This window comes from Streptomyces chromofuscus (assembly GCF_015160875.1).
In the GTDB taxonomy this organism is placed as follows: Bacteria; Actinomycetota; Actinomycetes; order Streptomycetales; family Streptomycetaceae; genus Streptomyces; species Streptomyces chromofuscus.
Genome location: NZ_CP063374.1, coordinates 3,847,501 through 3,905,171, shown reverse-complemented (window position 1 = coordinate 3,905,171; position 57,671 = coordinate 3,847,501). Strand labels below are relative to the sequence as shown.

Below are 57,671 nucleotides of genomic sequence, written 5' to 3'. Positions count from 1 at the left end.
GACAGCAACTATACCCAACCTCGCTCCCGAGCGAGACGCACAGCCGCATGCCGGTTCTCCACCCCGAGTTTCGACACGGCCGACGACAGGTAGTTCCGCACGGTCCCCTGGGACAGCGCGGCCCGCTCGGCGATCTCGGCGACGGGCGCCCCGTCCGCGGCCAGCTCCAGCACCTCCGCCTCCCGCGCGGTGAGCGGCGAGTCCCCGGCGGAGATCGCGTCGGCGGCCAACTCCGGGTCGACGTAACGGTTACCGGCGTGAACGGTCCGGATGATCTCGGCGAGCCGCTGCGCGCTGACCGTCTTCGGCACGAACCCGCGCACACCCGCCGCCAGCGCCCGCTTCAGATGCCCCGGCCGGCCGTGGCTGGTGACGATCAGCACCCGGCAGCCGGGCAGTTCGGCCCGCAGAGATGTGGCGACCTTCACACCGTCGGCGCCGGGCATCTGGAGATCCAGCACGGCCACCTCGGGCTCGTGGGCCCGCGCCATCGCCAGTGCCTCCGGCCCGCTCGCCGCCTCGGCGACCACCACCAGGTCGTCCTCCAGCGACAACAGGGCGGCCAGCGCACCCCGGATCAGATGCTCGTCGTCGGCGAGCAGCACACGCACCGTCACGACGCCACCGCCTGCACAGGAGATGTCAACGGCACCTCGGCCATCAGGCGGAACAGCCCGCGCCCGGCGGGCCCGGCCTCCAACGTCCCCTCGACCGCGGCCAACCGCTCCCGCAGCCCCGCGAGACCGGAGCCACCGCCCCCTTCGCCGACGGCCGTCACCCCGTCGTTCTCCACCGTCAGCACCACATGACCCTTGAGCATCCGCAGTCCCACAACGCACCGTTCGGCATTTCCGTGCCGCAGCACATTGGTGGTCGCCTCGCGCACCACCCACCCCAGCGCCGACTGCACCTCGTCCGGCAGTCCCGCGGCGGCTTGCTCCCCGGACACCTCGCAGGCGATCCCGGCCGCCGTCAGCACGCCCTGCGCACCGGCGAGTTCGACCCCGAGGTCGGCCTCCCGGTAGCCCCGGACGACATCGCGCACCTCGCGCTGCGACTCCTGGGCGATGCGCTGTACCTCGATCATCTGGTCCACCGCCTCGGCCCGCCCCCGCCGCGCCAACTGCACGGCCAGCTCGCTCTTCAGCGCGATCACGGCGAGGTTGCGCCCCATCACGTCGTGCAGGTCCCGCCCGAACCGCAGCCGTTCCTCGGCGACGGCGAGCCGGGCCCGCGTCTCGCGGGCGGCGTCGAGTTCGTAGACGGCGTTGAGCAGCCAGACGGAGAAGACGGAGGTGAAGGCGAAGAAGCCGGTGCCGAACAGCGTCGCCAGCGCGGTGACCAGCGCCTGCAAGGCGGGGCCGCCCAGCGCGAGGACCACCAGTCCGGTACCCGCCGAGATGCCGAGCACGAGGCCCAGCACCCGGCGCCGGTCGCGGATGCCGAGCGCGATCGCGCTGACGCCGAAGGCCAGCAGACCACCGGTCGTCGTGCCCAGCGTGGTGGCGGCGTCCTCCTCCGGGGAGCCGTGGTCGACGACCAGGAGCACGACGGCGACGGACACCGCGCTGGCGATCCCCAGGCCCCACACCAGCCGCAGGGGCTGGGGACGCAGGCCGCGCGTCCAGTCCAGCGCCCGGGATCCGACGAGCGAGCAGAATGCCGCGTGCGCGCACACCATCAGGAACAGCTGTACCGCGAGCGGCAGCGGCACCGCGCCGAAGAGCGGCAGACCGAACAGCCCGACCTCGATCAGCGGGAAGAAGTGGAACGACCACCGCGTGTACGTCTCCACCTTCGCCGGCGTGCTCTTCCTCCGCCACCATCTGCCCGGCCCGGACACCCGACCGCCACCCCCTCCGTCAACGCCGCGGCTCCCAGCGGAACCAGCGCTGTACAGCAAACACGGCGACGGCAGTCCAGACCAGCGCGACCGCCACGGCCCCCAGCGCCTCGGACGCCGGCAGCTCCCCGGTCCACGCCCCGCGCACCAGCGTGATGACCGGCGTCAGCGGCAGCAGCTCGCACACCGCGGCGAGCCGGTCGGGCAGCAGTTCCAGCGGGATGGCCACACCCGAGCCGAGCATGGACACGAACAACAGCGGCAGGCTGGTCACCTGGGCGCTCTCCGCGGTCCTGGTGAACGTGGCGGTGACCGCCGCCAGCGCCCCGCACAGCACGAGCCCCAACAGCACGCCCACGACGGCGAGATGAGGTGCGGGCGGCGCACCGAGGTCGAGCAGCACGGTGCCCCCCGCCGCCATCAGCACGCACTGCACAAGCCCGATCGCCGACGCCGGCAACGCCGCCGCGACCAGGATCTCCCGGTCGCGCAGCTCCCCGGTGCGCAGCCGCTTGAGGACGAGTTCCTCGCGGCGCACGACATAGGCGCTGGTCAGGGCCGCGTACACGGCGAAGAGCAGGGAGAAGCCGATGGCGGCGGGCAGGATCACCGTGCCGACCGTGAGCCCGGCGTCCGCCAGGTCCATCCCGTCGATCGCGGACCGCACGCTGAGCGGCAGCAGCAGGGGCACCGCCACCGCCGTGACGAGCGTCGCCCGGCTGCGCCCCAGCAGCGTCAACTCGGCCCGGGCCAGCGCGGTCATCCGGCCCGCCACAGTGGTGCCGCTCACGCCGCCACCTCTTCCTTCTCCGCGGCGACGGCCGAGGCCCGCCCGGCGATCCGCAGGAACGCCTCCTCCAGCGAGGCGGACCGCACGTCCAGCCCGCGCAGTTCGACACCTGCCTCCCGGGCCCACACCAGCAGTTCGGTGGCGGTCCGCTGCACCTCGTGCGTCCGCAGCCGTACGACCCGACCGTCCGTCTCGTGACCGACGACCCCGAGCTCTCCGAGGGACGGCAGATCGCCGAGGAAGTAGCTGTCGGGCAGTTCGAAGGAGATCCGGGCCGGCTGGGACGCGGTCACCTCGGCGGGCGTCCCGGCCGCCGCGATCCGCCCTTCGTGCAGGATGGCCAGCCGGTCGGCCAGCCCTTCGGCCTCCTCCAGGTAGTGCGTGGTCAGCAGCACCGTCGTCCCGGTGTCCCGCAGCCGCCGGACCAGTTCCCAGGTGTCGCGCCGCCCTTCGGCGTCCAGCCCGGTCGTCGGCTCGTCCAGGAACAGCACCTCGGGCTTGCCGAGCAGTGCGAGCGCCAGGTCCAGCCGCCGCCGTTCACCGCCGGACAGCTGCTTCACCCGTACGCCGGACCGCCGGCCCAGCCCCACCAGTTCCAGCGCCTCCTCCACGGGCCGCGCCCCGCTCGTGCAGCCCGCCCACATCCGTACGGTCTCCCCGACGGTCAGCTCCGACGGAAAGCCGCCCTCCTGCAACATCACCCCGGTGCGCGGCCGTACGGCGGCCCGCTCGGTGTAGGGGTCGTGCCCCAGCACCCGCACCCGTCCCCCGGCCGGCGCGGCGAGGCCCTCCAGCAGCTCGACGGTCGATGTCTTGCCCGCCCCGTTGGTGCCGAGCAGCGCGAAGACCTCGGCATGTTTCACGTGGAACGTGATCCCCCGCACCGCCTCGAACCCGCCCCCGTACACACGCCTCAGGTCAGTGACCTCAATCACGTGTTCGTGTTCGTTCGTCTCCATGGCTTCAGCATCCCGGCGGCGAACAGCGGGGAGCAGTGCGCGCTGTCATCACTGCACATGACAAATGTCAGAAGCCCGGCGCAGGCGCGCAGGTTCGGCGCATGGGCGAAAGTCGACCGGCTGTCCACACATCGACCGCGCACATATGCCGAAGGCCCCGGTCATTGACCGGGGCCTTCGAGGAGAGAGCGGACGACGAGGCTCGAACTCGCGACCTCAACCTTGGCAAGGTTGCGCTCTACCAACTGAGCTACGTCCGCATTGCCTCCGACCGGCTTTCACCGATCGGTGCGAGCACCAGCCTACCTGATCCACAAGAGTGGTCGGTACGGCGATGCAGAGCGGGTGACAGGAATCGCACACTGCGCCTTCCCCCTGGAAGGGGGATGTTCTACTACTGAACTACACCCGCATGTACTCCGTGAGCTGGGCTTTTCCGCCCCGCCCTTCGGCGTGCTCCAGACTCTAGCTGATCACCTGGGGTGCTGTGCAAGTCGGTTGCTCCGAGGGCCGGCTGAACGCCCGTCGGCCCCGGCTCACGGAGTCGGGTGCGGCGACCGGCTCACTGGGCCGCGGCGAACGCCTCGTAGACCTTCTTGGGGATGCGGCCCCGCGCGGGGACGTCCATCTTGTTGGCCTGCGCCCAGGCCCGCACGGCCGCCGGGTCGGGGGCGACCTCCGTCTGCCGGTAGGCCTTGCCCGACTTCGACCGCTTGCGGCCGGCCTCCACGTAGGGCGCGAGCGCCTTACGCAGTTTCTTGGCATTGGCTGGATTCAGGTCGATCTCGTACGACTTGCCGTCGAGTCCGAAGGCGATCGTTTCCGCCGCTTCCGAGCCGTCGATGTCGTCAAAGAGAGTGACCACGACCTTCTGCGCCACGAATATCGGTCCCTTCGTACGGCACGTCTATCCAGCTCAGCTGCGACGACATGCCGAGTGTCGGCTATTGCCAATTCATTTGTACAGTGCCCGGCAAAGCATTGTGAAGCCCGACTAAATCTCTCCGCGTGTCCCAACGCAATAGCTGCCGCGGGTGGATCTCGGATCTTTCCCGGAACTTTTCGTGAACGCACCCCGCCGATGCTCGACCGTGACCATCGATCCGTAGCTTCCTACAACTCTACCCGCGTAGAAATTTTGTGCGGGTAGTCTGAAGGAACCTGCTCAGCACCACACACCGGGAGTGCCAGTGGCACGCGTCGTAGTCGACGTCATGCTCAAGCCGGAGATCCTCGACCCCCAGGGCCAGGCGGTGCAGCGCGCGCTGCCGCGCCTCGGTTTCGACGGCATCTCCGACGTACGTCAGGGAAAGCGATTCGAACTGGAAGTTGACGGACCGGTCGACGAGGCCGCGCTCGCCCGCATCCACGAGCTCGCGGAATCCTTCCTCGCCAACACCGTGATCGAGGACTTCACCGTCAAGGTGGAGGAAGTCGCGGAGGCCGTGAAGTGACCGCTCGTATTGGCGTCGTCACTTTCCCGGGGAGTCTCGACGACCGGGACACGCAGCGCGCGATCCGTATCGCCGGCGCCGAACCCGTCGCCCTCTGGCACAAGGACAAGGACCTCAAGCAGGTCGACGCGGTGGTGCTGTGCGGAGGTTTCTCCTACGGCGACTATCTGCGCGCCGGAGCCATCGCCCGCTTCTCGCCGGTGATGGAGTCCCTGATCGAGCAGGCGAAGGCCGGCCTGCCGGTCCTCGGCATCTGCAACGGCTTCCAGATCCTCACCGAGGCCCACCTGCTGCCCGGCACGATGCTGCGCAACAACCACCTGCACTTCATCTGCCGCGACCAGAAGCTGCGGGTGGAGAACGACCGGACCGCCTGGACCAGCGACTACAGCGCCGGCCAGGAGATCCACATCCCGCTGAAGAACATCGACGGGCAGTACGTCGCCGATGAGCGCACGCTCGACGAGCTGGAGGCCGAGGGCCGGGTCGCCTTCCGCTACCTGGACGTCAACCCCAACGGCTCGCTGCGCGACATCGCCGGCGTCACCAACGAGGCCGGCAACGTCGTCGGCCTGATGCCGCACCCCGAGCATGCCGTCGAGTCCCTCATCGGCACCGGCCGCACCGACGGCCTGCCCTTCTTCACCTCGATCCTCAAGAAGCTGGTCAACGCATGAGCAGGACGCCTCTGGACACGGTCGAGCACGCGGCCGCGACCCCCGACGTCGAGCTGCCCTGGGCCGAACTGGGCCTGAAGAAGGACGAGTACGAACGGGTCGTCGAGATCCTCGGCCGCCGCCCGACCGGCGCCGAGCTCGCCATGTACTCGGTGATGTGGTCCGAGCACTGCAGCTACAAGTCCTCCAAGGTGCACCTCCGCCAGTTCGGCGAGAAGGCGCCGCAGAGCGACGCGCTGCTGGTGGGCATCGGCGAGAACGCCGGCGTCGTGGACGTCGGTCAGGGCTACGCGGTCACCTTCAAGGTCGAGTCGCACAACCACCCGTCGTACGTCGAGCCCTACCAGGGCGCGGCCACGGGTGTCGGCGGCATCGTCCGCGACATCATCGCGATGGGCGCCCGCCCGGTCGCGGTGGTCGACCCGCTGCGTTTCGGCGCCGCCGACCACCCCGACACCAAGCGCGTCCTGCCCGGCGTCGTCGCCGGCATCGGCGGCTACGGCAACTGCCTGGGCCTGCCCAACATCGGCGGCGAGGTCGTCTTCGACGCCGTCTACCAGGGCAACCCGCTGGTCAACGCCGGCTGCATCGGCGTGATGCGGCACGAGGACATCCACCTCGCGAAGGCGTCCGGCGCGGGCAACAAGGTCATCCTGTACGGCGCCCGGACCGGCGGCGACGGCATCGGCGGCGCGTCGATCCTGGCCTCCGAGACCTTCGACGACGCCAAGCCCTCCAAGCGCCCCGCCGTCCAGGTGGGCGACCCCTTCCAGGAGAAGCTCCTCATCGAGTGCACCCTGGAGGCGTTCCGGGAGAAGCTGGTCGTCGGCATCCAGGACCTCGGCGCGGCGGGCCTGTCCTGCGCCACGTCCGAGCTGGCCTCCAACGGCTCCGGCGGCATGACCGTCGTCCTCGACGACGTACCCCTGCGCGACTCGACGCTCTCCCCCGAGGAGATCCTGATGAGCGAGTCGCAGGAGCGGATGTGCGCGGTCGTCGAGCCGGGCAAGGTCGACCGCTTCCTGGAGATCTGCGAGAAGTGGGACGTCATCGCCACCGTCATCGGCGAGGTGACCGACGGCGACCGGCTGGAGATCTACTGGCACGGCGAGAAGATCGTCGACGTCGACCCGCGCACCGTCGCCCACGAAGGACCGACGTACGAGCGCCCCTACGCCCGCCCGTCCTGGCAGGACGAGCTCCAGGCGGACGACGCGGGCAAGCTGCCGCGCCCGCAGACCGCCGAGGAGCTGAAGGACCAGGTCCTGAAGCTGGTCGGGTCCCCGAACCAGGCGTCCAAGAAGTGGATCACCTCGCAGTACGACCGCTTCGTGCAGGGCAACACCGTCCTCGCCCAGCCCGAGGACTCGGGCATGATCCGGATCGACGAGGAGACCGGCCTGGGCGTCGCCATCGCGACGGACGGCAACGGCCGGTACGCCAAGCTGGACCCCTACACGGGCGCCCAGCTGGCCCTCGCCGAGGCCTACCGCAACGTGGCCACGACCGGCGCCAAGCCGCTGGCGGTCTCCGACTGCCTCAACTTCGGCTCACCCGAGGACCCGGCGGTGATGTGGCAGTTCGCCGAGGCCGTGCGCGGTCTGGCGGACGCCTGCCGGCAGCTGGGTACGCCGGTCACCGGCGGCAACGTCTCGCTCTACAACCAGACGGGCGAGGCGGCCATCCACCCGACGCCGGTCGTCGCGGTCCTCGGCGTCATCGACGACGTCGCCCGCCGCACGCCGGTCGCCTTCCAGGAGGAGGGCCAGCTGCTCTACCTCCTCGGCGACACGCGTGAGGAGTTCGGCGGCTCGGCCTGGTCCCAGGTCGTCCACGACCACCTCGGCGGACTGCCGCCCGAGGTGGACCTGGAGCGCGAGCGCCTGCTCGCCGAGATCCTGATCTCCGCCTCCCGCGACGGCATGATCGACTCCGCGCACGACCTGTCGGACGGCGGCCTGATCCAGGCGGTCGTCGAGTCGGCGCTGCTCGGCGGCAAGGGCGCCCGCCTGGTCGCCCCCGACGGCCTGGACGCCTTCACGTTCCTCTTCTCCGAGTCCGCGGGCCGCGCGATCGTCGCCGTCCCGCGCTCCGAGGAACTGCGCTTCACCGACATGTGCGGCGCCCGCGGCCTCCCGGTCACGCGCATCGGCGTCGTCGACGGCGCCACGGTCGACGTCCAGGGCGAGTTCGCCCTCTCCCTGGAGGAGCTGCGCGAGGCGCACGAGGCGACCATCCCGGCGCTGCTCGCGTAGTCCCGGCACCCCGTGAAAGGCCCCGCCCGGCACCGGGCGGGGCCTTCCACCCTGCCTCCCTCGTGCCTTCCCGTGCCCGGCGGTCGTCCCGGCCGGCCCGGAACCGTAGGCTCACGGCCATGTCACCGGCCAAGAAGCGCCCCCGCGCCTACGACCCCGCCAAGACCCGCGCTGCCGTGCTGGCGCAGTTCGGGGCCGTCCGGGAAGCGGTCCGCGGGCTCACGCCCGAGCAACTCGCCCTGCCCACCCGGCTGGGGGACTGGACCGTGCGGGACCTGGTCGCGCACATCGGGATGGCCCTCGCGGCCGTCAGCCGGCTGGTCGACGAGGCCGAGCCCCGGCGGCAGGACGCGGCGCCGACCGACTGGCCCGCCGCCATCGCCGCCGACGCGCCCGCCATCGCCGAGACCGCCCGCTGTCTCGCCGGGCAGCACGCCGACGTCGACGCCCACCTCGCCGACGTCGAACGGCGCTTCACCGCCGCCTTGGACGCCCACCCAGGCACCCGCCTGCTCGCCACCAGCGCCGGCGCGCTCCCCCTGGCCGACTACGTCGTCACCCGTACGGTGGAACTCGTCGTCCACACCGACGATCTGAACGCCGCCGTCCCGGGCCTCGACGTCCCCTACGACCGGCAGGCCCTCGCCGCGGCCACCCGGCTCCTCGCCGACGCGCTCGCCGCGAAGGCCCCCGGCGGTTCGACCGAGGTGCGCATCCCGCCGTACGCGGTGGTGCAGTGTGTCGAGGGGCCGAGGCACACCCGCGGCACCCCGCCCAATGTCGTCGAGACCGACCCGCTGACCTGGATCCGGCTCGCGACCGGCCGCCTCACCTGGACGGACGCCGTCGCACAGGCCAGGGTGAGCGCCAGCGGCGAACGGGCCGACCTGGGGAAACTCCTCCCGCTGATGGCCTGAGGGCCCGCCGATGGTCCGAGGGTCCGAACGTCTGGGGGTGGGGGGAACCAATCACCCCACCCGTCCCGTCGAACCGGCATGTACAGGCAGAAGCAGCGCATCACCCGCACCGCGGCCCTCGCTCTCCTCCCCCTCGCCGCCGCCTGCGGCACCGAGCAGGCGGGCAGCACGACGGCCGACGCAGGCAAGCCCGTCACGGGCGTCCACTGGACCGTCGACAGCGTCACCGTCGACGGCACGGAGCACGACGCCCCCGCCGACGCGTACGTCACGATCGACGACAGCGGCAGGGCGCAGGGCAACTACGGCTGCAACCACTTCAGCGCGCAGGCCACCTTCGACGGCGACCGCGTCCGGCTCGGCGACGCGACGGTGACAGAGATGGCCTGCGAGGAAGGGCCCATGACCTTCGAGGAGAACCTCGCCCGCACCCTCGCCGACGGCCCGCTGCGGACCGAGGTCAGCGGCGACCGCCTGACCCTCACCACGGAGGCCGGGGACACCGTCCGCCTGACCGAGGAGCGGGCGGCCCCCCTGTACGGGACGCGGTGGACGGTCACGACCCTCGGCGAGGGCGGCCCGGACGGGGTCGCGGAGCCCCTGCCCGCCGGCGCCGAGGGCACGGCGCACCTCACGTTCGACAAGGCCGCGGGCTCCGTCGGCGGCCGGCTCACCTGCAACAAGGTCAACGCCGACGCCACCGTCCGCGACGGCCGCATCACCCTCGGCCCCGCGTCCACCACGCGCATGATGTGCGAAGCCTCACTCATGGCTACCGAAAAGCGTCTCCTGCGCCTCTTCGACAGCACGGTGAGCTACCGCCTGGAGCACCGGACCCTCACGCTGACCAGCGAAAACGGCGAAACGGTGACCGCCACCGCCGAGCGGTGATCCGTTACTGACCGGTATCCCCAATTCGGACCAGTGGTCGACCTCGCCTACACTCGGGGGCGTGCCACGTGGTGACGGTCGACTCAATCACGATCTGCTTCCCGGCGAGAAGGGCCCCCAGGACGCATGCGGCGTCTTCGGTGTCTGGGCTCCGGGCGAAGAGGTCGCAAAGCTCACGTACTTCGGGCTCTACGCCCTCCAGCATCGGGGCCAGGAATCCGCGGGAATCGCGGTCAGCAACGGCTCCCAGATCCTCGTCTTCAAGGACATGGGCCTGGTCTCTCAGGTCTTCGACGAGACCTCGCTCGGCTCCCTCCAGGGTCACATCGCGGTCGGTCACGCCCGCTACTCCACCACCGGCGCCTCGGTGTGGGAGAACGCCCAGCCGACGTTCCGGGCCACCGCGCACGGCTCCATCGCGCTCGGCCACAACGGCAACCTGGTCAACACCGCCCAGCTCGCCGAGATGGTCGCCGAACTGCCCAAGCAGGACGGCCGCACCACCCGGGTCGCCGCAACCAACGACACCGACCTGCTGACGGCGCTGCTCGCCGCCCAGGTCGACGCCGACGGCAAGCCGCTGACCGTCGAGGAGGCCGCCCCGGTCGTCCTGCCTCAGGTCAGGGGCGCCTTCAGCCTCGCCTTCATGGACGAGCACACCCTGTACGCCGCCCGCGACCCGCAGGGCATCCGCCCGCTGGTCCTCGGCCGCCTGGAGCGCGGCTGGGTCGTCGCCTCGGAGACCGCCGCCCTCGACATCGTCGGCGCCAGCTTCGTCCGCGAGGTGGAACCGGGCGAGTTCCTCGCCATCGACGAGAACGGCCTGCGCACCTCCCGATTCGCGGACGCGAAGCCCAAGGGCTGCGTCTTCGAGTACGTCTACCTGGCCCGCCCCGACACCGACATCGCCGGCCGGAACGTGTACCTCTCCCGCGTCGAGATGGGCCGCCGCCTCGCCAAGGAAGCGCCCGCCGAGGCCGACCTGGTCATAGCGACCCCGGAATCCGGCACCCCGGCCGCCATCGGCTACGCCGAGGCCTCCGGCATCCCGTTCGGCGCCGGTCTGGTGAAGAACGCGTACGTCGGCCGTACGTTCATCCAGCCCTCCCAGACCATCCGGCAGCTCGGCATCCGCCTGAAGCTGAACCCGCTGAAGGAAGTCATCAAGGGCAAGCGGCTGGTCGTCGTCGACGACTCGATCGTCCGCGGCAACACCCAGCGCGCCCTGGTGCGCATGCTCCGCGAGGCCGGCGCCGCCGAGGTGCACATCCGGATCTCCTCGCCGCCCGTGAAGTGGCCCTGCTTCTTCGGCATCGACTTCGCCACCCGCGCCGAGCTCATCGCCAACGGCATGACCATCGACGAGATCGGCACCTCGCTCGGCGCCGACTCCCTGGCGTACATCTCCACCGACGGCATGATCGAGGCGACCAGCATCGCCAAACCGAACCTCTGCCGCGCCTGCTTCGACGGCGAGTACCCGATGGAGCTCCCGGACCCCGAGCTGCTGGGCAAGCGGCTCCTGGAGACCGAGCTGGCGGCCGGCCCGGCGGCCACCGCCGCGGCGGACGCGATCCGCCGTCCGTAGGCGCCCGAGCCTCAGGGGGCCTGGGGGTGTCCCCCAGACAACCCGTTACCAACCCGAAAGATCTCAGGCAATGTCTGCTGCAGACAATCAGTCGCCTCCGGCGACGGGTCCTGTCACCGGTGCTTCCTACGCGGCCGCCGGTGTCGACATCGAGGCGGGCGACCGCGCGGTCGAGCTGATGAAGGAGTGGGTGAAGAAGACACAGCGCCCCGAGGTGCTCGGCGGCCTCGGCGGTTTCGCCGGCCTCTTCGACGCCTCCGCCCTCAAGCGCTACGAGCGTCCCCTGCTGGCCTCGGCCACGGACGGCGTGGGCACCAAGGTCGACGTGGCCCGCCAGATGGGCGTGTACGACACGATCGGCCACGACCTGGTCGCGATGGTCATGGACGACATCGTGGTGTGCGGCGCGGAGCCGCTGTTCATGACCGACTACATCTGCGTCGGCAAGGTGCACCCCGAGCGTGTCGCGGCCATCGTCAAGGGCATCGCCGAGGGCTGTGTGCTGGCCGGCTGCGCCCTGGTGGGCGGCGAGACGGCCGAGCACCCCGGTCTGCTGGGCGAGGACGACTTCGACGTCGCCGGCGCCGGTACGGGCGTGGTGGAGGCCGACCGGCTGCTCGGCGCGGATCGCATCCGAACGGGTGACGCCGTCATCGCCATGGCGGCCTCCGGTCTTCACTCGAACGGGTACTCGCTGGTCCGGCACGTCCTGCTGAACCAGGCCGGGCTGTCCCTCGACGCCCACATCGACGACCTCGGCCGCACCCTCGGCGAGGAGCTGCTGGAGCCGACGAAGATCTACTCGCTGGACTGCCTCGCGCTCACCCGTACCACCGAGGTGCACGCCTTCAGCCACATCACCGGCGGTGGACTCGCGGCCAACCTGGCCCGTGTCGTCCCGGACCACCTGCACGCGGTCGTGGACCGCTCGACCTGGACGCCGGCGCCGATCTTCGACCTCGTCGGCAGCACGGGCGAGGTGGAACGCCTGGAGCTGGAGAAGACGCTCAACATGGGCGTCGGCATGATGGCGATCGTCCCGGAGGAGTCCACCGAGGTGGCCCTGGCGACGCTGGCCGACCGTGGGGTCGAGGCCTGGGTCGCCGGTGAGATCACGGACCGTGGCGAGCACACCACGGGCGCGGCCCTGGTGAGCGACTACGCCGGCTGAGACCCCGCGGGCAGCACAGAACCCGGTCGGTGACCGAGGTCACCGACCGGGTTGCTGCTCAGTGCAAGGTCAAGCGCCGCGACGGTGGCGCGAGGAATCGTCGTCCTCGTCCTCGTCGTCGTCCTCATAGAGGTCGGCGTACCGTGCGTACAGGTCGTCGTCGTGCTCATCGTCCTCGAACCGGTCACCGTTGGTGTTCGGTGACGTGTTCGACGTCGATGCGCCCAGCTCCTCAGCCAGGCGTGAGAGGTCCGTCCCACCGCTGTTGTACTTCAGCTGGCGGGCGACCTTCGTCTGCTTGGCCTTGGCCCGGCCGCGCCCCATGGCTCGACCCCCTCAACGACGGGGCTCGACGGCCCCAGAGTCTTGACACGCGTTCATGATCCGGAACGGGCTCTCCGTGGAGAGACCGGTCCGTAGGGCTTCCACGGTACCTGAGCCCGCGCCCATACGGTACGTCGCCCGCAGCACGCGCGTGTGCCCAGAACCTTTGAGGCGCCCCGTCCTCGCTGGTCAGTGGCGATTTTAACCACTTATCGGCGCACGACCCGCCGGTCGAAGTGAGAGTTCTCTCCAACTGTCGACCGGCAGGTACCGCTCGAACCTCCGGACGGGCCCCGCGGAACGTCACCATCCGCGCGCCGCGCGACCCTCCGCCATCCGCTGCTCGGCGATCCGGTCGGCCGCGGCGGCCGGCGGAATCCCGTCGTCCTTCGCACGTGCGAATATGGCCAGCGTGGTGTCGTAGATCTTCGCCGCCTTCGCCTTGCACCGGTCGAAGTCGAAACCGTGCAGTTCGTCGGCGACCTGGATGACCCCGCCGGCGTTCACCACGTAGTCGGGCGCGTAGAGGATCCCGCGGTCGGCGAGGTCCTTCTCGACACCCGGGTGGGCGAGCTGGTTGTTCGCCGCGCCGCACACCACGCGCGCGGTCAGCACCGGCACGGAGTAGTCGTTCAGCGCCCCGCCGAGCGCGCAGGGGGCGTAGATGTCCAGGCCGTCGACGCGGATCAGCGCGTCGGTGTCGGCGACCGCCTTGACGCTCGGGTGCCGCTCGGTGACCCGGCGGACGGCGTCCTCGCGCACGTCCGTGACGAAGACCTCGGCGCTCTCGGCCATCAGGTGCTCCACCAGGTGGTGACCGACCTTGCCGACACCGGCGATGCCGACCCGGCGGCCGCGCAGCGACGGGTCGCCCCACAGGTGCTGGGCGGAGGCGCGCATGCCCTGGTAGACGCCGAAGGCGGTGAGGACGGAGGAGTCGCCGGCGCCGCCGTTCTCGGGGGAGCGCCCGGTGGTCCAGCGGCACTCGCGGGCCACGACGTCCATGTCGGCGACGTACGTGCCGACGTCGCAGGCGGTGACGTACCGGCCACCGAGGGAGGCCACGAAGCGGCCGTAGGCGAGCAGCAGTTCCTCGGTCTTGATCCGCTCGGGGTCGCCGATGATCACTGCCTTGCCGCCGCCGTGGTCCAGCCCGGCCATGGCGTTCTTGTACGACATCCCGCGCGCCAGGTTGAGCGCGTCGGCGACGGCATCGGCCTCGTTGGCGTACGGGTAGAAGCGGGTACCGCCGAGCGCGGGGCCCAGGGCGGTGGAGTGGACGGCGATCACGGCCTTCAGGCCGGTCGCGCGGTCCTGGCAGAGGACGACTTGCTCATGACCGCCCTGGTCCGAGTGGAACAGGGTGTGCAGTACATCAGCAGGTGCGCCGGTTACGTCGGTCACGGTGGTGACTCCTGAGGTAAAAAGCGGCGATGGGACGAGGGCCCCGTGCGGGTGGCGGGACCCGTGAGCACGAGATTAGAGCCTCTGGGCCGCGCCGACGGGGCAGTGCTCAGGATCACCTCCGCACGGAGTACGTCCGTGCGACGATTTGCATAGTTTTCCCGCGCGTTTGTGGGCGGGTTCCGCGGTTTTCCCCGGCAGGTGGCGGGGGAGGGAGCAGGCGTGCCCAAGGTGTCCTCGGTGATCGTTCCGTATGCGGCCTACCTGCGCGTGTACGAGCCGCTGGCCGCCTTCCCGGAGCCGGAGCGGGAGTACTGGGCACGCTACGCGCGCCGCCCGGACCGCCCCTCGTACCAGGACGAACTGCGTCGCTCACTGGCCGACTTGCTGCCCACCCCGCCCGTGCCGGTACCGGTGCACGAGAGCCGTGACGCCTTCGTGCTGGGGGCGCACGGAGTGATCCACGTCTGCCCCTGGCGGACCCGGCTGCGCGGCTGGCAGGCGCTCGGCGACCTCGCGGAGGAGCTCCCGCCGCCGCTGCTGGACGCCGTGCTGCCGCCGCTGGTGCGCCACCAGGCGACCCAGGACTACGAGCGCTGGCTGGCCGGCAACCCCGACGCCCGCCCCTGGATCCGCACGGCGACCTGGCAGGTGCCGCTGACCTGGTTCGTGCTCGTCTCCGACGAGGAGCGGGAGTACGACAAGGGCTCCGGAGGCACCGACGACGCCCCGCCGGTGCTGCGCTACCGCACCCCGATGGTCCAGGCCAGGCGCAGGGTGGCCCGCGGGCTGCGCACACTCAAGAACGCCATGGACGAGGGACCGCTGATCGACGGCCTCGTGGACGTCGGGCGATGGCTGGAGGAATTCCATCCCCGCTCGCTGGTCGAGCTCGACTACGGCGGGCTGGTGCACGCCCTGCCGGAGGGTGAGCTGGAGGGCGACCACTCCGCGGCCGACGTGGCCGAGGGGATCGAGGCGCTGCGCATCGGCGACGGGGTCACGGCCGGTGAGGCGTACGGCCGGCTGGTGGAGCGCTGGCGGTCGGTGCGGGACCTGCGTTCGGCGAACTGACGTACTGTTCTGTGACGTACCTTACGGACCTTACGGGGCGTCAACAAGGGACTCGGAGCGCGATCTGGGCGTATGTGTCAAGTGTGTGATGCATGCGACAAGCGTGACGGAGCGCACGTACACGTCTCTTGCGTCCCTTGCCCGCCCTCATGCCAAAATAGGACAAGGAGTCCGGGGAGGACTCTGTCCGTCCCGGTGCGTCCGGCAGTGGGCGGAATCTCTGCATTGCACGCTTTGGGGGGTCTGGTGACTCCTGATCGCCCTGTGACTGATCGTCACAGTGGCGTGACTGTCCGCTATGGCATGGTCCATCGGCATCCGTCGCTGATGAACACCTGGGAGGGCAATTCCATCGGTTTGGCCGACGCGGCTGGACAGATGGTGTAGTTGTAGTGCCGAGGACAAGCCGTTCGTCCTATAACCGACTCGACTCGCGTCCGCCATTTCGGGCAACGCGGGTCAAGGTGCAGAATTTAGAGGAAAGAACCGAGAAGGTTCGGTTCTCCCGAGGAGGCCGCTCATGACCGCTCGCACCCCTGATGCCGAGCCGCTGCTGACCCCGGCTGAGGTCGCCACGATGTTCCGCGTCGACCCGAAGACGGTCACGCGGTGGGCGAAGGCCGGCAAGCTCACTTCCATCCGCACGCTCGGCGGGCACCGCCGCTACCGCGAGGCCGAGGTGCGCGCTCTGCTCGCGGGCATCCCGCAGCAGCGCAGCGAGGCCTGAACAACTGAATAACCGGGCGAACCGGCTGGTCCCCCAACCCGCCGAGACGTCCGAAACACAGCTCCAAGCGACGCGGGTTCTGCCCCAACAGGGCCTACACCCAAGGCTTTCAGGCAACTGACAGGGTGCGTCGTCGATCGCGCTGGACTCCGCCGGGTCCAGCGCGATCTTTTTTGTGCGCGGGGCGGCGAGTCTGTGGGCGGGCTTGTCGGACTCTGGGGAGGGGTGTCGGAGCAGCCGTGAGGAAGCCCTGGGGGAGGGTGCAATTGCACATATTAAATTGACCGGTTGTAGGAGCTGGGTAAGTACCGCCGTTTCAGAAACTCATGCGGTGACTCCCGTCACATGCCAGTGTGCTTGTTGCCTCTGGCCTATGTGCGATAGGGGAGTTGGGGTCATGAGGGGTCATGTGCCGGTGGGCCGCTCACCCTCGGCGCCGTCCTCCGGGGGGTCCGCCGGGCGGGGCGCGGAGTCCATGGCGAGCCGGAGGAGCCGATGGCAGACCGGGCAGTGCCGGGTCAGATGCCGGTACGACGACGCGGCCGACAGATGCGCACGCAGCAACGCCCGCGTCTCGTGCCTCGCCGATGCCGCCATACGCCACCTCCGGGGGCCCGCGGGCGTGTTGCCCTGGTTTCTGAGTACCGACCGAATGTGACGCCGTCAAGGCGGCGCAGAGGGCCACGGACACCGGGCCAGGGGCCCGGCCCGCACAACGGAGCCCGGGTTCCGAGGAACCCGGGCTCGCCGACGAGAAACGCGATCAAGACTGAGGCCCGCTCCCTTGCGGGGCGGGCCTCAGTCTTCTTGCGGTCCTGACGGGATTTGAACCCGCGGCCTCCACCTTGACAGGGTGGCGAGCACTCCAAACTGCTCCACAGGACCAGGTTTCGCGGCGCGATTTCTGCGTTGCGCTGCGAGAAGAGACTGTACAGGAGCCGCGGCGCCTGGTCGAACTCACTCAGCGTGCGGGTGCCGTTACGGCGCCGCCGCGTCGATCGCCTTCACGATCCGCTTGTCCGACACGGGGTACGCCGTGCCCAGCGCGTGCGCGAAGTAGCTGACCCGGAGCTCCTCGATCATCCAGCGGATCTCCAGGACGGAGGCGGGCACCGGGCGGCCCTGCGGCATCTGCTCCAGCAGCCACGCGTACTCGTCCTGCATCTCGTGGACCTTCTCCATGCGCGTGGTGTCCCGCTGCACGTTCGTCGCCATCTGCTGCAGGCGGCGGTCCGCGGCCACCAGGTAGCGCATGAGGTGCCCGAGGCGGCCCAGGCCGCTCTCCGTCACGAAGCCGGGCTTCACCAGGGCGTCCAGCTGCTTGCGCACGTCCTGGAGGTTCGGCAGCAGCGCGGGGCTGCGTACGGCCTTCAGACGGCGCTCACAGGCCTGCCAGGCGGCGAGGACCTGCTGGACCTGGTCCACCGTCCGCACGGTCGTGTCGACGATCTCGGCGCGCACCTTGTCGTAGAGCTTGCGGTACGACTCCTCGTCCCACGCCGGCCCCCCGAAGTCGGCGATGAGCTTGTCCGCCGCCGCCGTGGCGCAGTCGTCGAACAGGGCCTGGATGGAGCCGTGCGGGTTGGCGGAGAGGGCGAGCTTCTGAGCGTTGGTCAGCTTCTCGGATGCGAACTTCGCGGGATTGACCGGGATGTTGCGCAGGATGAGCCGGCGCGTGCCCTTCCACATCGCCTCCGCCTGTTCCGCCTCCGTGTCGAAGAGGCGTACGGAGACCGTGTTCGCCGCCGGGCCGTCGTCGACGAGCGCCGGGTACGCCTTCACCGGCTGGCCGGCGCGCCGGGTCTCGAAGACGCGGCTGAGGGTGCCGATGGTCCAGTCGGTGAGGCCCCCGCGCTCGACGGACTCGCCGCCCTGGCGCTCCGCGGTGGCCGCGGCGGCCTGCGACAGGGCCTTGCGGGCCTTGGGCTTCAGCTGGAGCTTCAGCGCCTCCAGGTCCTTGTCCTCGGCGAGCTTGCGGCGCCGCTCGTCGACGATGCGGAAGGTGATGCGCAGGTGGTCGGGGACCTTGGACCAGTCGAAGTCGTCAGCGGTGAAGGGCACACCGACCATCCGCTTCAGCTCGCGCGCCATGGTGGTGGTGAGCGGCTCCTGGAGGGGCACCGCCGTGTCCAGGAAGCGCTTCGCGAAGTTCGGCGCGGGGACGTAGTTGCGCCGGATCGGCTTGGGCAGGGAGCGGATGAGTTCCGTCACCACCTCCTCCCGCAGGCCCGGGATCTGCCAGTCGAAGCCCTCGTCGGTGACCTGGTTGAGGACCTGGAGCGGGATGTGGACGGTCACGCCGTCGGCGTCCGCGCCCGGCTCGAACTGGTAGGTGACGCGGAACTTCAAAGGGCCCTGCCGCCAGGAGTCCGGGTAGTCGGCCTTGGTGACCGCCTCCGCCGACTCGCGGATGAGCATCTCGCGCTCGAAGTCGAGGAAGTCGGGCTGCTCGTGCCGCTTGCGCTTCCACCAGGAGTCGAAGTGCGCGCCGGAGACGACGTGTTCGGGGACCCGCTGGTCGTAGAAGTCGAACAGCGTCTCGTCGTCGACGACGATGTCCCGGCGCCGGGCGCGGTGCTCCAGCTCCTCGACCTCGCTGAGGAGTCTGCGGTTGTCGGCGAAGAACTTGTGGTGCGTGCGCCAGTCGCCCTCGACCAGGGCGTTGCGGATGAACAGCTCGCGGCTGACCTCGGGGTCGATGCGACCGTAGTTGACCTTGCGCTGCGCGACGATCGGCACGCCGTACAGCGTGACCTTCTCGTACGCCATCACGGCCGCCTGGTCCTTCTCCCAGTGCGGCTCGGAGTACGTGCGCTTGATCAGGTGGCCGGCGAGGGGCTCGACCCACTCGGGCTCGATCTTGGCGTTGACGCGGGCCCAGAGGCGGCTCGTCTCCACCAGCTCGGCGGACATCACGAAGCGCGGCTGCTTCTTGAAGAGGGCGGAGCCGGGGAAGAGCGCGAACTTGGCGTTGCGGGCGCCCAGGTACTCGTTCTTGTTGCCGTCCTTCACGTCCTTCATGCCGATGTGCGAGAGCAGACCGGCGAGGAGGGAGACGTGGACGCGGTCGGCGGGGGCGTCGTCCTCGTTGAGGTGGATGCCCATCTGCTTGGCGACCGTGCGCAGCTGGGAGTAGATGTCCTGCCATTCGCGGATGCGCAGGAAGTTGAGGTACTCCTGCTTGCACATGCGGCGGAAGGACGACGAACCGCGTTCCTTCTGCTGCTCGCGGATGTACCGCCACAGGTTGAGGTAGGCGAGGAAGTCGCTCGTCTCGTCCTTGAAGCGGGCGTGCTGCTGGTCCGCCTGGGTCTGCTTGTCGGCGGGACGCTCGCGCGGGTCCTGGATGGACAGCGCGGCCGCTATGACCATGACCTCGCGGACGCAGCCGTTCCTGTCGGCCTCCAGGACCATGCGGGCCAGGCGCGGGTCGACGGGCAGCTGGGCGAGTTTGCGGCCGGTGTCCGTGAGGCGCTTGCGCGGGTCCTTCTGGGCGGGGTCCAGCGCGCCCAGTTCCTGCAGGAGCTGGACGCCGTCGCGGATGTTGCGGTGGTCCGGCGGGTCGATGAAGGGGAACTTCTCGATGTCACCGAGGCCGGCGGCGGTCATCTGGAGGATGACGCTCGCCAGGTTGGTGCGCAGGATCTCCGCGTCCGTGAACTCCGGGCGGGCCTCGAAGTCCTCCTCGCTGTAGAGGCGGATGCAGATGCCGTCGCTGGTGCGTCCGCAGCGGCCCTTGCGCTGGTTGGCGCTGGCCTGGGAGATCGGCTCGATCGGCAGGCGCTGGACCTTGGTGCGGTGGCTGTAGCGGCTGATGCGGGCGAAGCCGGGGTCGATGACGTACTTGATGCCCGGGACGGTGAGGGAGGTCTCGGCGACGTTGGTGGCCAGCACGATCCTGCGTCCGGTGTGCGGCTGGAAGACGCGGTGCTGCTCGGCGTGGGAGAGGCGGGCGTACAGCGGCAGGATCTCCGTGAAGCGGTACTGCTTCCTGGTGAGCGCGTCCGCGGTGTCCCGGATCTCGCGTTCACCGGAGAGGAAGACGAGGACGTCGCCCTTGCCCTCGGCCATGAGCTCCTCGACGGCGTCCGTGATCGCGGTGATCTGGTCGCGGTCGGTGTCCTCGGAGTCCTCCTCGAGGAGAGGGCGGTAGCGCACCTCCACGGGGTACGTCCGGCCGCTGACCTCGATGATCGGGGCGTCGCCGAAGTGCCGGGAGAACCGCTCGGGGTCGATGGTCGCGGAGGTGATGACGACCTTGAGGTCGGGCCGCTTCGGCAGCAGCTGCGCGAGGTAGCCGAGCAGGAAGTCGATGTTGAGGGACCGCTCGTGGGCCTCGTCGATGATGATCGTGTCGTAGGCGCGCAGCTCGCGGTCGGTCTGGATCTCGGCGAGCAGGATGCCGTCGGTCATCAGCTTCACGAAGGTGCCGTCCGGGTTCACCTGATCGGTGAAGCGGACCTTCCAGCCGACGGCCTCGCCGAGGGGGGTGTCGATCTCCTCGGCCACGCGTTCGGCGACGGTGCGGGCGGCGATACGGCGGGGCTGGGTGTGGCCGATCATGCCGCGGACGCCCCGGCCCAGCTCCAGGCAGATCTTCGGGATCTGCGTCGTCTTGCCGGAGCCCGTCTCGCCGGCGACGATCACGACCTGGTGGTCGCGGATGGCGTCGGCGATCTCGTCCTTCTTCTGGCTGACCGGGAGCTGCGGCGGATAGGTGACCGCGGGTACGCGGGCCCGCCGGTCGGCCATGCGTGCCACGGCCTTCTCGATTTCCGCCTCGATCTCGCCGAGGACGGCGGCCCGGGCCTCCGGCTTGCGGACCTTGCGTGCGCCTTCCAGCCTGCGTCCGAGCCGGTGCGCGTCGCGCAGGGAGAGGTCGGTCAGGCGGGCGGCGAGGGCAGGCTGCGTAGACATACGGCTTCCAGGATCTCATCCCCGGGAAATCCCTGGCGAACGATTTCATCCGGGGCCTGGGGCCCGTTGCGGGGGGATGGGCGGAGGGCGCGGGCTGGCCGTAGGGGCCGTCCGTACGGTGGAGCCGTTCCTCACCGGGTGCCGACGCGTGGCTGGGCCGTTCCCCCGCCGACCGGGTGGGCCTGGGCCATGGCACAGGGCCGATGCCGCCCTCCAGGGTCGTGCGGTGTTCAAAACGGGGGTTCCAGCGGGCGAGGACCTCGTTGGCGAGGTGCGGGCCGGCAGGATGTCCGCGTCGTAGCGCACCCCGATGCCGGGGGCCGGCAGCTGCGCGGTCTGCGCGAGCGGATCCGCCGACGACCGCTGCACACCTTTGACGTGGGCGGCGTGAGAAAGCCCCTCCCCGGTCGTATCGGGCAGGGGCTCGTGTCACGGACCTGATCACACCGCGTGCGGACGTGCTGTGCCGACTGCCGGTGTCCGCCGCTGCCGGCGTACGCCCGGAAGCGACTGCCCACGGCGGCGGACGAGGGCAGCAGTGTCCCTGGGCCCCGGACCGCCTTATGGCGTGCGCGGTGCTACCTCTTCGGCAGGAGCTCCGGCCTCAGCATGAGGTCACGCAGCTGCTCACGTCCCAACGGCGTCGTCTTCAGCAGCGGACCCAGCTTGTTCTTCCCCTGGAATCCGGAACTGTCACGGACCGCGAGGATCCGGCCGTCCGGGAGTGTCAGGCGGCCGACGAGTTCCGGTCCCCAGGTCGGGTAGCCCGTGGCGACGGGGCTCACGGTCGGGGAGACGCCGCCGGGGCTCGTGCTCGGGGAGACACGGCCGGGGCGGGCCGTGGCGTCTTCCCGCCAGATGGTGAGGACACGCCCGTCCGGCAACTGCTCGCGCACGCAGTCGATGCGGCCGCCGTCCGGTCCGCAGAGGTCGGACGGCATTCCCTTGCCGCCGGTCTTGGCGTCGATGTACTCGTGGGTCATGATCCTGATGTGCAGGTAGCCGACACCCCCGTCACGGCGAACCGCGTACTCGCCGTCCAGCGGTCCCACGTGCCGCCCCTCGGCGTGCTTGGCGTCCGCCTGCTTGAGCAGCACCGCCCAGGAGACTTGCTCGATCTTCCCGACTTCCGGGGGCAGCAGCTTCGCCAGCTTCTTCGCCTGGCCGCTGCCGCCCGTCAGTTCGGTCGGCGCGGCCACCGACGCTTCGCCGGACTCCTGTCCCACCGTCCCCGGGACGATCGCCAGTCCCGCCGCGACGACGGCGAGTGCCGCACCGCTCACCACGGCGCGGCGCCGCCACCGGATGTGGGAAGCCTTCGTGTAGACCGCGTCCGTCGTGACGGCGGGTCGCCCCGCTTCGTCTGCGGCCCGCCCCAGCAGCGTCCGTACCTCTGTTTCGTTCATGCCCATGCCATCTCCTCCCGCATCTCGGCGCGCAGCGCCGCCAATCCCCGAGCCGCATGGCTCTTGACCGTGTTCACGCGCATGCCGAGCAACTCCGCCGTGGCCTCGACGCTCAGGTCCTCCCAGTAGCGCAGCACCAGCACGGCGCGCTGCTTGGGGGTGAGGCGGGCGAGGGCCGCACGGACCATCAGGCCGGTGTCCGCGTCGGCCGTCGGTGAGGCCCGGTCGGGTAGTTCGCCGTATGCGTGTTCGCGCCGCCAGAAGCGGCGCCGGGCGGCGATGAAGGTGTTGACCAGGGTCTTGCGTGCGTACGCCTCGAGGTTGTCGAGGCGGCCCAGACGCCTGCCGCCGAGCACCACCTTCACCAGGGTCGTCTGCACCAAGTCCTCGGCCTCGTCGCGATCACCGCAAAGCAGATAGGCACTGCGGAAGAGCGCCGTACGCCGACCCTCGACGAAGGCGCGCAGCGCATCATCGCCGGTCACCATCCCGCCCCTTTCCCGGTCCGCCCGCGCGGACCGTCCCACTACTCCAGTGCGGTGGGACGGCCGGGGGGTTGCGTGAGCCGGGAGGCGAGTCTCGGAGCAGCCCCGCGCACGGTCCGGCTGACCGCTGGACGCGGCGACCGGCATCGCAGCCACCGACCTGCGCTCGCGTCGCACTGGACGCAGTGCGGAAGGTCTTCGGTGGACTGGGCGACAGTCGGCCGACTCGTCGGCCTACGGACAGCAAAACGCCCGCTCCGAGGACCCTCGGAGCGGGCGTTTTCCCTTTTCGGGCTGTGGCTGGGGCCGGGGTCGAACCGGCGACCTTCCGCTTTTCAGGCGGACGCTCGTACCAACTGAGCTACCCAGCCACGGGGTTTGTGAGACCCCGAGCGGTCCTGACGGGATTTGAACCCGCGGCCTCCACCTTGACAGGGTGGCGAGCACTCCAAACTGCTCCACAGGACCAGGCTGTTGCGTACGACAGTGTCGCACACGGCGATGTGGGTCTCCAAAATGAGTGGAAGAAATCCGCCGGGAGTTGGCTTCCCTTTGGCTGACCTGCACTTTCTTGGTGCCCGATGTCGCTGGATCAGCATATCAGAGGGTGGGTGGTGCCCTGTACCGGTTATTTCCGCGGCGGCCGACGAGGCGGGTGTGGCGGGCGTGGCGGGATCTTGTGCGGGGCGGGTGGGTGCCGCGCGGCGTACGACAAAAAACCCACTCCCGTGCCGGGAGTGGGTTCATGCAATGCGTCTGCGCTGGTGCCCCCAACGGGATTCGAACCCGTGCTACCGCCTTGAAAGGGCGGCGTCCTAGGCCGCTAGACGATGAGGGCTATCGGCCCGCCTGGGCGCTTCACAGCGCGTCGGGGACGAGAGAAGCATATGGGATGGCGGGAGGGATCGCCAAAACGGTTTACGGACTGCGCCGGGGAGACGGCGTGGGGGAGGGGGACGGCGAGCGGGCGGCCCCCGGCTGGTTCTCCTCCACCAGGTGGCGGCTGACCTCCGCCGTCGTGAGGCCGAGGCCGCCCAGGCGGATCGCGTCCCAGGCCTGGAGGCGGCGGGTGTCACGGTCGAGGTAGAGGATCGACGCCTCGATCGGGTCGGGGTGCTTGCCCTCCACCGCGCGCAGTCCGCTGCCCCCGGTCGACCCCTCGACGCGCAGCCGGGTGCCGTACGGCAGCACCTCCATCTCCTGGTGGTGCACATGACCCGCCAGGACCAGCGGCACCTCGCCGTCCGTCTGCCGGGCGGCCTGCGGTTCGTGGGCCACCGCCACGTCCACCGGGGTGCCGGCGGCACGCTGGTCGCGCAGGGCGGTGGCCAGGCGGGCGCCGGCCAGCTCCTGGGTGGCCTCGGCGCCGGCCTTGTTGGTGCGGTCCGGGGTGAACTGGGGATCGCCGATGCCCGCGAACCGCAGGCCCGCGACGGACACCGCCCGGCCGTCGTCCAGGACGTGCACGTTCTTCAGGTCGTCCAGGTAGCGCTGCGTGATCCGGGAGTCGTGGTTGCCGCGGACCCAGACGTACGGGGCGCCGAGGTCCTCGATCGGGTCCAGGAAGCCGTTCTCCGCCGACGTGCCGTGGTCCATGGTGTCGCCGGAGTCGACGATCACGTCCACCTCGTACTGCTCCACCAGCGAGGCGACGATCTTCCAGCTCGCCGGGTTGAGGTGGATGTCCGAGACGTGCAGCACGCGGATGGTCGTCGGGTCCGGCCGGTACGCGGGGAGCGTGGAGGTGGCGTCGTACAGCTTCGTCACGTTGGTCACCAGGCGCGCCAGTTCCCGTTGGTAGACGTCGAACTCGGTGACGATGCTGCGGGCGTCGCCGACCAGGGAGGGGGCGGAGGAGAGCAGGCCCGAGAACCTCGGTTCCAGCACCGACTTGGGGTTCCAGGTGGCGTACGCGGTCGCGCCCGAGGCCGCGAGCAGGGTGAGCGCCAGGCCGCCGGCCGCGAGGGCGCGGCCCGGGCGGCGGTAGACGGCGAGGCCGAGGGCGGTCGCGCCCGCGACGACCGCCACGCAGGAGCGCACGGCCAGGTCGAGCGCGCCGTGGCCGACGTCCCGGGCGACCTCGTCCTGCAGGCCGGAGAGGCGTTCGGGGTGGTCGACCAGGGCCTGGGAGCGGTCGGGGTCGAGCTGGTCGACGTTCACGTCCAGCCGGACGGGGGCGATGTGGCTGTCCAGGTGCAGGGCGCCCAGCGGCGAGATGTTGATCTTCGTGCCGCCGGTGAGGGACGGGCGCAGGGTCATCGTCGTGTCCATCGGGCCGACGGGGACCCGGACGTTGCCGACGACCAGCAGACCCAGCCAGGCGCCCAGCAGGACGACGGCCACGAGCCCGAGGGCCCGGGTCCAGCGGTTGGCGGGTGGGGGGACGAGTTCGACTCGGGCGGCGGGACGGGGACGGCGGGTGGGTCGCAGACGGCTCATCGTGTTCCGGACGGCGGCGGGGACGCGGGCCATTGGTCCCGTATGCCCATGTCCCCGGGTGGATATGCGAGCCCGGGCGGGTCGTACGGGCGGTGGTGGCTGGGTCTCGTTCGGGGTGTCGTACCGGACAATGGGCCTGTGCTGGAGATGACGCGCGAGGAGTTCGAGGAACTGGTCGCCGAGGCGCTGGACCGGATCCCGCCGGAGCTGACGCGGCTGATGGACAACGTCGCGGTGTTCGTCGAGGACGAACCGCCCGCCGACGATCCCGAGCTGCTCGGGCTGTACGAGGGGACGCCGCTGACCGAACGCGGGGAGTGGTACGCGGGGGTGCTGCCGGACCGGATCACCATCTACCGGGGGCCGACGCTGCGGATCTGCGAGTCCCGCGAGGACGTCGTCGCGGAGACCGAGATCACGGTCGTGCACGAGATCGCCCACCACTTCGGTATCGACGACGCGCGGCTGCACGCGCTGGGATACGGGTAACGGGGCGCGTGTCCTCTTGTGGGCGGCGGGAGTTGGGCAGGTTGACTCCATCACCCCGCCTCGGAGGTGGCTGCTCGTGCGCCCCTTGTACGTACCTGTCCGCCTGGCCGCCGCCGTCGTGGCCGTCGCCGCTGCCGCCGGCTGTATGAGTGTGGGTGACGACGACGGCGACCGGGCCAGGCCGTCGCACTCGGCGGGATCCAGGGGCGGCGAGGCCCCCGACGGATGGTCGGGCGGGTCCGGCGGCGGTCTCGCGGGCGGCGGGGCCGCGGGCGGAGGGCAGGCCGGGCGTGGCAAGGACGCGAAGGGCGGCCGCTCGGCGGGGCCGGGTGAGAAGCCCCAGCCGTCCGGGTCGGCGAAGGCGCCGGGGGCGAGTGCGCCGGCGTCGGTCCCGGCGAAGCCCGGGCACACTCCCGAGCCGGGCGACCCGCCGCCTCCGTCCGACCCGCCGCCCACCCGCACCACCCCGGCGTCGGAACCGCCCCCGCCGTCGCCCGAACCGCCGTCCTCGCCGGAGCCGACGGCCGCGGAGCCGTCCTCGTCGGCGCACGAGGAGACGGGACCGCAACTGGTCCACCGCGAGCCGGCGCCGGAGGCGGGGGCGCCGGTGTAGGTCGGGCCGACGGCGGGGGGTGCGGCCGACGTCTCGGGGTGCGGGCCGAGCTCTCGGTGCGGGTGTGCGTCCGCGGTGTCGGGACGCGGTGCGGTGCGGCCCGTGCGGCGTGTGGCGGGGCCCGTACAGCGGTGCGGCGAGAGCCCGTGCGGAGGCAGGTACGGGCAGCCGGAGTGCGCCGTGTGACGCGGTCGTCGCGGACCCGGTTTGCGTTTCGGGGTGGTGGGTGCGTATGGTGGTAGATCGTTTGATCCCATTTGCCCGGCGCCACCGCAGAGCGCGCCGTGTGGCGCGTACTCTCCCTTGCCGTGGCGGACCGCATTGAGGCGGTCGTGTGCGAATCACGGAGTTGACGGGCGCGTGCCGATGAGACTCCGGAAGGTTTCGCATACGTATGTCCATCGCCAGTACTGATCACTCCGTCGTGCCCGCGGGCGACGACCAGTCCCCCGAGATCACCTTCGCCGACCTCGGCCTGCCCGAGGGCGTCGTGCGCAAGCTCGCGCAGAACGGCGTGACCACGCCCTTCCCGATCCAGGCCGCGACCATCCCGGACGCCCTGGCCGGCAAGGACATCCTCGGCCGTGGCCGCACCGGCTCCGGCAAGACCCTCTCCTTCGGCCTGCCGGCCCTGACCCGGCTGGCCGGCGGCCGCACCGAGAAGCACCGTCCGCGCGCCGTCATCCTCACCCCCACCCGCGAGCTCGCGATGCAGGTCGCGGACGCGCTGCAGCCGTACGGCGACCAGCTCGGCCTGAAGATGAAGGTCGTGTGCGGCGGTACCTCCATGGGCAACCAGATCTACGCCCTGGAGCGCGGTGTGGACGTCCTGGTCGCCACCCCCGGCCGGCTGCGCGACATCATCAACCGCGGCGCGTGCTCCCTGGAGGACGTCGAGGTCGCCGTCCTGGACGAGGCCGACCAGATGTCCGACCTGGGCTTCCTGCCCGAGGTGACGGAGCTGCTGGACCAGGTCCCGGTGGGCGGCCAGCGGATGCTGTTCTCCGCGACGATGGAGAACGAGATCCAGACCCTCGTCGACCGGTACCTGAACGAGCCGGTCTCCCACGAGGTCGACGCGGCCCAGGGCGCGGTGACGACCATGTCGCACCACATCCTGATCGTGAAGCCCAAGGACAAGGCGCCGGTCACCGCCGCGATCGCCTCCCGCAAGGGCCGCACCATCATCTTCGTCCGCACCCAGCTGGGCGCCGACCGCGTCGCCGAGCAGCTGCGCGACGCCGGTGCCAAGGCCGAGGCGCTGCACGGCGGCATGACGCAGGGCGCCCGGACCCGGACGCTGGCCGACTTCAAGGACGGGTACGTCAACGTGCTCGTCGCCACCGACGTCGCGGCCCGCGGCATCCACGTCGACGGGATCGACCTGGTGCTGAACGTCGACCCCGCCGGTGACCACAAGGACTACCTGCACCGGGCCGGCCGTACGGCGCGCGCCGGGCGCACCGGCACGGTCGTGTCGCTCGCCCTGCCGCACCAGCGCCGCCAGATCTTCCGCCTGATGGAGGACGCGGGCGTCGACGCCTCGCGCCACATCATCCAGGGCGCCGGTGCGTTCGACCCCGAGGTCGCCGAGATCACCGGTGCCCGGTCGATGACCGAGGTCCAGGCCGAGTCCGCGGGCAACGCCGCGCAGCAGGCGGAGCGCGAGGTCGCCCAGCTGACCAAGCAGCTGGAGCGGGCGCAGCGGCGCGCCGCCGAGCTGCGTGAGGAGGCCGACCGGCTGGTCGCCCGGGTCGCCCGCGAGCGGGGCGAGGACCCGCAGGCTGCGGTGGCCGAGGCACAGGCCGCGGTCGCCGAGACGGCCGAGGCGCCGGACGTGATCGAGGTGTCGGTGCCGGAGCAGGCGGCGGCGCGGGACGTCGAGCGGTTCGAGCGGCCGGAGCGTGCGGGGAGCTCCTCGTCGTACGAGCGCCGGGACCGTCGTGACGGTGACCGTGGTGGCTTCCGCCGGGACGAGCGCCGGGACAACGACCGTGGCGGGCGTTCCTTCGACCGTCGTGACGGCGAGCGCGGTGGCCGTTCCTTCGAGCGTCGTGACGGTGACCGTGGTGGCTTCCGCCGGGACGAGCGCCGGGACAACGACCGCGGTGGCCGTTCCTTCGAGCGTCGTGACGGTGACCGTGGTGGCTTCCGCCGGGACGAGCGCCGGGACAACGACCGTGGCGGGCGTTCCTTCGACCGTCGTGACGGCGAGCGCGGCGGTCGTTCCTTCGAGCGTCGTGACGACCGCGGCGGCTTCCGCCGGGACGAGCGTCCCGCCCGCTCCTTCGACCGGCGTGACGAGCGCGGCGGCCACCGGGGCAGCGACCGTCCGTTCAACCGGGACCGTCAGGGCGACCGCCCCGGCTTCCGCACCGGCGGTCACGAGCGCCCGTACGGCCGTCGTGACGACCACCGTGGCGGCGGCTCCTTCGGGCGCCGTGAGGACAAGCCGCGCTGGAAGCGCAACGGCTGACGCCGCCTGAGCACCGTCAACGCAGCACCATCACACGCCGTGGCCCCCACCGATCCGTCGGTGGGGGCCACGGCGTTGTCCGTGGACGAACAGTTGGTGATCCCTCCCCAGGCTTTCCCCAAAGGTGCGTTGGTGTCAGCAGGATCAGCCGACTTGCGAGACGGGTGTGACGGCCGGGGGGCCACGGGCGCCGTGGGGCGCCCGGACCGTCTCCGCTTCCCGGGGAGGGACTCACTTGGCTCGCCATGGCCACAGACGCCTGCGTTTCGTCGCCGCCTGCGCCGTCCTGGCGGGCGGACTGACCCCGCTCCTGCCGGGTAGCGCCGTCGCGGACACGCCGCAGGAAACGGTGGTGCCGGCCACGCTGCGCAGCACCTACGTCTCGGCCGACCTCTACGCCAACTCGACGTACGCCGGTCACGACGGTGCCGGTGCGCAGGGCGTCTTCCACACGCTGGAGGGCCAGGGGCTGGTCTGGACGCGGTACTCCGACGGCAGGTCCGTGCCCGTGCCCCCGTCGACCGGTGCCGCCTCCTGGTACACCGCGGCGAGCGGTGACACGCTCCAGTACCGCTACCCGGACAACCGGGTCGTCGACCTGTGGAACGCGGTCGACGGCACCAAGCACACCCTCCAGGTTCCCGAGGACCTGGGGCTGCTCACCGCCTACGAGGACCTGGCGATCGCCTACCGCAACGTGACCGACGCCCATGGCGTCGCCCGGCGGGAGATGCACCTGCTGTTCCCGGACGCCGACGGTGGCACGCGGGACGTGCCGGTCACCGGTGTGCCCGAGGGCGTGAACCTCGGTCAGCCCGTGGGCGGGGACGCGGACGGGCTGCTGTTCCGCTCGGGGAAGGACGGGCAGTACCTGACGGTCGAGGCACCGCCGCGGCGGACTGGAAACTGACCGTGCGCGACAGGGTCACCGGCCGGGTCGTCGAGGTGGACGAGGGCGGACCCGCGCGCGGCGAGATGACCGTGGGCTGGGACGGCAACGGCGACGACCGCATCGCCAACGGCACCTACGACTGGACGCTGACGGTCCTCCCGGCGGACGGCGTCGGCGGGCCGCTGGAGACACGGGGCACGGTTCGGCTGTACGACGGCAGCCCGGTGCGCCGCGACCACGTGGGCGCGTCGGGCATCCCCGACGGCGTCGGCGACCTGCTCAGCCTGAACTCGTCCGGGCGGCTGAGCTTCCACCAGGGCACGGGCCGCGGCGGGTTCGCCGAGCGGACCGACGGCGCCGGCTGGCCGGCCGGCGTGAAGGCCGTTCCCCTGGGCGACCTGGACGGCGACCGCTGCAACGACGTCCTGGTCAAGTACAGCGGTGGGACGGTGCGGCGGTACAAGCCGGCCTGCGGCGCCCCGCTGACGCCGTCGACGCCGTACACCACGATCGCGACGGGCACCGGCTGGAACCAGTACGACGTCCTCACCTCGCCCGGCGACGTCACCGGCGACGGCCGGCCCGACCTGATCGCCCGTACCGCCGCCACCGGCGACGGTCTACCTCTACCAGGGCACCAGCACGGGCAAGTTCGCCACCTGGGTGAAGCTGTACGACAACTGGAAGACGTACAAGAAGGTCGTCGGGGCCGGTGACCTGAACGGTGACGGCATCGGTGACCTGGTCGCCCAGGACACGACGAATGCGCTGTACCGCTACTACGGCACCGGCACCGGCACCGGCACCTTCGCCTCGCGGGTGAAGCTGTCCGCGAGCTGGGGCGTGTCGTACAACGTGGTCGTCGGGGCCGGCGACATCACGGGCGACGGGGCGGCCGACCTGGTCGCGCGGGACACCGCCGGCGCGCTGTACCGGATTCCCGGTACGGGGAAGGGGTCGTTCGGGACGCGGGTGAGGATCGGGACGGGCCGGCAGGGTTACAAGGGCCTCTTCTGACGCCCGGGACCCGATCCGCCTGTTGCCGCCGATTGTGACGTGTGTCACGCCCCCGGCGAGGGAATTGCTGGGGGCATGACAGATGACGCGTTGCGCGGCGGGCCGACGGACGAGGAACGTCTGGCCCAGCTCGGTTACACCCAGGTCCTCGCCCGCCGGATGTCGGCGTTCTCCAACTACGCGGTCTCCTTCACGATCATCTCCGTCCTGTCCGGCTGCCTGACCCTGTACCTGTTCGGCATGAACACCGGCGGCCCGGCGGTGATCACCTGGGGCTGGGTCGCGGTCGGTCTGATGACCCTGTTCGTCGGCCTGTCCATGGCCGAGATCTGCTCGGCGTACCCGACGTCGGCGGGCCTGTACTTCTGGGCGCACCGGCTGGCGCCGTCGCGCACGGCCGCCGCGTGGGCGTGGTTCACGGGCTGGTTCAACGTGCTGGGCCAGGTGGCGGTGACGGCGGGCATCGACTTCGGCGCGGCGTCGTTCCTGGGGGCGTACCTGAACCTGCGGTTCGGCTTCGAGGTCACCCCGGGCCGCACGATCCTCCTCTTCGCGGCGATCCTGCTGCTGCACGGACTGCTGAACACCTTCGGCGTGCGCGTCGTCGCCCTGCTGAACAGCGTCAGCGTGTGGTGGCACGTGCTGGGCGTGGCCCTGATCGTCGGCGCGCTGACCTTCGTGCCCGACGACCACCAGCCGGCGTCGTTCGTCTTCGGCGAGTTCGTGAACAACACGGGCTGGGGCAGCAGCGCGTACGTGGTCCTCCTGGGCCTGCTGATGGCCCAGTACACCTTCACCGGCTACGACGCCTCGGCCCACATGACGGAGGAGACGCGGGACGCCTCGACGGCGGGCCCGAAGGGGATCGTCCGCTCCATCTGGACGTCGTGGATAGCCGGGTTCGTCCTGCTGCTGGGCTTCACCTTCGCGATCCAGTCGTACGAGGGGGCGCGCACGTCACCGACCGGAGCGCCACCCGCGCAGATCCTCCTGGACGCGCTGGGCGCCACGGCGGGCGAACTGCTGCTGCTGGTCGTGATCGGCGCCCAGCTGTTCTGCGGCATGGCGTCCGTGACGGCCAACAGCCGCATGATCTACGCCTTCTCGCGCGACGGCGCGCTGCCGTTCTCGCGCCTGTGGCACACGGTGAGCCCGCGCACGCGCACGCCGGTGGCGGCGGTGTGGCTGGCCGCGCTGGGCGCCCTGGCCCTGGGCCTGCCCTACCTGATCAATGTCACGGCGTACGCGGCGGTGACGTCGATCGCGGTGATCGGCCTGTACATCGCGTACGTCATCCCGACGCTGCTGCGCCTGCGCAGGGGCGAGGACTTCGAGCGGGGCCCGTGGCACCTGGGCCGCTGGTCGCGTCCGGTCGGGGTGGTGGCGGTCGGCTGGGTCGGCGTGATCACGGTGCTCTTCATGCTTCCGCAGGTCTCCCCGGTCACCTGGGAGACCTTCAACTACGCCGCCGTCGCCGTCCTCGTCGTCCTCGGCTTCGCCGCCACCTGGTGGCTGGCGTCGGCCCGGCACTGGTTCCTGAACCCGGAGCACGAGCGGACGGCGGCGAGGGAGGCCCGACGGGGGCCGGCCCGGCTCGCGGGACAGGGGGCGGGGCCCGGTCCCGAGGCGCCGGGGACGCGCGAACCGGTGGATCCCTAACACTTCGGGATCCTTCCGCCCCGCGGACGGCCCCGTCCCGCGGATACCCAATCGGCGATGCGGCCTCCTCCGGCTATGCTCGTGGAGGCAACATCGCCTGGGCCCTTAGCTCAATTGGCAGAGCAGTGGACTTTTAATCCATTGGTTGTGGGTTCGAGTCCCACAGGGCCTACCGGTCACGCGAGCAGGGGACTGCCGTTCGACCTGTCACCAGCGCCCCGCCGGGTCTCCACCGGGCGGGGCGCTGTCGCGCGTTCGCGCCTCAAGTGCCGCACGCCGCACGGTGTCAAAGCGGCCCCGCTCGCCCGGGCCACCCGGCTCACCCCGCGTTCAGCTCCGCGAGCGGCAGCGTGTGCCGGGTCTGGAGGACCTTGGCGCGCAGGTAGCGGATGTTGTCGGCGGTGGCGAAGACGCCGGTGGGGACGCGGTCGTGGACGGTGATGCCCAGCCCGCTCAGCTGGTCGGCCTTGTCGGGGTTGTTGGACAGCAGGTCCAGGTCGGTGATGGACAGGGCCCGAAGCATCTGCGCCGCCGCCGTGTAGTCGCGGGCGTCCTCGGGCAGGCCCAGCGCGGCGTTGGCCTCGTACGTGTCGAGGCCCCCGTCCTGGAGGGCGTACGCGTCGAGCTTGTTGTAGAGGCCGATGCCGCGCCCCTCCTGGCGCAGGTAGAGCAGCACGCCGCCGCGGGCCGCGATGCGCTCGACCGCCTCGCGCAGCTGGGGGCCGCAGTCGCAGCGGGCGGAGCCGAAGAGGTCGCCGGTGAGGCATTCGGAGTGCAGGCGCACGAGAGGGCGCGGGCCGGGTTCGCCGAGGACCACGGCGACGTGCTCCTGGCCGTCGGCCAGACCGTGGAAGGTGACCAGGTCGGCGTCGACGCTGTAGCCGTCGTGGAAGCGCAGCGGCACCCGGACGCGGGCGCGCGGTGTGGCGGCGGGGAAGTCGGGCATGCGGGTCTCCGGGTGAGTGTTTCAGTTTTGAAGCAGCTCCTGATCGAAATCCTACTGCATGCTTTAAAGTTCAAGCAACGGAATTGCGGTCCGGCCCCGGCGGCCCCGCGAGGCCGGGGCGCCGCGTCGTCAGGAGCAGGGCGACGACCGGCGCCGCCACGGCACGTCGGCCACCGCGCCGCCCTCGTCGTCCCCCTGGAGGGCCTGCGCGATCCCCGTGAAGATCTCCTCCAGCTGTTTCACCTGATGCGGCGTCAGATGGTCGAACAGCGCCGCGCGCACCGTCTCCACGTGTCCCGGCGCCACCCGCTCCACCGTGGCCATCCCCTCGTCGGTCAGCGCGGCCACGCTCCCCCGTTTGTCCCAGTGGCACTCCTCGCGCCGCACCAGCCCGTCCTTCTCCAGCCGGGTGACGGCGTAGGTCAGCCGGCTGCGGGTGATCTTCAGCCGCTCCGCGAGATCGGTCATCCGTAGTCGGCGTTCCGGGGCCTCGGAGAGGTTGGCGAGGATGGAGTAGTACATGTGCGCCATGCCGGCCTCCTGCTGGAGCTGCCGGTCGAGCGCGTCCTCCAGCAGAAGGGTGGCCCCCATGTACGCGCGCCACGCGCGCTGCTCCTGCGGGGTGAGCCAGCGAGTCGTCATGCCGCCAGTGTAATTTTGCTTCAAACTTAAACCAAATCGCCGGTCCGGCCCCGACCCCCGAGGTGAAGTGCGTCCATGCCCTACCCCTACGTCCTGCTGTCCGCCGCCGTCTCCCTCGACGGCTACCTGGACGACACCGGCCCCGACCGTCTGCTCCTGTCCGGCCCGGCCGACTTCGACCGGGTCGACGAGGTACGGGCGTCGTCCGACGCGATCCTCGTCGGCGCCGGCACCATCCGCGCCGACAACCCCCGGCTGCTGGTCAACTCCCCCGAGCGGCGGGCGGCCCGGACGGCGGCCGGAAAACCGGAGTATCCCCTGAAGGTCACGGTGAGCGGCTCCGGCGACCTCGACCCGGCCGCCAACTTCTGGCACACGGGCGGCGAGAAGCTCGTGTGCACGACGACGCGGGGCGCCCGGCGCCTGGTGGAGGCGCCCGTCGCGGCGGACGTGGTCGCCCTCGGCGACACCCTCGACTGGCGGGCGGTCCTGGCGTACCTGCACGACGTACGCGGCGTCCGCCGCCTGATGGTCGAGGGCGGCGGCACGGTCCACACCCAGCTCCTCCTGGAGGGCCTCGCCGACGAACTCCAGCTCGTCCTCGCCCCCCTCTTCGTCGGCGACCCGTCCGCTCCCCGGCTCTTCGGCCCCGGCCGCTACCAGTCCGGACGTCTGCGCCTGGTCGAGACCCGGCCCGTCGAGGACGTCGTCCTCATGCGCTACGAGCCCACCGCCCCGGGCACCGGCGCCCTCCCCTCGGCCGCCGACGGCCGCTGGCTCGCCCTCGCCTGCGAGCTGGCCGCGCTGTGCCCGCCGTCGAGGACGGCGTTCAGCGTGGGCGCGGTGGTCGTGGCCGAGGACGGCACGGAACTCGCCCGGGGCCACTCCCGGGAGGGCGGCGACCCGGTCGTCCACGCGGAGGAGGCGGCGCTCGCGAAGATCGACGCGGCGGAGCCACGGCTCCCCGGCGCCACGGTCTACACCAGCCTGGAGCCGTGCACCCACCGCGCCTCCCGGCCCCGCCCCTGCGCCCGGCTGATCCTCGACGCCGGGGTCGGGCGGGTGGTGACGGCCTGGCGCGAGCCGGACACGTTCGTGCGGGGGGCCGACGGGAGCGGACTGCTGGCGGGGGCCGGGGTGACGGTGGTGGTGGTGCCGGAGTACGAGGCCGCGGCCAAGGAGCCCAATCGTCACCTGGTGGGGTGAGCCGGCGGGGTGGGGTGCCCTGCGGTGCGGGCAGTGGATGCGGTGCGGGGCGATGCGGTGCGGGGAGGACGGGGCGGCGGCTGGGGTCGGTATGGCTCCCGCACCGGCGTCCCGCCGAGTCCGGCGCGCCACCCGCGCCCCGCGGAGGGGGGCTCCGGCGCTCCTGTGCCGGCACCAGCGCGGGTGGGGTCGGTATGGCTCCCGCACCGGCGTCCCGCCGTGTCCGGCGCGCCGCCTGCGCCCCGCGGAGGGGGGCTCCGGCGCTCCTGTGCCGGCGCCGGCGCGGGGTGGGGTCGGTATGGCTCCCGCACCGGCGTCCCGCCGTGTCCGGCGCGCCGCCTGCGCCCCGCGGAGGGGGGCTCCGGCGCTCCTGTGCCGGCGCCGGCGCGGGGTGGGGTCGGTATGGCTCCCGCACCGGCGTCCCGCCGAGTCCGGCGCGCCGCCTGCGCCCCGTGGAGGGGGCTGCGGCGTCGGCGCTCCTGTGCCGGCACCAGCGCGGGTGGGGTCGGTACGGCTCCCGCACCGGCGTCCCGCCGAGTCCGGCGCGGCACCCGCGCCCCGTGGAGGGGGCACCGGCGCCGGCGCTCCTGTGCCGGCACCAGCGCCCCGCCTCGCCCGCACCGGCGCCCGCGCCCCGCTAAGCCGCCTCGAACAGCAGCACGGCGTTCTGCCCGCCGAACCCGAACGAGCAGCTGATGCCCAGGCCCGCGTCCACCGGCCGCGGGCGCCCGGCCACGACGTCGAGCTTGTGGTCGCCGTCCTGCCCATCGAAGTTCGCCACCGGCGGCACACTCCCGTGGCGCAGGGCGAGCACCGTGTACGCCGCCTGGATGGCGCCGGCCGCCCCGAGCGCGTGCCCGATCACGCCCTTGGACGCGGTGACCGGTGGCCCCCCGTCCCCGAAGACCCGCCGCAGGGCCGTCGCCTCGGCCGCGTCGTTCAACGGCGTCGAGGTGCCGTGCGCGTTCACGTGGCCGACGTCCCGCGCCGCGCAGCCCGCGTCCGTGAGGGCGGCCCCGAGGGCGAGGACGGCACCCGCGCCCTCGGGGTGCGGGGCGACGGGGTGGTGGGCGTCGGCGGTCGCGCCGTATCCGCGCAGCAGGGCGAGGACGGACGCCCCGCGGGCCCGGGCGGCGGAGGGCCGCTCGAGCACCAGGACCCCCGCGCCCTCCCCGAGCACGAACCCGTCCCGCGCCGCGTCGAACGGCCGGCTGGCGAGGTCGGGCCGCTCGCGGCGGCGGGACAGCGCGCGCATGCGCGTGAAACAGGTGGCCGTCATCCGGGACCGGGCCGACTCGGCGCCCCCCGCCAGCACGATGTCGCACGCTCCCGACCGCACCAGATCCCGCGCGACCCCGATCGCGGTCGCCCCCGAGGCGCAGGCGCTGGACGTGGTGAAGCTGGGGCCGCGCGCCCCCAGGTCGATGGACACCTCCCCGGCGGCCATGCTCGGCACGCTGCGCGGCAGCGCGAGCGGCGACACCCGCTCCGGGCGCCCCGCGCTGAGGTGGCCGAACTCGGTGACGTACGTGCTCAGGCTGTTCGAGCCGACCCCGAGGACGACCCCCACCCGCTCGCCCCGCCAGGTCAGCGGATCGAGCCCGGCGTCGGCGACCGCCCGCCGGGCGGCGACCAGGGCGAACCGCAGGAAGCCGTCCATGCGCCGGGCGAGCGGACGTCCGAGCTCCCGTTCGGCGTCCAGCCCGGTCACCTGGCACGAGAAGTCGACAGGCAGGCCGGCGAGTTCGGGATCCGGGGCGGCCAGCGAGCGGCCCCGGCACAGGGCCGACCAGTTGTCCCCGGCGGTCAGCCCGGCGGGTGTCACCAGGCCGAGCCCGGTGACCGCGACGTCAGGCCGCATCGCGGAAGGCCCGGGCGGCGTCACCGAGGGTGGAGGCGGGGGAGAGGTCCAGCGCCTCGTCGGGCAGCACGATGCCGAACTCCTCCTCGGCGGCCACGACCAGCTCCATCAGGGACAGCGAGTCCATGCCGATGCTCGCGAAGGTCACGTCGGGCGTCAGCCGGTCCCGGTCCACCCGCACTTCCAAGTGGTGGGTGATCAGCTCGACCAGCCGCTCGGGCAACTCGGTCCGTTCCGTGGCCTGGGTCATACGGTGGTCTCCTGTTCGGTCTGCGGTCGGTGCGGCACCAACGGGGCCACCGCTCGCGTTCCTGCGCTGGTGGGGTCCGCGGACGCGCGACGGCCCGCGCCCTCGGCCGCCCCCAGCTGGGATGAACGCGCGAGAACGGGTGGCCGGCTACCCGTCAATCGGGTGGTCCCCGGCCCCCGTACCCGGCCCCCGTAGCCGGCGTCCGGCCGGAAACCGCCTGCTCAGCGGGGGTCGGGGGAAACCGTGGCGCGTCGGGCCCCGCGCATGCCGTACACTGGTGTCATACCGACGCGGGGTGGAGCAGCTCGGTAGCTCGCTGGGCTCATAACCCAGAGGTCGCAGGTTCAAATCCTGTCCCCGCTACTGAAGGCCCGGGGCCGGAATCCAGATCATGGGTTCCGGCCCCGAGTCGTTTCCGGTCCTCGCCCTCTCCTCTCACTCTCTCCCCTCATCCGGTCGGCCCATCCGGGCTGGTCCCGCGCGCCCACTGCGGGAACGCTGGACAGGTGCGGTGACCGTCGTGGTGGGAGAGGACAGTGCGGCCTGCGGAGGCAGAAGGAGAGCGGCCGTACCCCGGAGCCGGCGGCGGGCTCCCCGAGGGCGGGGCTCCCGGCTCGGGTCGCCCCCGTGACTCCCCCGCGCTCGCGCGCCCCGAGCCGCCCGAGCCGCCCACCGAGGAACGGCCGGTCTTCTTCGCCCGCACCTTCGTCCGCGCCCTCCCCGCCCTGCTCGTCGTCATCGGCGGCTGCTACGACTACCTCACCCCCCGCGGTTTCAGCGCCGCCCCGCTGTTCACCGCCGCCCCGCTGATCGCCGCACCGCTTCTTTCCCGCCGGGCCACGCTTCTCATCGGCGTCGCCGCCGTCGCCGTGGGCATGGCGGTGGACATCCGGTACGGCGACCTCCTCCAGGTCGAGGCGCTCACCGAGCAGGTCACCGTGGTGACGGTCGCCGCCCTCGCCCTGCTGATCAACGGGCTCGTCCGGCGCAGCCACGCCCGTCTCCATTCGGCCTGGGAGATCGCCGAGGCCGCCCAGCTGGCGGTACTGCCGGAGCCGATGGAGCGGATCGGCGGCTTCGAGGTCGCCGCGCGCTACGAGGCCGCGCAGGCGGATGCCTTCATCGGCGGCGATCTGTACGCGGTGCAGGACAGCCGGTACGGCGTACGGCTCGTGGTGGGGGACGTGCGCGGCAAGGGCATGGGGGCGGTGGCGGCGGTCGCCGTGGTCGTCGGGGCGTTCCGGGAGGCCGCCGAGCACGAGGCGACGCTGGAGGCGGTGGCGCGGCGGCTGGAGCGGGCGCTGACGCGCGAGGGCACGCGACGGGACGCGATCGACGCCTTCGAGGGGTTCACCACCGCCGTACTCGCCGAGATCCCGCACGAGGACGGTGTCGTCCGCATCCTCAACCGCGGCCATCCGCCGCCGCTGATGCTCTACGCCGACGGCACGGTGCGCCCGCTGCCCGCCCGGCAGGCGGCGCTGCCGCTCGGCATGGGTGAGCTGGCCTCCTGGCCGGACCGCGCGGAGGAGTCCCGCTTCCCGGGCGGCGCGACGCTGCTGCTGTACACGGACGGCTTGTCCGAGGCGCGGGACGCCCGGGGCGTCTTCTACGACCCGGCGGCCCGGCTGGCCGGCCGGACCTTCGGCGGGCCCGCCGAACTGCTCTGCGCGGTGGCCGAAGACGTTCGCCGGCACAGCGAGGGCGGCACCACCGACGACATGGCTCTGCTCGCCGTCCGGCGACCGTCACCAGGGGTGATGGAACAAACGCCCTCCGCATGACAACTGACATGCAGTCAGAAATGGGTACGGTCCTGACCGGAGGTCAACTCGCCCGATTTTCGTCGTTGATGGCCCGTACGTCCTGGCGGAAAACCTTAATGATCAAGTGGAACGGCTTGGAAATCAGGCCCTGGTTCTATTAACGTCCGATAACGCAGCGCGGTCGTCCCAGCCGTCACAAGAGGCGGCTCCGTGCGCACGCGCCGAATCCCGCGCGAGGCCCTTACCGGCCGCACAAGGGAACCGGGGAACCACCACCTTGGGGTGAATCGGGCGTATGCCGCCGTAGTGGTACGGCTGGTTTACGCGCGTAGGAGACCTTCCTGCTCCGAACCCGTCAGCTAACCCGGTAGGCGAGAAGGAAGGAAAGGAGTACGCCCACGTGGCGTCCAACCGGCCTGCCCCACAAGCCCCGTTCGTGCCTGGCCAGCGCGCCGCCGACAGCACCGACACGTTCGTCTACGGCGCGCAGCGCACCGACGAGGGCCCGTGGGAGGAGTGGAATCCCACTGCGGAGACCATCCGCCCCGTACGCGGTCGGCACCGTGTCAGCAAGCAGCGCGGCGGTGGACTCGCCCGCAGCTCCACCGTTCTCGGCGTCGGCGTCATAGCCGCGGTCGGCGCGGGCGGCATGGCCAGTGCGAACGCGGGCAAGCCGCCGGTGTCGATCTCCATGCCCGACCTGCCCTCCGTCGGCGCGCTGATGTCCGACGACGAGGACGCAGACTCCACCGAGCCCCAGCTCGCGAGTGCCCCGCTCAGCAGCCTCGGCGCGACCCCCGCGGAGACCGCGGAGGGCACCACCGACGCCGGTGAGGCGTTGCGTGCCCGCATCATCGCGCAGGCCGAGCAGCAGCAGGAGCAGGTCGAGAGCAAGGCCGCAGCGGAGGCCGCGGCCGCCGCCGAGAAGGCCGCCGCCGAGGCCGCGGCCAAGGCGGAGAAGGAGGCCGAGGAGAAGGCCGCCGCCGCCAAGGCCCTCGCCGAGGAGGAGGCCCGCAAGAAGGCCGAGGCCGAGCGGCTCGCCGCCCTGGCCAGGCAGTACGCGCTGCCGACCTCCTCGTACACCATCACCTCCACCTTCGGCCAGGCCGGCGCCCTGTGGTCGTCCGGTTACCACACGGGCCTCGACTTCGCCGCGCCCACGGGCACCCCGATCAAGGCGGTGCACAGCGGCACCATCACCGAGGCGGGCTGGAACGGGTCGTACGGCTACAAGACCGTGCTGACCCTCGACGACGGCACCGAGATCTGGTACGCCCACCAGTCGTCGATCGGCGTCAGCGTCGGCCAGAAGGTCACCACGGGCGAGGTCATCGGCCGCGTGGGCGCGACCGGCAACGTGACCGGCGCGCACCTGCACCTGGAGGTGCACACCGGCGGCGGCGGACTCGACCCGCTGGCCTGGCTGCAGAGCAAGGGCCTCACCCCTTAAGGAACGCGTTCCCCCTCCAACCCCGGCGGTCCTGACGGCAACCCCCCGACGTCAGGGCTGCCGGTTTCGGCTGTCCGCGGCCCTCTGGTGTCCTACGTGGTGTCCTACGACCGGCAGTCCTACGACCGGTACGGGTTGTACACCGGGTAGGGCGCCGTCGGCCCGTGCGCCGGCGCCCAGCCGTACACCGGCGGCATCATCGCCGGCATCGGCGGGGCGGTCACGCGTGCCGCGTACTCCAGGGCCGGCCGGGCGATCTCACGGCGGTTCCACAGTTCCCTCAGCAGCTCGCGTTCCCGCACGACGAAGTCGGTCCGGGCCCGGCCGCGGCGGCCCCGGTGCCGCAGGAAGGCCAGGGACGTGGCGTACGCCTCGTACTGCGCGACGGCCCGCGCGGCCGGTTTGCCGAGGTGGTGGCCGGCGTACTCGCGGGCCAGGCGGCGGGCCCGCATCGAGCCGAGGGCGAACGGTTCGGCGGGCGAGAGCCAGCCGGCGACGACGTAGGCGGGCAGCTCCTCGCGGACGGTCCGCAGCTCCCGCTGCCGCGTCCAGACCACCAGCCAGGTCAGCAGGCCGAACGCGGGGACCATGAAGCCGCCGTACACCGCGAAGAAGCCGAAGTCGCCGAAGGTCGCCGAGCCGTTCCACAAGGCGTGCATGCCCATCGCGAGCAGCAGCCCGGCCGGCGGCAGCAGGATCCGGCGCAGCCGCTGGCGTTCCCCGGCGAGCGCGGCGATGCCGAAGGCGATGCCGGTGAACACGGTGAACAGGGGGTGCGCGAACGGCGACATGACGACCCGCACGAAGAAGGTAGCGGCGGTCACGGAGGCGATCCCGCTGTGGCCGGCCAGCTGGTCGGTGCCGAAGGCGGTGCCGAGGTAGAGGATGTTCTCGGTGAAGGCGAAGCCGGTGGCGGTGACGCCGGCTATGACGACGCCGTCGAGGATCCCGGTGAAGTCGCGGCGCCGGAAGAGGAAGAGCAGCAGGATCGCGGCCGCCTTCGCGGACTCCTCGACGACCGGGGCTATGACCGTGGCGCCCCAGGTGTCGGCGCTGGTCGGGTCGGCGGTCGCGGTCGCTATCCACTGGGTGGCGAAGCTGTTCGCGACGATGGCTATCAGCGCCGCCGCGCACGCTCCCCAGGCGAAGGCGAAGACCAGGTTCCGCCAGGGCCCGGGCTCGACCCGGTCCAGCCACCGGAAGGCGGCTGTCAGCAGCGGCACGGGGAGGACCGCGAGGCCGAGGCCGACCAGGAAGCCCTCGGTGCCGGTCTGCTCGCGGACCAGGGCGAGGATCACCAGGCCGGACAGGGCGAGCAGCGTGCTCAGCGCGCCGTACCGCACCCACCGCTTCTGCCACCAGTGCGCGTGCAGCAGGGGGCGGCCGCCGGGAACGCCGGGGTTCGTCGGATACGGGGGACTGATCGCCACGGCATTGACCCTAACGAGGGGAGAGTCGAACGAGGGAAGGGTTTTACGGCCGACCGTCGCGCGGACGCTGGTCCTTCACCGCCGGTCCGCGCGCCGGTCGTCGTGCGGTACACGGCGGAAGAGCAGGTCGTTCACCTCATGACCCTTGTCCAGCCCCTGCCCCTCGAAACGGGTGAGCGGGCGGAAGTCGGGGCGCGGGGCGAAGCCTCCGTCGGGCCGGGTGTTCTCGAAGTCGGTGTGCGCGGTGAGCACCTCGAGCATCTGCTCGGCGTACGGCACCCAGTCGGTCGCGCAGTGCAGGATCCCGCCGGGCCTGAGGCGGCTCGCGGCGAGGGTGAGGAAGTCCGGCTGGATCAGCCGCCGCTTGTGGTGCCGCTTCTTGGGCCAGGGGTCGGGGAAGAAGACGCGCAGCCCGTCGAGGGAGTCGGGGGTGAGCATCTCGCGCAGCAGGATGATGGCGTCGCCGTTGGCCACCCGGACGTTGCCGAGGCCGGCCTGGTCGGCGAGGTTGAGCAGGTTGCCCTGGCCGGGGGTGTGGACGTCCACGGCGAGGATGTTGGTGTCCGGGTCGGCGGCGGCCATCCGCGCGGTGGCCTCGCCCATGCCGAAGCCGATCTCCAGCACGACGGGGTGGTCGTTGCCGAACAGCTCGGCGAGATCCAGGACCCGCCGCCCGTCGATGTCCAGACCCCACTTGGGCCACAGCCGCTGCAACGCGTCCGCCTGCCCCGCTGTCACCCGGCTCCGCCGCGGCTGGAAACTCCGGATCCGCCGCTCGAAGTGCGAACCGGCGGGGTCGGCCTTGGGGCCGTCGGGAAAGCGCGGCTCACCCTTGGCCCGATGCCGACGGACGGCGCTGTCACGGGTCGGGTGGGAGGCTTCGGGAATGTTCAGGGAGTCAGACACAGTGGCTTCGATGTTACGGGGTGCGGGGTGACGCGGACGGGGGTGCGGGCCGGAGGCGGGCGGGGCCGGGTCGCGGGCGCGAGGGGGAGGGGGAGGGCCGGAGTATGACGGGCAGGGGTGTGGGTGGAGGTCTGGCAGGTGTGGGCTGTGGACGCGGGTGCCGGGTCGGGGGCCGGGCCGGCGTGGGATGCGGGCGCGTGGGCCGCGGACGCGGGGGCGAGGAGCGGGGCCGGGTGGGCGGGGGCTGTGGACGGGTGAGGGCGTGACTGGGGGGTCATGTGCGGCTCAGTGCTATCAGGGCCCTTCGGGCCACCTCGCGGCCGATCGGCAGGGAGGCCGTCGCCGCGGGGGACGGGGCGTTCAGGACGTGCACGGCCCGCGCGCCCTCCCGGATCAGGAAGTCGTCCACCAGCGTGCCGTCCCGGAGTACCGCCTGGGCCCGCACTCCGGCCGCCGTCGGGACCAGGTCCTGCTCCGTCGCCGCGGGCAGCAGCCGCCGCACCGCCCTGGCGAACGCGGCCTTCGACACCGACCGCCACAGCTCCCCGCCGCCGTACCGCCAGTGCCGGCCCGCAATCCGCCAGGCTCCGGGCCAGGCCAGCGTCCGGGCCAGCTCGCGAGGCCGGACCACGCCCCAGCCGTAGCCCTCGCGGGCCAGCGCCGGCACCGCGTTGGGGCCCACGTGGACGCCGCCGTCGATGCCGCGCGTCAGATGCACGCCGAGGAACGGGAACGCCGGGTCGGGCACCGGATAGACCAGGCCGCGCACCAGCTCCGGCCGCGCCAGCTCGTAGTACTCCCCCCGGAACGGGATGATCCGCATGCCGGGGTCGTCCCCGGTCATCCGGGCCACCTCGTCGCAGTACAGCCCGGCGCAGTTCACCAGCACCCGCCCGCGCACCACGGTGCCGTCCGCCGTCCGCACGGCGACCCCCCGCTCCGGGCGCCGGTCGACGTGCAGCACCTCGGCGCCGTACCGGATGTCCGCTCCGGAGGCCTCGGCCAGCTGCCGCGCGACCGCGCCGAAGTCGCACACCCCGGTCGTCCCGACGTGTATGGCCGCGAGGCCCCGGACCTCCGGCTCGTACTCCGTGATCTGTGCCGCGACCAGCTCCCGCACCGGAATGCCGTTCTCCCGGCCGCGCTGCACGAGCGCGTGCAGCCGGGGCAGCTCGGAGCGCTCGGTGGCGACGATCAGCTTCCCGGTGACGGCGTGCGCGATGTCGTACTCCGCGCAGAACTTCACCATCTCGGCTGCGCCCCGCACCGCGTACCGCGCCTTGAGCGAGCCGGGGCGGTAGTAGACCCCGCTGTGGATCACACCGCTGTTGCGTCCCGTCTGGTGCCGGGCGGGCCCCGCCTCCTTCTCCAGCACGGTCACCCGCGTCCCCGGCGCGGCACGTGTGATCGCGTACGCCGCCGACAGCCCGACGATCCCGCCGCCGATCACCAGCACGTCGCAGTCGTAGGCGATCGTCCGCACCCGCACCACCTCCCGCTATCGATAGTGCACTGCGCCACTGACAACGCCTTCAAACGCGGGTCCGCACCCACGCCGCGTCAGGGGGCCGCGGCGAACCGCGCGACCGGCCGCGCACGGCCCGGGCCGCCCAGGACAGCACCAGCAGGGCAGACGCCCGGGGACCCCGTCCTACGCCGGGGCCATCAGCAGTGGCCGGGCCCGCTCCCGCAGCTCCACCACGCGCGGCTCGTCGCCGTACGGCTCCAGCCGGTGCAGCAGGTCCCTCACGTACTCCGTGGTCCGCGCGGACGATATGCGCCCGGCCACCTCCACCGCCCGCACTCCCTGCTCGCACGCCGCGTCCAGGTTCCCGGACTCCAGTTCGGCGACGGCGGACACGACGAGCCGCAGCCCGTGCGAGCGGACGAACTCCTCCGTCGGCTTCGACAGCGCCTGCTCGGTGAACCGCCGCACCTGCCGCGGCGCCTTCAGGTCCCGGTAACACTCGGCGGCGTCGGCGGCGAAACGGTCGTACGAGTAGAAACCCAGCCAGGACGGATCGTTGTCGCCGTCGCGGGACCGCTCCAGCCAGCCCTCGGCCGCCTTCAGGGCCGCCCCGGCCGCCTGGGCGTCACCCGCGCGCGCGTGCGCCCGTGCTTCGACGAGACGGAAGAAGCTCATGGTGCGGGCCGTGGCCAGCCCCCGGTTGCGCTCCAGGGCGGCCTGGGCGAGGTCGACCCCCTCGTCGCCGAAGCCGCGGTAGGTCGCCTGGAGCGACATCGTCGCCAGCACGTAGCCCCCGAGGGGGACGTCCGCGGCGGCCCGGGCCAGGCGCAGTGCCTGGATGTAGTACCGCTGCGCGGCCTCCTGCTGGCCCGTGTCGAACGCCATCCACCCGGCGAGCCGGGTGAGTTCGGCGGACGCGCCGAACAGGGCCCGGCCGACCTCGTCGGAGTAGGAACCGAGCAGCAGCGGCGCCGCCTCCACCCGCAGGCACTCCGGCACCATCGACGAACGCCAGTCGCCGCCGCCGTACTTGGAGTCCCAGCGCCGGGCGTCCTCCGCGGCCTCCCGCAGCTTCTGCACGTCGCTGTGGCCGACTCTGACCGGTGCGCCGGAACCTTCCGCCGGGTTCACCTCGCGCGCGACCGAGCTGTCGGCCGGGGTTATCAGCCACCGTGAGGCGGGCGTGGCGTACGCGCTCACCGCGAACGACCCGGCGAGCGACTGCCAGATGCCGCCGGAACCGGCCCGTCGGCCGGCGAGGTCGAGGCGGTACAGCTCCGTCGCCGACCGTACCGCCTGGCCGACGTCCCGGGGGAAGGCGAGGCCGACCTCCGGTGCGGGGTCCGCGTCCGCCAGGCCGATCTCGTGCAGCGGCACCGGGCGGCCCAGCTTCTGGCCGATCGCGGCCGCGATGAGGTGCGGCGCGGCACCCTGCGGCACCATGCCCTTCGACACCCAGCGCGCCACCGACGTCTTGTCGTAGCGAAGCGTCAACCCGCGTTGGGCGCCGAGGTCGTTGACGCGCCGCGCGAGTCCGGCGTTGCTGATTCCCGCGAGGGCGAGAACGGCGCCGAGCTTTTCGTTCGGCCCGCGTTGCTCCCTGGACATGCGCCACCCCTCGACACAGACGGCTGCCGCACTGGCATAACCATGCGGCATTCGTAAACCCAGCGTAGTTCGCCGCATCCCAAGCGTTAAGGGGCATTGTTCCGGATGGCGGGATTGTGGTCCGTACGGAAGTACGGTCCCGGTACGCACAGTTGTGGCGTGCTCCCGGTGTGTGGCCGTGCGCCCGCCCGTGCGCTCTACTCCGGCCATCTCGGGAGCGGTTCCATGGCTCTTGCGTGGGTCGGCCCGCTGTACTGGACCAGTGGGCTGGGGGATACCGCCGCCTCAATCCCCGCGGGCGGCGGACCGGTCCGGGAGGCGAACCCGTCTCCCGGACCGTGCGCCGACAGAGCGGTGCGCAGAGCCTGTACAGAGCGTGCACGAAACGTATGCACGTGCACTTGCCCGGAATCGTTTTGGCCGAAAAGCGACCCTGCTCCGTGCGCGTGATTCCCGCGTCCACCACGGAGTTTGAGGGCGCGTTGGGGGTCGACGGGGGGCGTATCGAGGGCGCATTCGCGTCGCAGTTGCCCTGCGGCAAGCCGCTGTTGGGGCGCTCCGCGGGGCGTCGCCGGGCGGCTCGCGGGGTATCTCCGGGGTATCTCGTGGTGGCGCGAGGCAGTGCGCGGGGCGCATTCGAGGGATCACAAGCGGCACCGCCGCCGCTCTGCGGCGCGTTCTTCGTGGCAGCATGGTGAACCGGTTCGTACGGTGCACTGGTTGTCCACAGCCTGTGGAGGCGTCGATGCGGTGGTTGGTGGGGTGGAGCAGCACCGCCGCGGGAGCCGCCGAGATCGGCTCGGCGGGCGCGACCGGCTACGACGGCGAGACCCTGCACCCCGTCGGCTCCCAACTCCTGTGGGGCGACCCGGATCCCCTGTGGGCGGTCGGCGACTGGCGCCCCGACGAGGTCCGACTCGTCACGGCCGACGCCCAGACCCGGATCGCGGTCCTCGGCACCTGCGGCGCCACCGACGAGGAACTGCGCCTGGGGCTGTTCACCGCACGCGGAGGGGCACTTCGGCACCTGACGGCCTGGCCCGGCAGCTACACGGCGGTCGTCCAGGTCGGCCGGCGCATCACCGTCTGCGGCGATCTGGCGGGCGCCAGACCGGTGTTCCACACCCCCTGGGCCGGCGGCACCGCCTACGCGACCGCCGCGCTGCCGCTGGCCGACCTCATCGAGGCCAACCTCGACTTCGGGCACCTCGCCGCGCTGCTGGCCGCCCCCGACGTCCCCGCCGCGCTGCACGACTCCACCCCGTACGACGGCGTGCGGCGCATTCCGCCGGGGCATGCCCTCATCCTGCGCGCCGGGGCGCGTGAGGTCGCCGGGTACGATCCGGTCGCCTCCCTCGCTGTCGCCGCCCCGCCCGCCGACCCCGACCGCGCGCTCGACGCCGTCCGCGACGCCCTGGTCGACGCCGTCCGGGCCCGCCTCGCCGCCCCCCGACACGTCCCCGGAGCCGACATCGACCCCGGGCCCGTCCCGGGCATGGGCCCCGCCGAACGCCGTGCCGCGCGCGGGATGCCGGTGCCCGGCATCGGGGCGGACCTGTCCGGCGGGCCCGCCTCGGGAACGCTGGCGCTGCTGGCGGCCGGGCTGCCGGGGATGCCGGGCACCGTGCTGGGACACGGCACGGGCGCGGGGGAGCGGCTGCTGGCGGTCACCTTCAACGATCTGGCGGTGGGCGGCCGGGAGGCCGAGCTGGAGCGGGCGGGCGTGCTGGCCGCCAACCCGCGCTTCCACCACGTGGTGGTGGCGGGCGGCGAGGAGACCCTGCCGTACGCCACCCTCGACGGCCCGCTGACCGACGAACCCGGCCCCAGCCTGGTCACCGCAGTCCGGCACCGTGCCAGGCTCGCCTCCGGCAGCGCGGACCACCTCACCGGCTACGGCGCCCGTCAGGTGCTGGACGCCCACCCCGCCCGCCTCGCCGACCTGCTGATGGACCGGCAAAGACGCCACCTGGTCCGCCCGGTGGCCGCCCTCGCCAAGGCCGACGGGTCCGTACTGGTCCCCGCGCGCGTGTACGCGGCGGCCCGGCGCCTGGCCCGCATGCCGTACGGGTCGGGCCTGGAGAGCCTCGCCGAGCGGCTGCTGCAGAAGCGCTTCGAGGAACCCGGGGGCGCGGTCGGTGCCTCGCTCGCGGCGCTGACCTGGGCCGGACCGGGACCGGCGGCGCGCTGGCTGACGGGGGAGGCACTGGCTGAAGTATCGATTCGCTTGCAGGGGGCCACACATCGCTCCGGGCTCGGACCCGGTCAGCGGCCGGGCGACTTCCGCGCGCGGGCCGCGCTCGCCCGTACGGCGGCGGACGTCCGCGTGCTGGAACAGGCCGCCGAGATCCGCTTCCAGCGCCTGCACGCGCCGTTCCTCGACAACCAGGTCGTACGGGCCTGCCGTGCCCTGCCCGAGGCCCTCCGGGTCAAGCCCGGCGCGCGAGCGGCGATCCTGCGCACGGTCCTGCAGGGCGCCGGCATCACCGACCTCCCGCCCGGCTGGGGCGCTCCCTCCCACGTACCGGCCGCCGCCGCCGCGCGGGCCGGCCTGCGGGTGGCGGTCGACTCGCTGATGGCGCTGTTCGACACGCCCCTGCTGGCGGAGGCGGGCCTGGTGGAGGCCCGGGTCGTGCGCAAGGCCCTGCGCGCGGCGGCCCAGGGCGAGCCGCTGCCGCTGGACGGCCTGGCGGACCTGGTGTCCCTGGAGCTGTGGCTGCGACGGCTGCTGGCCCGGCGGGGCACGTGCTGGACGGGGACACCCGCACGCGCGCGTGCGGTGCCCGCGGGCATCACACCGCGTCGAGGGGCGCTCGCGTCCGGCGGGTAGCGCGGCACGCCGTCGGACGGGCGACGCGGCACGTCGTCAGACGCACCTGAACTCCGACTCCGCCCAGTCAGCCACGGCCACGTGGTCCAGGGGAGCGAGCGGCTCCACGACCAGGCGCACCGTCCTGCGCCCGGTCAGGTCCACGTGCACCGGTGTCGCCGCGTCCCCGCCCCTGACGAGGTCGGACTTCCAGAGCCTGGCGCCGTCGGCCCAGACGGAGAAGTACACCCTGCCCAGGCCCAGCGTCGAGTCGTCGATCCCTACCAGCGCGTCGTACGACGCGCACGGGCGGTTGAGGTCGACGGTGACGGACGAGTGGGCGTGGACGCTGACCCCGCGCGCGTACGTCGTCCCGCCGATCGGCAGGCCGTGGCGCGGCCAGACCCAGCTGCTCGCGCTCAGTCGCAGTTCGGGCGCGTTGCCGTCGCCCGTGACGTCGTAGGAGAGCTCGTCGAGCAGGTACGAGGCGGGCGTCGGAGCAGGGGTGGGGGTCGGTGCCGGGGGCTGCGTGGGGGCCGGCGTGGGCGTGGCCGGCGGTGCGGTGGTCGGGGTCGGCCGCGGCTTCGGGGCGGGTGCGGGGGCCGGGCTCCCGGGCGGTGACGGGGCGGGCGTCGGGGTCCGGTCCGCCGCCGGGACGACGGGGGACGGGAGAGGTGGCTGCGGGTCCGGTCGCGACGGGGTGGGGGTGGGCGGTTCCGGCTGGGCGGCCGGGGCCGACGCGGGGGGCTTGGCCGACGGCTTCCGGTCCTCGGCCGGCTGGTCGTCGCCGGCCAGGGCGATGGCCACGACCGCGATCGCCGTGGCCACCACACCGGCCGCGAGACCCGCCTTCACCGGCGCGCCGAGCCCTTCCGAGGCCATCGCGCCACCGCCGCCCGCGCCCGCCCCACCGGCCGAGCCGCCTGCCGCCGTGCCGCCCGCTGCCGCCCCTGCCGAGCCGCCTGCCGCCGCCGAGCCGCCCGTCGCCGAGGTCGCGCCCGCCGCGCCCGCCGCCCCGCCTGCCGCCGCACCGCTGCCCGCTGAAGCACCCGCCGTCGCCCCGCCTGCCGCTGCCGAGCCGCCCGTCGCCGAGGTCGCGCCCGCCGCGCCCGCCGCCCCGGCTCCCGCGCCGCCCGTGCCGCCCGCGAGGATCCCCACCGCCTTGGCGTACCCGGCCGCCCCGAACCAGCCGACGACCGCAACCGGCACGACCGCGGGGATGCTGCTCGCGAGGTCCTCGATCTGGCCGGCGGCCAGCCGGCACCGCGCACATTCCTCCAAGTGCTTGCGCAGCCCCCGCTCGGCCCGCGTGCGCAGCCTGCCGCGCGCGTACGTGCCCAACTGGTCGGCGTAGCGGGCGCACTCCTCGTCGCTGGTGAGCGCGGCGCTGACGTGGGCCTGGAGATACGCCTGCCTCAGGCCCTCGCGGGCGCGACTGGCGAGCACGCGCGTGCCGTTGGCGTCGAGCCCGAACAGCGTGGCGACCTCGCTGGGCGACTCGTCCTCCACCTCGGTGTGCCACAGCACGGCCTGCCAGCGCTCCGGCAGCGAGCGGAACGCCCGCATCGCCAGGGACTGCTCGGCCGCGTGCATGGCGCGCACGTCCGCGCCCAGGTCGAGAGCGTCGGTGTTCGACACCTCCGACGCGCGGGCGGCCTGGGCCGCGAACACCGCGAAGTCGTCGACCAGTTGCTCGCGCCTGGTCGAGGTCGTCCAGCTTGCGGCCACACGCCGGACCGTGGTGAGCAGATAGGCGCGTACGGCGTGCTCGGGGCCGTGGCCGCCGCGAACCGCCTGCAGGACGCGGGCGAAGACCTCGGCGGTGAGGTCGTCGGCGGTGTGCGGATCGCGGCAGCATGTGCGCGCGTACCGGCGTACGGCCTCCGCGTGGCGGCGGTACAGCTCCTCGTAGGCCGTGTCGTCGCCCGCGCGCATCCGGCCGACCAGCTCGGCGTCGGACGGCGGCAGCTCGATCGGCGGCGGCAGGACGCCGTCCTCCCGCCGGTCGCGCTGTGCCGGCACCTGGGGTGCGACCGGGCCGTCGGCCCCGCCGCCCTCGTCACCGAGTGACTCGTCCCGCCCGTCAACGCCCATCGCGGAAAGCCCCCGCCGCCTGCCAACAGTCCCGAACTGGGGCCAGGTTGCCACATTGGCTTTCGTTCAGGAGGTGGTCGTACCGACCATCCACCCGTCCGGGGAGGCCCGTCGTCAGCCAGTGCTAGTGCTCAGTCGTGCGAGGCGGGCGACAGCAGGCCCCCGTGGGCACGGTTCGGGCGGGCCGGGCGTGGGCGCCTGGCGCCCACGCCCACCGTCACACCGGCCGCGACCGCAGGCCCTCCAGGAGGATGTCCAGCAGCCGTGCCGAGGCGGCCGCCTGCTGGGCCGCGTCCGGCAGCGAGGGCGCCGCCGTGGCGATCACCAGCAGGACGTCCGAGACCGACACGTCCGGCCGCAGCTCGCCCGCCGCGCGCGCCCGCTCCACGAGCCGGCCCACCACGTCGAGCAGTGCCGCGGCACCGGCGTCGTCCTCGTCCGCCACCGGCGCCTGAGGCACCAGCCGCAGCTCACCGCCGCCCGGCTGCGTCCGCTGCTGCGGCACGCGGGCCTCGTCGGCCTCGCCCTCCTCGGCGACGCCCACCCGCAGCACCTGCGGCGGCAGCAGCCGCCCGGCCCCGGACGCCACCGACGTGCGCAGGAAGCGCGACAGGGCCGACCACGGCTCGTCCTCCTGGCCGAGCGCCGCCCGGGCCTGGTCGGTCAGCCGGGAGGTCTCCTCCTCGGCTATTCGCCGCACCAGGACGTCCTTGCTCGGGAAGCGCCGGTACACCGTGCCGACACCGACCCGCGCGCGGCGTGCCACGTCCTCCATCGGCGCGCCGTACCCCAGCTCGCCGAAGACCTCGCGCGCGGCCCGCAGTACGTGTTCGAGGTTGCGCTGTGCGTCCACCCGCAGCGGCGCGGTCCGCGGGCCGTCCCCGCGTCCGTTGCCCGCCGCCGCGCCGACCGCGCCGCCAGGTGCGATGGCAGTCGCGGATGACCAACGAGAGTCCTGAATCTGCATAAATCCCCCGGTAATGACGTCTCCCCCCGGAGACACTCCCCGCCATAGGTAGCCGGAGCGTGGAGGAACAGGCCCCTACCGAGAGCCGCCCCGCCGGGCCGCCGGGCCCGCCCGTCGCGCACCCGAGAACCGACGAGCGCATCCCCCTACACCCCGTCGACACACGAACATAGTTGAGAGGCAGTCAATTCAGAAGGGGCAGATTCCGCACGGAGCGCCCCCCGATCGGAGTACGGGTCGTATACGTCCCGATTGCACCCCCTTACTCCGCCCGGCACACACCCGTTGACCTGCACGACTCCCGCACGCCGGAGCGTTTCGGCCAACCATGGGCGCGCTCCCGGCCCGGTCACACAATTTGTCGGGGCTGTGGACAAACGCAAGCGCCGGGTGCGTCATGGGATGGTGAAGGAACGTGCGCGCATTCTCGTTGTCGGCGGCGGCTACGTCGGGATGTACACGGCCCTGCGCCTGCAGCGGAAGCTGAGGCGGGACATCGGGCGGGGCCGGGCCGAGATCACGGTCGTCACACCCGACCCCTACATGACGTACCAGCCGTTCCTCCCCGAGGCGGCCGCCGGCTCCATCTCCCCGCGCCATGTCGTCGTGCCGCTGCGCCACGTCCTGCCCGACTGCCGGGTGATCGTCGGCGAGGTCCGCTCCATCCGGCACGCCGAGCGCCTCGCGACCCTCACCACCCTCGCCGCCGAGGAGGGCGCCGGCGCCGAACAGCTGCCGTACGACGAGCTGGTCCTCGCCCCCGGATCCGTCTCGCGCACCCTGCCCGTCCCCGGTCTCGCCGAGCACGGCATCGGCTTCAAGACCGTGGAGGAGGCCATCGGCCTGCGCAACCACGTCATCGAGCAGATGGACATCGCCTCCTCCACCCGCGACCCCGCCGTGCGCGACGCGGCCCTCACCTTCGTCTTCGTCGGCGGCGGCTACGCAGGCGTCGAGGCACTCGGCGAACTCGAGGACATGGCCCGCTACGCCACGCGCTACTACCACAACGTCCGCCCCGAGGACCTGAGGTGGATCCTGGTCGAGGCCACCGACCGCATCCTCCCCGAGGTCGGCGAGGAACTCGGCCGCTACACCATCACCGAACTGCGCCGCCGCAACATCCAGGTCCTGCTGGAGACCCGCCTGGAGTCGTGCGCCGACCGGGTCGCGGTGCTCAGCGACGGCCAGCGCTTCCCCACGCGCACGGTCGTCTGGACGGCCGGCGTCAAACCCCACCCGCTGCTCGCCGCCACCGACCTGCCGCTCACCGGCCGGGGCCGCCTGAAGTGCACCCCGGAGCTGGCGATCGAGGGGCACGCGCACGCGTGGGCCGCCGGCGATGCTGCCGCCGTCCCCGACGTCACCGCCGACGGGCCCGGTACTCCCGGCGCGTCCGGCGCGGAGTGCGCCCCCAACGCCCAGCACGCGCTCCGCCAGGCGAAGGTCCTCGGCGACAACATCGTCCGCTCCCTGCGCGGGGAGCCCCTCGAGACGTACGCCCACCAGTACGCCGGTTCGGTCGCCTCCCTCGGACTGCACAAGGGCGCCGCCCACGTCTACGGGCGCAAAGTCAAGGGCTACCCCGCGTGGTTCATGCACCGGGCCTACCACCTGAGCAGGATGCCCACGGTCAACCGCAAGGCGCGCGTCCTGGCCGAATGGACCCTCTCGGGCCTCTTCAAACGGGAGATCGTCTCCCTGGGTTCACTCGAACATCCCCGAGCGGAGTTCGAACTCGCGGCCGGTGGAAAGCATCCTTACGACCCGAAGGGGTCGACCTGACTCTCCCGAGGAACTCTCGCGGCCACCCCGGCGTCTGACGGATGTCGGCCCGGTCGGCCACCCTGCCAGACTGGTCCCCGCGTCAGGGCGGACCGCCGCCCACCCTGCCCACCGAACCCACGAGGCTTTTCCCAAGTGCTGCACTTCCCAGGGGTCCCGACACGGCACGGCCACCGCCGCGCCACCCCCGGGGGACCGGGCCGGGTCCGGAGCCGGTCGACGACGACTACACGAGGCAAGGATTCGTGAACTTCACGCGCTGGAGCGCCCGGCTCCCCGGAACGCAGCGCCGCACCGCGGCGCGGACCGACCAGGCGGTCGCCCAGGACCGTCGGGGGGACGGCTCCGTCCCCGCGGCCCGCGCCGAACAACTGACCGACGACCCGCCGTCGGCCCCAGCCGTCGACGAACTGCCCGTACGCGCCGTCCTCGAACGCGTCCCCGCACTCGTCGCCCTCGTCCACGGCCCCGACCACCGCCTCGCCTACGTCAACGACGCCTACGCCACGGCCTTCGGCGGCCGCCCGGTGGGCGAACCGGCCGCCGGGGCCCTCCCCGAGCTGCGCGACCTGGGCCTGCTGCCCCTGCTCGACCAGGTCCTGCGCAGCGGCAAGCCCCGTACCGTCAAGTCCCGCAAGGCCCCCGACGGCCGCTCCTACACCTTCACCTGCACCCCCGTGGCCGACGGCGCCGGAGCCGGGGTCCTCATCTTCGCCACCGACGTCACCGACCACGCCGAGGCCGCCGAACGCCTCAGAGCCAGCGAACGCCGCCAGCGCGAGACGGCCGTGACCCTGCAGCGGTCGCTGCTCCCCCAGGAGCTCGAGCAGCCGGACGACCTGCGCATCGCCGTCGCCTACCAGCCGGGCGGCACGGAGGCCGCGGTCGGCGGCGACTGGTACGACGTGATCACCCTCGGCGGCGGCCGCACGGCCCTGGTGATCGGCGACGTCATGGGCCGAGGCGTCCGCGCGGCAGCGGTCATGGGCCAGCTCCGTACGGCCGTCCGCGCCTACGCCCGTCTCGACCTCCCCCCGCACGAGGTCCTCCAGCTCCTCGACGGCCTCGCCACGGAGATCGACCCCCACCAGATCGCCACCTGCGTCTACGCCGTCCACGACCCCAACGAGGGCCGGCTGGTGTACGCCTCCGCCGGCCACCTCCCCATCCTCGTCCGCGACGAGAACGGCACGGTCCTGCGCGCCGACGAACCCACCGGACCGCCCCTGGGCACCGGCGGCTGGATGCACGCCTCGGGCTCGGTCCCGCTCGCCCCCGGCTCCGTGGCCGTCCTCTACACCGACGGCCTCGTCGAACGCCGGGACGCCGACCTCGACGAGGGCATCGAGGCTCTCAGGCAAGCCTTCGCCGGTGCCACCGGCACGCCCCAGGTGATCTGCGACCGCCTGCTCCGCTCGGCCGGCGTCACCGCCGACCACGACGACGACGTGGCCGTCCTGGTCCTCCAGCACCCTGCCCGCACCGGCGCGGACAGCGACCTCTTCCGCAACGCCGCCCTGGAACTCCTCGGCGGTGTCGAAGCGGCCCCACGCGCGCGTGCCTTCGCCTCCGGCGTCCTCACCAGCTGGCGCTTCGCGGCGGACCTGCACGACCTGGGCGTCCTGGCCGCCAGCGAACTGGTCGCCAACTCCCTCCAGCACGGCACCCCGCCCATGCGCCTGCGGCTGCGTCGCACCGACCGCCGACTGATCATCGAGGTCACCGACGGCGACGACCACCTCCCCCGCCGCCGCCGGGCGGAGCCGGGCGACGAGTCGGGCCGCGGCATCGCGATCGTCGCGACGATCGCCTCGGCCTGGGGCTGCCGGAGAACGCCCGGAGGCGGCAAGGCGGTGTGGTGCGAGTTCGCACTGCCGAACAAGTAGCCGCGACGGCGGGGCCGCGGACCCACGGCTACGCCTCCGCCGACACCGGCTCCGCGGCCCCGCCCCGCGTCACCACGCGGCTGCGCACGAGCCACGGCTGGTCCTGCGCCTCGGTCAGCCGCCGCCCCAGCCGCACGGCGAGGACGGTGATCCCCAGCGAGAACAGCAGGAACGTCACGATGTACGGCGCGTGCAGCGAAGCCCCCATGGGACCGCCCACCGCCGGTCCGACAGCCAGCGCCAGCTGCTTCACCAGGGCGAAGGCCGAGTTGTACTGCCCCGCCATCCCCGTGGGCGCGAGATCGGCGACGAGCGGAGCCACCGTGGGCGACAGCATCGCCTCACCGAGGCCGAACAGCGCGTACGTGGAGACGAACGCGGCCGTCGCCGTCTCCTGACTGACGTGCCCCAGCCCGGCGTACCCCGCCACGATCCAGGCAACGGCCCAGATCAGCCCCACTGCGGCGATCACCCGCGACCGCCGGCGCCGCTCGACGAACTTCAGCACCACGAACTGCGCCACGACGATCACCGCGGTGTTGGCGGCCAGTGCCGTCCCCAGCGCGGACGTGGAGATCCCGGCAGCCTCGACACCGTAGGCGCTGAGCCCCGACTCGAACTGCCCGTAGCAGGCGAAGAACAACACGAACCCGAGCACGCACAGCTGCACCATCGCCCGGTTCCCCAGCAGCTGCTTCCAGCCGCTCCTGGCGGCCGCGGCCGCCGACGGCGCCTTGCCGATGCGCGGCGAGTGCGGCATCCGCACGGTCGCCATCACCACGACCAGCAGCAGGAACATCGCCGCCTCGATCGCGAACAGCAGCGTGAACGACGACACCCGCGTCGCGTCGACGAGGTGCCCTCCGATGAGCCCACCGACACCGAGCCCGAGGTTCTGCAGGAAGAACTGCGTGGCGAACGCCCGCGACCGCGTCTCCGCCGACGAGCACTCCACGATCATCGTCGCCAGCGCCGGCTGCATCACGGCCTGCCCGGCACCCAGCGCCGCCGCCGACAGCAGTACGGCGGTCGCGTTGCCCGCGAGGCCCAGGCTCAGCGCCCCGAGCGCGGCGGTGACCAGGGCGGTAAGCAGCACCGGCAGCGGGCCGCGCCGGACGATGGCCCGTCCGGCGAACGGCAGCACGATCAGCGCGGCCACGGCGAAGACGGCAAGGACGAGCCCCGCCGTCACGGCCCCCAGTCCCCGCACCTGCGCCACGTAGACGTACAGGTAGGGAACGGTGAAGCCGAGCCCGAAGGCGCTGAGTGCGTTACCCACGTGGATCCGGCGCATCGCTGCGCCCATCGCCCTGGTCACGTTCACCTCTCTCGAGATCGCGAAGCGTTCAGACGTTAGGACTGAAGACTTAGAAACTAAACTTCGAAGCTAAAGAGTACATACAGAAGGACTTCAACGCCAACGGCCTCCGTGTCATACTTCGCCCATGGGCGACACCCCCGGCGTCACTGAGCCGACCCTCGAAGAACAGATCGCCGCCTACCAGCGCGAGTTCCAGGACCTCGATCCGCAGGTCGAGCAGATCGTCTCGGCGCTGTCCCGGCTGAACCGCCGCATGAACGTCGCCTACGGCCGTCAGACCGCCGCGCTCGGCATCAGCAACGCGGAGTGGGAGGTCCTCAAGGCCCTCGTCCTGTCCGGCGCCCCTTATCGCCTGGGGCCCAGCGACCTCGCCAAGCGCCTCGGCCTCACACCGGCCGCCATGACCCACCGGATCGACCGTATGGTCGCCGAGGGCCTGGTCACCCGGGAGCGGGACGAGAACAACCGCGTACGGGTGATCGTCGAGCTGACGTCGGAGGGCCGCGGGAAGTGGCTGGAGGCCATGCGCATGGCGTCGGTCTTCGAGGAGGACCTCCTTCAGGACCTCTCCCCGGACGAGCGAACGGCCCTCGGCGAGGTCCTGACGAGGCTCCTGCGCAGGGTCGAGCACGCCCAGCCGGACGCGGGCGGCCGCCTCAGCGACCTGGACTGAGCCCGCTGACCTGGGGCGGAAGCGGACAGAAAAGATCTTGACAGGGGATGCTTGACAGCCCCCTCGCGGATCCGTAGAGTTCTTCGGGTTGCCGCGGAGCCGTAACGGTTCTCCAGCAGCACCTCTCGCCGTGAAA

The 57,671-nt window shown here is 72.2% G+C and carries 46 protein-coding genes, 8 tRNA genes and 1 riboswitch; of the genes, 25 read left to right on the top strand and 29 right to left on the bottom strand.

Annotated features, from left to right (window positions below; all coding sequences use genetic code 11):
* Window positions 1-8: 8 nt before the first annotated feature.
* From IPT68_RS17590 to IPT68_RS17560, 7 genes are all read right to left on the bottom strand, one after another.
* Window positions 9-617: a response regulator transcription factor gene (locus IPT68_RS17590; RefSeq protein ID WP_189696113.1), complete on the bottom strand. Its 609-nt coding sequence runs from the start codon at window positions 615-617 to the stop codon at window positions 9-11.
* Complete coding sequence (locus IPT68_RS17585; RefSeq protein ID WP_189696114.1) at window positions 614-1,843, bottom strand: sensor histidine kinase; 1,230 nt, start codon at window positions 1,841-1,843, stop codon at window positions 614-616. Before IPT68_RS17585 ends, IPT68_RS17590 begins: the two co-directional genes overlap by 4 nt.
* A gap of 19 nt (window positions 1,844-1,862) precedes the next feature.
* Window positions 1,863-2,606: an ABC transporter permease gene (locus IPT68_RS17580; protein WP_189696212.1), complete on the bottom strand. Its 744-nt coding sequence runs from the start codon at window positions 2,604-2,606 to the stop codon at window positions 1,863-1,865.
* Window positions 2,607-2,629: 23 nt separating this feature from the next.
* The gene (locus IPT68_RS17575; protein WP_189696115.1) at window positions 2,630-3,592 is read right to left on the bottom strand and encodes an ABC transporter ATP-binding protein; all 963 of its coding nucleotides are present in this window, start codon (window positions 3,590-3,592) and stop codon (window positions 2,630-2,632) included.
* A gap of 187 nt (window positions 3,593-3,779) precedes the next feature.
* Window positions 3,780-3,852 (bottom strand) — tRNA-Gly (locus IPT68_RS17570).
* 80 nt (window positions 3,853-3,932) lie between these two features.
* A tRNA-Gly gene (locus tag IPT68_RS17565) sits at window positions 3,933-4,004 on the bottom strand.
* Between the two features lie 150 nt (window positions 4,005-4,154).
* A complete protein-coding gene (locus IPT68_RS17560; RefSeq protein ID WP_189696116.1) occupies window positions 4,155-4,472 on the bottom strand; it encodes a histone-like nucleoid-structuring protein Lsr2 in 318 nt (105 codons plus the stop codon).
* A 310-nt stretch (window positions 4,473-4,782) separates the two neighbouring features.
* Between IPT68_RS17560 and purS the strand changes: the two genes are divergently transcribed.
* From purS to purM, 7 genes are all read left to right on the top strand, one after another.
* On the top strand, window positions 4,783-5,046 hold the full coding sequence (purS, locus tag IPT68_RS17555) for a phosphoribosylformylglycinamidine synthase subunit PurS (RefSeq protein WP_189696117.1): 264 nt from the start codon (window positions 4,783-4,785) through the stop codon (window positions 5,044-5,046).
* Entirely contained in the window at window positions 5,043-5,723 is a 681-nt protein-coding gene (gene purQ / locus IPT68_RS17550) for a phosphoribosylformylglycinamidine synthase subunit PurQ (protein ID WP_189696118.1), read from the top strand. Before purS ends, purQ begins: the two co-directional genes overlap by 4 nt.
* Window positions 5,720-7,978 carry a phosphoribosylformylglycinamidine synthase subunit PurL gene (purL, locus tag IPT68_RS17545; protein WP_189696119.1) on the top strand — a complete coding sequence of 753 codons (2,259 nt, stop codon included), beginning with the start codon at window positions 5,720-5,722 and terminating at the stop codon, window positions 7,976-7,978. Before purQ ends, purL begins: the two co-directional genes overlap by 4 nt.
* A gap of 119 nt (window positions 7,979-8,097) precedes the next feature.
* Entirely contained in the window at window positions 8,098-8,895 is a 798-nt protein-coding gene (locus tag IPT68_RS17540) for a maleylpyruvate isomerase family mycothiol-dependent enzyme (RefSeq protein WP_189696120.1), read from the top strand.
* Between the two features lie 78 nt (window positions 8,896-8,973).
* Window positions 8,974-9,786, top strand: a complete 813-nt coding sequence (locus IPT68_RS17535) for an META domain-containing protein (protein WP_189696121.1) — start codon at window positions 8,974-8,976, stop codon at window positions 9,784-9,786.
* A 61-nt stretch (window positions 9,787-9,847) separates the two neighbouring features.
* The gene (purF, locus tag IPT68_RS17530; RefSeq protein WP_189696122.1) at window positions 9,848-11,374 is read left to right on the top strand and encodes an amidophosphoribosyltransferase; all 1,527 of its coding nucleotides are present in this window, start codon (window positions 9,848-9,850) and stop codon (window positions 11,372-11,374) included.
* A 70-nt stretch (window positions 11,375-11,444) separates the two neighbouring features.
* A complete protein-coding gene (purM, locus tag IPT68_RS17525) occupies window positions 11,445-12,545 on the top strand; it encodes a phosphoribosylformylglycinamidine cyclo-ligase (protein WP_189696123.1) in 1,101 nt (366 codons plus the stop codon).
* 69 nt (window positions 12,546-12,614) lie between these two features.
* On the opposite strand, the gene IPT68_RS17520 is transcribed toward purM, so the two are convergent.
* Window positions 12,615-12,869: a DUF3073 domain-containing protein gene (locus IPT68_RS17520; RefSeq protein WP_141312914.1), complete on the bottom strand. Its 255-nt coding sequence runs from the start codon at window positions 12,867-12,869 to the stop codon at window positions 12,615-12,617.
* A gap of 303 nt (window positions 12,870-13,172) precedes the next feature.
* Window positions 13,173-14,273, bottom strand: a complete 1,101-nt coding sequence (locus IPT68_RS17515; protein WP_189696124.1) for a Leu/Phe/Val dehydrogenase — start codon at window positions 14,271-14,273, stop codon at window positions 13,173-13,175.
* 222 nt (window positions 14,274-14,495) lie between these two features.
* Between IPT68_RS17515 and IPT68_RS17510 the strand changes: the two genes are divergently transcribed.
* Window positions 14,496-15,347 (top strand): hypothetical protein, encoded by an 852-nt coding sequence (locus IPT68_RS17510; protein ID WP_189696125.1) that lies wholly within the window; start codon window positions 14,496-14,498, stop codon window positions 15,345-15,347.
* Window positions 15,348-15,867: 520 nt separating this feature from the next.
* Window positions 15,868-16,074 (top strand): developmental transcriptional regulator BldC, encoded by a 207-nt coding sequence (bldC, locus tag IPT68_RS17505; protein ID WP_003949541.1) that lies wholly within the window; start codon window positions 15,868-15,870, stop codon window positions 16,072-16,074.
* 405 nt (window positions 16,075-16,479) lie between these two features.
* On the opposite strand, the gene IPT68_RS17500 is transcribed toward bldC, so the two are convergent.
* From IPT68_RS17500 to IPT68_RS17460, 9 genes are all read right to left on the bottom strand, one after another.
* The gene (locus IPT68_RS17500) at window positions 16,480-16,671 is read right to left on the bottom strand and encodes a DUF6274 family protein (RefSeq protein ID WP_189696126.1); all 192 of its coding nucleotides are present in this window, start codon (window positions 16,669-16,671) and stop codon (window positions 16,480-16,482) included.
* A gap of 213 nt (window positions 16,672-16,884) precedes the next feature.
* Window positions 16,885-16,959, bottom strand: a tRNA-Asp gene (locus tag IPT68_RS17495).
* 93 nt (window positions 16,960-17,052) lie between these two features.
* Window positions 17,053-20,991: an ATP-dependent RNA helicase HrpA gene (gene hrpA, locus IPT68_RS17490; RefSeq protein ID WP_189696127.1), complete on the bottom strand. Its 3,939-nt coding sequence runs from the start codon at window positions 20,989-20,991 to the stop codon at window positions 17,053-17,055.
* Window positions 20,992-21,569: 578 nt separating this feature from the next.
* Entirely contained in the window at window positions 21,570-22,397 is an 828-nt protein-coding gene (locus IPT68_RS17485) for a hypothetical protein (protein ID WP_189696128.1), read from the bottom strand.
* Window positions 22,394-22,885 carry a SigE family RNA polymerase sigma factor gene (locus IPT68_RS17480; protein WP_189696129.1) on the bottom strand — a complete coding sequence of 164 codons (492 nt, stop codon included), beginning with the start codon at window positions 22,883-22,885 and terminating at the stop codon, window positions 22,394-22,396. Before IPT68_RS17480 ends, IPT68_RS17485 begins: the two co-directional genes overlap by 4 nt.
* 294 nt (window positions 22,886-23,179) lie before the next feature.
* A tRNA-Phe gene (locus IPT68_RS17475) sits at window positions 23,180-23,253 on the bottom strand.
* Between the two features lie 22 nt (window positions 23,254-23,275).
* Window positions 23,276-23,350: transfer RNA gene (locus IPT68_RS17470), tRNA-Asp, on the bottom strand.
* Window positions 23,351-23,644: 294 nt separating this feature from the next.
* Window positions 23,645-23,720: transfer RNA gene (locus tag IPT68_RS17465), tRNA-Glu, on the bottom strand.
* Between the two features lie 80 nt (window positions 23,721-23,800).
* A complete protein-coding gene (locus IPT68_RS17460; protein WP_189696130.1) occupies window positions 23,801-25,354 on the bottom strand; it encodes a metallophosphoesterase family protein in 1,554 nt (517 codons plus the stop codon).
* A gap of 105 nt (window positions 25,355-25,459) precedes the next feature.
* Here IPT68_RS17460 and IPT68_RS17455 point away from each other — a divergent pair, with 105 nt between their 5' ends.
* The 8 genes from IPT68_RS17455 to IPT68_RS17430 all read left to right on the top strand — a co-directional run bounded on the left by IPT68_RS17455 (window position 25,460) and on the right by IPT68_RS17430 (window position 32,639).
* Window positions 25,460-25,810: a metallopeptidase family protein gene (locus IPT68_RS17455; protein ID WP_189696131.1), complete on the top strand. Its 351-nt coding sequence runs from the start codon at window positions 25,460-25,462 to the stop codon at window positions 25,808-25,810.
* A gap of 76 nt (window positions 25,811-25,886) precedes the next feature.
* Window positions 25,887-26,423 carry a hypothetical protein gene (locus IPT68_RS17450; RefSeq protein ID WP_189696132.1) on the top strand — a complete coding sequence of 179 codons (537 nt, stop codon included), beginning with the start codon at window positions 25,887-25,889 and terminating at the stop codon, window positions 26,421-26,423.
* A gap of 394 nt (window positions 26,424-26,817) precedes the next feature.
* Entirely contained in the window at window positions 26,818-28,899 is a 2,082-nt protein-coding gene (locus IPT68_RS17445; protein ID WP_189696133.1) for a DEAD/DEAH box helicase, read from the top strand.
* A gap of 235 nt (window positions 28,900-29,134) precedes the next feature.
* Entirely contained in the window at window positions 29,135-29,809 is a 675-nt protein-coding gene (locus tag IPT68_RS34105; protein WP_228039739.1) for a hypothetical protein, read from the top strand.
* A gap of 2 nt (window positions 29,810-29,811) precedes the next feature.
* Entirely contained in the window at window positions 29,812-30,507 is a 696-nt protein-coding gene (locus IPT68_RS34100; RefSeq protein ID WP_228039738.1) for a hypothetical protein, read from the top strand.
* A complete protein-coding gene (locus tag IPT68_RS34095; protein WP_228039737.1) occupies window positions 30,455-30,808 on the top strand; it encodes an FG-GAP repeat domain-containing protein in 354 nt (117 codons plus the stop codon). The genes IPT68_RS34100 and IPT68_RS34095 overlap by 53 nt, the downstream gene beginning before the upstream one ends.
* Window positions 30,809-30,883: 75 nt before the next feature.
* Window positions 30,884-32,467, top strand: a complete 1,584-nt coding sequence (locus IPT68_RS17435; protein WP_228039736.1) for an amino acid permease — start codon at window positions 30,884-30,886, stop codon at window positions 32,465-32,467.
* Between the two features lie 99 nt (window positions 32,468-32,566).
* Window positions 32,567-32,639: transfer RNA gene (locus tag IPT68_RS17430), tRNA-Lys, on the top strand.
* Between the two features lie 147 nt (window positions 32,640-32,786).
* Here IPT68_RS17430 and IPT68_RS17425 read toward each other — a convergent pair.
* Both IPT68_RS17425 and IPT68_RS17420 read right to left on the bottom strand, forming a co-directional pair.
* Window positions 32,787-33,413 (bottom strand): GTP cyclohydrolase II, encoded by a 627-nt coding sequence (locus IPT68_RS17425; RefSeq protein ID WP_189696134.1) that lies wholly within the window; start codon window positions 33,411-33,413, stop codon window positions 32,787-32,789.
* Window positions 33,414-33,542: 129 nt separating this feature from the next.
* Complete coding sequence (locus IPT68_RS17420; RefSeq protein ID WP_189696135.1) at window positions 33,543-34,055, bottom strand: MarR family winged helix-turn-helix transcriptional regulator; 513 nt, start codon at window positions 34,053-34,055, stop codon at window positions 33,543-33,545.
* A gap of 75 nt (window positions 34,056-34,130) precedes the next feature.
* Here IPT68_RS17420 and IPT68_RS17415 point away from each other — a divergent pair, with 75 nt between their 5' ends.
* The gene (locus tag IPT68_RS17415; RefSeq protein ID WP_189696136.1) at window positions 34,131-35,261 is read left to right on the top strand and encodes a dihydrofolate reductase family protein; all 1,131 of its coding nucleotides are present in this window, start codon (window positions 34,131-34,133) and stop codon (window positions 35,259-35,261) included.
* A 637-nt stretch (window positions 35,262-35,898) separates the two neighbouring features.
* Here the strand turns inward: IPT68_RS17415 and IPT68_RS17410 are convergent.
* Together IPT68_RS17410 and IPT68_RS17405 are read right to left on the bottom strand one after the other, a co-directional pair.
* A complete protein-coding gene (locus IPT68_RS17410; protein WP_189696137.1) occupies window positions 35,899-37,122 on the bottom strand; it encodes a beta-ketoacyl-[acyl-carrier-protein] synthase family protein in 1,224 nt (407 codons plus the stop codon).
* On the bottom strand, window positions 37,112-37,372 hold the full coding sequence (locus IPT68_RS17405; protein WP_189696138.1) for a phosphopantetheine-binding protein: 261 nt from the start codon (window positions 37,370-37,372) through the stop codon (window positions 37,112-37,114). Before IPT68_RS17405 ends, IPT68_RS17410 begins: the two co-directional genes overlap by 11 nt.
* 289 nt (window positions 37,373-37,661) lie before the next feature.
* On the opposite strand from IPT68_RS17405, the gene IPT68_RS17400 reads away from it, so the two are divergent.
* From IPT68_RS17400 to IPT68_RS17390, 3 genes are all read left to right on the top strand, one after another.
* A tRNA-Met gene (locus IPT68_RS17400) sits at window positions 37,662-37,735 on the top strand.
* A gap of 173 nt (window positions 37,736-37,908) precedes the next feature.
* Entirely contained in the window at window positions 37,909-39,156 is a 1,248-nt protein-coding gene (locus IPT68_RS17395; RefSeq protein WP_189696139.1) for a PP2C family protein-serine/threonine phosphatase, read from the top strand.
* A 191-nt stretch (window positions 39,157-39,347) separates the two neighbouring features.
* A riboswitch (cyclic di-AMP (ydaO/yuaA leader) is annotated at window positions 39,348-39,527 on the top strand.
* A gap of 11 nt (window positions 39,528-39,538) precedes the next feature.
* Window positions 39,539-40,588, top strand: coding sequence for a M23 family metallopeptidase (locus IPT68_RS17390; RefSeq protein ID WP_189696140.1), 1,050 nt, complete (start codon window positions 39,539-39,541; stop codon window positions 40,586-40,588).
* 119 nt (window positions 40,589-40,707) lie between these two features.
* On the opposite strand, the gene IPT68_RS17385 is transcribed toward IPT68_RS17390, so the two are convergent.
* From IPT68_RS17385 to IPT68_RS17370, 4 genes are all read right to left on the bottom strand, one after another.
* Window positions 40,708-42,018, bottom strand: coding sequence for a PrsW family intramembrane metalloprotease (locus IPT68_RS17385; protein WP_189696141.1), 1,311 nt, complete (start codon window positions 42,016-42,018; stop codon window positions 40,708-40,710).
* Between the two features lie 75 nt (window positions 42,019-42,093).
* On the bottom strand, window positions 42,094-42,912 hold the full coding sequence (trmB, locus tag IPT68_RS17380) for a tRNA (guanosine(46)-N7)-methyltransferase TrmB (protein ID WP_373300492.1): 819 nt from the start codon (window positions 42,910-42,912) through the stop codon (window positions 42,094-42,096).
* 286 nt (window positions 42,913-43,198) lie between these two features.
* Window positions 43,199-44,416 (bottom strand): L-2-hydroxyglutarate oxidase, encoded by a 1,218-nt coding sequence (gene lhgO / locus IPT68_RS17375; protein WP_189696143.1) that lies wholly within the window; start codon window positions 44,414-44,416, stop codon window positions 43,199-43,201.
* Between the two features lie 159 nt (window positions 44,417-44,575).
* Window positions 44,576-46,000: an MFS transporter gene (locus IPT68_RS17370; RefSeq protein ID WP_189696144.1), complete on the bottom strand. Its 1,425-nt coding sequence runs from the start codon at window positions 45,998-46,000 to the stop codon at window positions 44,576-44,578.
* Between the two features lie 745 nt (window positions 46,001-46,745).
* On the opposite strand from IPT68_RS17370, the gene IPT68_RS17365 reads away from it, so the two are divergent.
* Window positions 46,746-48,830 carry an asparagine synthase-related protein gene (locus IPT68_RS17365; protein ID WP_189696145.1) on the top strand — a complete coding sequence of 695 codons (2,085 nt, stop codon included), beginning with the start codon at window positions 46,746-46,748 and terminating at the stop codon, window positions 48,828-48,830.
* A gap of 36 nt (window positions 48,831-48,866) precedes the next feature.
* On the opposite strand, the gene IPT68_RS17360 is transcribed toward IPT68_RS17365, so the two are convergent.
* Both IPT68_RS17360 and IPT68_RS17355 read right to left on the bottom strand, forming a co-directional pair.
* Complete coding sequence (locus tag IPT68_RS17360; protein ID WP_189696146.1) at window positions 48,867-50,903, bottom strand: sigma-70 family RNA polymerase sigma factor; 2,037 nt, start codon at window positions 50,901-50,903, stop codon at window positions 48,867-48,869.
* Between the two features lie 217 nt (window positions 50,904-51,120).
* The gene (locus tag IPT68_RS17355) at window positions 51,121-51,870 is read right to left on the bottom strand and encodes a TetR/AcrR family transcriptional regulator (RefSeq protein WP_189696147.1); all 750 of its coding nucleotides are present in this window, start codon (window positions 51,868-51,870) and stop codon (window positions 51,121-51,123) included.
* A 402-nt stretch (window positions 51,871-52,272) separates the two neighbouring features.
* On the opposite strand from IPT68_RS17355, the gene IPT68_RS17350 reads away from it, so the two are divergent.
* Window positions 52,273-53,655, top strand: coding sequence for an NAD(P)/FAD-dependent oxidoreductase (locus IPT68_RS17350; protein ID WP_189696148.1), 1,383 nt, complete (start codon window positions 52,273-52,275; stop codon window positions 53,653-53,655).
* A 245-nt stretch (window positions 53,656-53,900) separates the two neighbouring features.
* Window positions 53,901-55,541: an ATP-binding SpoIIE family protein phosphatase gene (locus tag IPT68_RS17345; RefSeq protein ID WP_189696149.1), complete on the top strand. Its 1,641-nt coding sequence runs from the start codon at window positions 53,901-53,903 to the stop codon at window positions 55,539-55,541.
* A gap of 28 nt (window positions 55,542-55,569) precedes the next feature.
* Here the strand turns inward: IPT68_RS17345 and IPT68_RS17340 are convergent, their stop codons facing one another.
* Window positions 55,570-56,847, bottom strand: a complete 1,278-nt coding sequence (locus IPT68_RS17340) for an MFS transporter (protein ID WP_189696213.1) — start codon at window positions 56,845-56,847, stop codon at window positions 55,570-55,572.
* 139 nt (window positions 56,848-56,986) lie between these two features.
* Here IPT68_RS17340 and IPT68_RS17335 point away from each other — a divergent pair, with 139 nt between their 5' ends.
* On the top strand, window positions 56,987-57,535 hold the full coding sequence (locus IPT68_RS17335) for a MarR family winged helix-turn-helix transcriptional regulator (RefSeq protein WP_189696150.1): 549 nt from the start codon (window positions 56,987-56,989) through the stop codon (window positions 57,533-57,535).
* Window positions 57,536-57,671: the final 136 nt, after the last annotated feature.

Bases quoted from the DNA above. Each gene is read 5' to 3' on its own strand.
- IPT68_RS17580 (WP_189696212.1), bottom strand. From the start codon at position 2,606: ATGACCGCGCTGGCCCGGGCCGAGTTGACGCTGCTGGGGCGCAGCCGG.
- IPT68_RS17575 (WP_189696115.1), bottom strand. From the start codon at position 3,592: ATGGAGACGAACGAACACGAACACGTGATTGAGGTCACTGACCTGAGG.
- purL (WP_189696119.1), top strand. From the start codon at position 5,720: ATGAGCAGGACGCCTCTGGACACGGTCGAGCACGCGGCCGCGACCCCC.
- IPT68_RS17540 (WP_189696120.1), top strand. From the start codon at position 8,098: ATGTCACCGGCCAAGAAGCGCCCCCGCGCCTACGACCCCGCCAAGACC.
- IPT68_RS17535 (WP_189696121.1), top strand. From the start codon at position 8,974: ATGTACAGGCAGAAGCAGCGCATCACCCGCACCGCGGCCCTCGCTCTC.
- purM (WP_189696123.1), top strand. From the start codon at position 11,445: ATGTCTGCTGCAGACAATCAGTCGCCTCCGGCGACGGGTCCTGTCACC.
- IPT68_RS17520 (WP_141312914.1), bottom strand. From the start codon at position 12,869: ATGGGGCGCGGCCGGGCCAAGGCCAAGCAGACGAAGGTCGCCCGCCAG.
- bldC (WP_003949541.1), top strand. From the start codon at position 15,868: ATGACCGCTCGCACCCCTGATGCCGAGCCGCTGCTGACCCCGGCTGAG.
- IPT68_RS17500 (WP_189696126.1), bottom strand. From the start codon at position 16,671: ATGGCGGCATCGGCGAGGCACGAGACGCGGGCGTTGCTGCGTGCGCAT.
- hrpA (WP_189696127.1), bottom strand. From the start codon at position 20,991: ATGTCTACGCAGCCTGCCCTCGCCGCCCGCCTGACCGACCTCTCCCTG.
- IPT68_RS17485 (WP_189696128.1), bottom strand. From the start codon at position 22,397: ATGAACGAAACAGAGGTACGGACGCTGCTGGGGCGGGCCGCAGACGAA.
- IPT68_RS17480 (WP_189696129.1), bottom strand. From the start codon at position 22,885: ATGGTGACCGGCGATGATGCGCTGCGCGCCTTCGTCGAGGGTCGGCGT.
- IPT68_RS17460 (WP_189696130.1), bottom strand. From the start codon at position 25,354: ATGGCCCGCGTCCCCGCCGCCGTCCGGAACACGATGAGCCGTCTGCGA.
- IPT68_RS17445 (WP_189696133.1), top strand. From the start codon at position 26,818: ATGTCCATCGCCAGTACTGATCACTCCGTCGTGCCCGCGGGCGACGAC.
- IPT68_RS17435 (WP_228039736.1), top strand. From the start codon at position 30,884: ATGACAGATGACGCGTTGCGCGGCGGGCCGACGGACGAGGAACGTCTG.
- IPT68_RS17425 (WP_189696134.1), bottom strand. From the start codon at position 33,413: ATGCCCGACTTCCCCGCCGCCACACCGCGCGCCCGCGTCCGGGTGCCG.
- IPT68_RS17420 (WP_189696135.1), bottom strand. From the start codon at position 34,055: ATGACGACTCGCTGGCTCACCCCGCAGGAGCAGCGCGCGTGGCGCGCG.
- IPT68_RS17415 (WP_189696136.1), top strand. From the start codon at position 34,131: ATGCCCTACCCCTACGTCCTGCTGTCCGCCGCCGTCTCCCTCGACGGC.
- IPT68_RS17410 (WP_189696137.1), bottom strand. From the start codon at position 37,122: ATGCGGCCTGACGTCGCGGTCACCGGGCTCGGCCTGGTGACACCCGCC.
- IPT68_RS17405 (WP_189696138.1), bottom strand. From the start codon at position 37,372: ATGACCCAGGCCACGGAACGGACCGAGTTGCCCGAGCGGCTGGTCGAG.
- IPT68_RS17370 (WP_189696144.1), bottom strand. From the start codon at position 46,000: ATGTCCAGGGAGCAACGCGGGCCGAACGAAAAGCTCGGCGCCGTTCTC.
- IPT68_RS17365 (WP_189696145.1), top strand. From the start codon at position 46,746: ATGCGGTGGTTGGTGGGGTGGAGCAGCACCGCCGCGGGAGCCGCCGAG.
- IPT68_RS17360 (WP_189696146.1), bottom strand. From the start codon at position 50,903: ATGGGCGTTGACGGGCGGGACGAGTCACTCGGTGACGAGGGCGGCGGG.
- IPT68_RS17355 (WP_189696147.1), bottom strand. From the start codon at position 51,870: ATGCAGATTCAGGACTCTCGTTGGTCATCCGCGACTGCCATCGCACCT.
- IPT68_RS17350 (WP_189696148.1), top strand. From the start codon at position 52,273: ATGGTGAAGGAACGTGCGCGCATTCTCGTTGTCGGCGGCGGCTACGTC.
- IPT68_RS17340 (WP_189696213.1), bottom strand. From the start codon at position 56,847: ATGGGCGCAGCGATGCGCCGGATCCACGTGGGTAACGCACTCAGCGCC.
- IPT68_RS17335 (WP_189696150.1), top strand. From the start codon at position 56,987: ATGGGCGACACCCCCGGCGTCACTGAGCCGACCCTCGAAGAACAGATC.